This is a genomic window from uncultured Dokdonia sp., from assembly GCF_937910895.1.
In the GTDB taxonomy this organism is placed as follows: Bacteria; Bacteroidota; Bacteroidia; order Flavobacteriales; family Flavobacteriaceae; genus Dokdonia.
In genome coordinates this window covers 1-57,671 of the sequence record NZ_CALEMI010000018.1, presented here as the reverse complement: position 1 = coordinate 57,671, position 57,671 = coordinate 1, and the positions used below count along the sequence as shown (strand labels likewise).

The following is a 57,671-nucleotide window of genomic DNA, read 5'->3' as shown; positions in this document are numbered from 1 at the left end:
TATATGGGATTTCGGCGGTCAGCCTATTTATTACAAAACACATCAATTTTTTCTAACTAAAAGATCTTTTTATATTTTAGTTTGGGATGCCAGATCAGAGGAAGATTATAATACATTTAAGTATTGGTTAAATGTTATAAAATTATTGAGTAATAATAGCCCGGTAGCAATCGTTCAAAATAAAATTGATGAAAGAATAGATGAAATTGAACAAAAACTATTAAAAGATAAGTTCCATAATATAACAGGTTTCTTTAAGGTTAGTTGTGAGTCTAATAGAGGAATAGATATTTTAAAAGAACACTTAGAAGAACATATGTTAAATTTACCTCATGTAGGAGATTTACTACCATCTGTATGGATTGAAATTAGAAATAGTTTAAAAAATATAGAAGAAAATTATATTACTAATCAGCATTATATATCTATTTGTAATAGATATAAATTAAATGAAGTAAAGGCTGAATTTTTAAGTGATTATCTTCATGATTTAGGTTCTATCTTACATTTTTCAGAAGACCCTCTTTTGAAAGAGATGGTTATACTCAAGCCAGAATGGGCAACACAATCTGTATACTTATTATTGGACAATTCTTTAGCTAAGAATAGTTTTGGTAGGTTATCTTACAAAGAGATTGAGAAAATCTGGAAGGATAATGGTTATGTAACAAAACATGCTGAATTAATACGATTAATGGAAAAATTTGAAATGTGTTTTGAAGTTATTAATGATAATGCAAGGAACTATGTTATTCCTCAATTGCTAAGACCTGATAAACCAGATAACTTTATGTGGAAATCTAATGATGAACTACATTTAGAATATCAATATGTTTTTATGCCTGAAGGTATTTTTACCAGATTGATGGTGAAATTGAATACATATATTGAGGATGAGAAAATGATTTGGAGAAATGGAGTTATAGTAAAAACTGGATATAAGTCAAAAGCTTTTATAGAAAACAAACCGTTTGAAGATAAGATAATTATAAGAGTAATAGGTAATGAAAAAGATAAACTAATAACATTAATTCGTTTAATGATAAATGATATTCACTCATCATTAAATAATCCTGATTTTATAGAAAAGTGTGGTTGTATATGTAATGTTTGTATTAATAGTGAAACTCGGGGATTATATATTTTGAAAAAATTAGAAGAGGCAAATAGAAAAGGGATTGAAACTATTCAATGTCAAAATAGTTGGGAAAACATAAGTATTCACAAAATATTATTTGGAATAGAAAAACTCAAAAACACTTCAATTACAAAAAATTACGAAAACAAGGTTTTGCAAATTAATAAAGAAGACGAAAAAGATCAATATTATCAAATGATTGATATGCTCTTTAACTTCATAAAAGAGTATAGTAAGAATCGTGATGAAATTAAATATTTAAAAGCCCAATTAGATATTCTTAGTTATAAAACTACAGGTAGAGATGAAAAACAAACAGCTTTAAATATTTTAAATGCATTCTACACAAAAAATATACGTGATATATCAAATTCAGCTATTGGAGCCGTAATAATAGAATTAGGTAAAATTATAGCCATAAATATTTAACATTTTAGAAAAAATTATAATATTTCTTTTTTTAGCAATTTGGATGATAACACAATGTGTGGTAGGGCATCGATATATTATTTCAATCAAGAGGCATCAACAAAATGATATTGAAAACCTACAGAAGGTGATAAATAATTTGCACCCTACTAATTAACTGTTTTTAAGATCAAAAATTGAGTTTCTTTATTTTTTAACTAACGGAAGGTTAAGAATCAACCTCAATATCAAAAACGCACACCAGATACGAGCATCGGTTATTACGCATTGGTTAAAGCTTTATAATATACGTGAGGTGCAATATATGAGTGGTCATCGCTATATTTCTTCTACCGAACGATTCCTACAAGATGATATTGAAAACTTGCAAGAAATGATTGATAATTTGCACCCTATCAATTAATTAACATATCTTAGTAATCCCATAAATTAAATGTATTACTCTAAACAAACCTCAATATCCTTGGGGATTATTTGTTTATTCTCTTCTGATTACGGGAAACCGTAATGGTTAGATAAATAGTTTATCTAAATTCATCTATTTAGTATATAATTAGAACAGTATAACGTATGTCAATTTTAATAGATATAATTAATTGGGTTGAGGATAAGCCGCAATTTTGGCAAGAAGCTATTAATCGTATTATAAGCAATAAAAATCTAACCGAAAAAGATATTATCGATCTGACAGAAATATGTAAAGCCGAACAAGGGGATTTAGGTTTTGATTTTGAAAAAGTCAATATTCAACATCTAAAAGAGTTAGTTCAAAGTTCAATTACGCAAGGAGATATCAGACTTTCGAAAATATTTAATAATGAAAATATTAATGCATTACAAGATAATACGGAACTTGCTTTTGCCGAAAAAGGTTTAACAACTATATATGGAGACAACGGTTCTGGTAAATCAAGTTATGTAAGTATTCTAAAAAATACTTGTAATACGAGAGGAAAAAAACCTCAAATTAATTTTAATTTATTTAATGCAGATAGTGGCAGTAAGAGGCAAATAGCACAAGTCGAATATCTAAAAGAAGATGATTCAAAGAGCATTGTTACTTGGCAGGATAACTCTTTGGATAGTGGTATATTGAAGACAATTGATGTTTTTGATAGCTATAGCGCAAATCATTATATAGAAGGTGAGGATGAAATTGCTTTTATTCCTTCTGGGTTGGCTGTGTTAGAGAAATTAGCTAAATGTTGTAATCAAATTGAAGCTATAATTAATTATGAAATATCAACTTCAAGAGCATTAGCTTATAATTACTCGTTTTTATTGGATGAGTATGAGACAGAAGTATCTAAATTTTTAAGAGGGCTAAATGCTAAAACTGAATTAGCAGATCTTAATAAGATTTCAAATCACACTGATGTATCAGAAAAGAGGATAGAGGAACTTTCAAAAATTATTACTGAGTTAAAAGCAACAAACCCAGAAAAAGAAACTAAAGAAAATAGTAAGAAAATACAGCGATTCATAGCGTTAAAAAGCAAATATTCAATTTTAGAAGATGCATTTTCAGAAAAAATATTAAACGCCACAATTACCGCTATTAATAGCTATATTTCATTAGCAGAAGCTTCTAAAACTGTTTCCCAGAAAGCTTTCTCTAATCTTTCAATTGATGGTGTTGGAAACGATCATTGGAAACGACTTTGGGAAAGTGCAAGAAAGTTTTATGATTATGGATATGGAGAAGATTCGTTCCCTAATATTGAAGAGGAGACAAACTGTCCTTTATGTCTTCAAGTGCTTGGCGAAGAGGCAAAAATAAGATTTCAAAATTTTGAAGAATTTGTTAAAGCCGATATTCAGGGACAATTAGATCAGGCAACTGAAAAAATAAATAATGCTAAAAAGCATTTTAAAGATTTAAATTTTGATTTTACAGAGAATCAACCAACAATCGATGAATTAGAAGAATTATCTGCAAACTTTAATGGAATTCAAAAAGAATATTTATATGCCTTTCAAGAAAAACAAAATGAAATTCTCTCGTATTTCGAAAACCTAAAGAGTTTGGAAAGTATTAATGTTTTAATATTCGGAATAACTCCAATAACTATTATAGATGGTATTATTGACTCTCTTGAGAAGAGAAATAAAACTCTAGAAGAGACATCTATTGACAAAGAGCTAAAAAAATATGAAGAAGAGTATGTAAATCTCGTCGCAATTAAAAATTTACAAAAATATAAAGAACAAGTTTGGAGAGAAATTGAAAGAATGAAACTTATTGTTTCTTTAAATAAATGCACTAATCAATGTAATACGAGAGGTATAACTCTTTTCAGTAATTTAATAACTAAGAACTACATTACTGATGCATTAAAAGATAATTTCAAAGATGAATTAAAAAAACTTGGTTTCAAGAATATTAGTGTAAATACTGCTACGAAAGGTGTTAGAGGAAGACAATTTCATTATTTAGAATTAGATACCTCTTACGGCGTTAGTGTTAGTCTTAAAGAGATATTAAGCGAAGGAGAACATAGGTGTATATCATTAGCAACTTTTCTTTCAGAACTTTCAATTTCAGAGCATAAATCTGCAATTATATTTGATGACCCTGTATCTTCACTAGATCATAAATGGAGAAATAAAATAGCGAAAAGGGTCGCTGAAGAATCAAAAGAAAGGCAGGTTATAGTTTTTACTCATGATATTACTTTTCTGATAATGTTAGAAGAGCATACATCAAAACTAAGTTGTGATTTTAATATCAAAAGTCTTACTCGCAAAAAAAGTGAAACAGGAATTCCTGCCTTGAATCCACCTTGGGACGCTTTAAAGGTTTCATCACGCGTGGGAATTTTAAAAAATATCCATCAACAATTAAAGAAAATTGAATTGAATGAAACCGAGGATATTTACAAAGAAGAGGTGAAATCATTTTATGGGAAATTAAGAGAAACTTGGGAACGACTTATTGAAGAAGTGTTACTTAATCAAGCAGTTCAAAGATTCAGTAGAGCAATTCAAACTCAGAGATTAAAAAAAGTTGTTGATATGACTGATGATGACTATAAAATGATTGAAGAAAACATGTCTAAATGCTCTACCTATTTTCAAGGTCATGATAGCGCAGGAGCTCTTATAGAAGGCTATCCAGATGCAGACGAAGTAAATACAGACATTGAAATTTTAGATACCTACCTTAGAGCTTTGAGAAAAAGAAGGGGGTAATAACTTTTTAGATTAAAAAATATCATTAATGAGTTCAGTACACTATTTCCAAAGATATTCTCAATTAGAAAATTTTGTGACTAATAATACATTACTATTATTGTCAAGACTTTATAATGAGCCTCCCTTTAAATTTAAGATGTTATTAAATGAAATAGCATATGATTAGATGTAAACGTAGGAGTGGAAAATATGAATAAACGAGGAGCAAAACGAACACTAAATCATAACCTTTTAGAATATGAGAAACTCGAAGATTTGTTTTATGGCTTTCCAACATACTAGAAGTGCAATATATGAGTGGGCATAACTATATTTCTTCGACTGAACGATTTGCTCAAGATGATATTGAAAACTTGCAAGAAATGATTGATGATTTGCATCCTATCAATCAATTACGTAAATTATCATTCCTTAAATTAAATGTATTACTCTAAGCAAGCCTCAGTTTTTGCTGGAGGTTATGCTAATTGTTATTAATTATAAAATTATTACCTGCTGAAGCTATAGATTGCAGTTCGCTATATGTTTGCGATTTACTTATATCTCTGGTTATATTTGTAGTGATATAGTTAATTAATATTTAAAAAAGCAGATAATCTAAAAATAGAAAACTGTATTTTTTGACTAAGTTATTTGTGTAGGATGAGATTTAAAAATTTACGATAATTAATTGATAGTATATATTATCAATTAATTATCGTAAATTTAAATACTATATTAAATTAATTCGTAATTAATTAAAATAATTTAAACTATAATGAAAGAGTTTATTATCAAAGGGGGAAGAAAGTTACGTACAGTAAAGGGGCATGCTCTAAAGTTAACTGACACAGGATTACTTGTTATTGATGATGCAGGATATGTTTTAACTGTTTTCCCAAAAGACTATGTTGGTTAAAGAGAAGATATTATTATTATCAATGAAGAATCCCTTTAAGAAAAAATTTATTTTTGAAACTTATTAAAAATCTATAAATTTAATTAGCTATTAGAATTAATAATCAAACATGCCATATTAATTGTTAAATTGATCCAAAATTGTAACAAAACTTATAATTTATCGACTAACAGAGCGTTATACTCGTTTAAAAGAACTTTTTCTTAAACATATTTAAATAGAATTTGTGTATATTTGCATCCCGTTAGAATTAGTGCTTTAATGTTAAAAACAATACAAAAACTTAAATAACTCTAATTTAAAATCAAGTTATGAATACTAAAGAAAATCTAATAAATAAATCTGTTTTAGCTCATCAAAGCTTTGTTGATAGTATTTCGAATGAAGAATTAGATTTACTAATGAGTGAGTTCGATGCTTTAGAATCAGAATCAAATTTGAATGATACATTAATATTTGGATTAGGTATAGATAGTTCTTGGCTAGATATGTTTAATAGTAAGTCACACAGTAATAAACCACCTAATATCGTGATTCCAAATCGAGATATGTTACAAAAAGAACCTTCAACAGGTTCTTTTTTATTTTAATCAATATTATATATTATGAAAAAAGCGAATCTGACATTTGTAGACTTTATAGTCCCAAGTTTTGCCTTCGAAAAGACTTTCATCTTAGAGAAAGATGAACTTATTCTTGAACCTACTGCTTTTATTAGTAGAAATAATGAACAGTTTCATATAAATATTAAATTAGAAATCAAAGATTTGGAAAGTGAATTTATACTGAAAATTTTAGCTATAGGAACTTTTAAATATGACACAGATCGAGAGGAAGAATTACTGAGTTTTGTATCTATTAATGGTCCTGCCATAATATTTCCGTATATAAGAAGCTTTATTGCTTCAACTACAAGTCAAACAGGACTTAATACAATTACCCTACCTACATTGAATTTGTCAGGCTATAAAGAAGAACTTATTGCTAATATGGTAGATTTAGATACTGAGGGTGAATAGTTTTATTACGAGGACATATTATCATAGTTGTAAAAAAGGAACGCCTGCTTATGTATTAAGAAATGCACCCTTTAAATCTGTAATCAAGAAAAAAGGAGGAGACGTAAAGGTCATTCCTTTTCTTGGAGAGGGGTACTACTTTTATGAAGAAGATTTTGAAGCAGCAAAATATTGGGGAGCTACTCATTATAAAGATTATTCTACAATTAAAATTTTAGATGCAAACATAAGTGAGTTAGATCTTTTAGATATTAATGACACTAAAAGTATAAGGGATTTTGACCGTCTTCGTGATATTTATATAAAAAAAATACCAAAATATAAATCTTGGGAAATCAATAAGTGGATTGAGTTTTTTAAAAAATTAGCAATTAAGAATAAAGATGAGTCTTTATTTCCTTATAATTATATTCGAGCAATTCAGTACTACAAGTGGAAACATGCTAAAAATCAATTTGGTGTAAAAGAGAATTTTTCACAAACTACAAAAGCCTATTATACTATTACTAAGTCCTTAAGAATTCTTTGTGTGATAGATAAACATAAAATTAACTGTAAAGAAAAGAAGGTTGTTGTTTAGAACTTGTTCATTGAAATAACCTCTATTAGTTTGAGGCATTGTTTGAAAAAGGGTAAAAGCCCTCAAAAAACACCCTTAGTTACTATCCCTTTGGATTGCAACAAAAAGGATACAACGACGTGGTTACCTCCAATGCTAACCGCATGGCGGAGAAGTTTGCCTTTGGAGGAAAAGAATACGGACAAGAACTTGGACTTGATTGGTATGATATTTCTGCGCGTAATTATGACCCTGCATTAGGACGATGGATGAATATTGATCCATTAGCTAATGAGATGAAAAAAGTAAGCGCAGTACAACTGCCAAATAAGAATCACATCAGCTCAGAAAATTAGTTTAAAAAAATTAAATTCTATAGAAAATAAATCTGTTAAAATAAAATAATTTTATTTTAACAGAAAATTTTTCATAAAAAGTTTGGATACTACACTTTTCTGTTGCAATATTTGCACTTACAAAGTTCAACAACGTATTGAAATGTTATCAAGAAAGGCAGAGGGAATGACCCTATGAAGCCTTAGCAACCCTTTCACTTAGAAAGAAGGTGCTACATTCTACCCAAGAATCGCTCATTACCGAAACTTGAGGATAGATAACAACGAGTAAGCACACCAGTGCGAGCTTATGTTTTTTCTTATAATATTTTCTAATGAGACGTTCTTTTGAAAAGTTGCATCGCAACGCATTCAAATGAAGCAGTCAAATTAGTCCCGCTACATAGCAGGATCTCTACTCTTGATAATCAAATAGTATCGAGTTTATTTGGCTTTTGTTTTTAATCCATTCACACGAGGTGATTGGGACATTATTAAACTCAAAAAAAGAGAAAAATGAGTACACAAAAATTAGCAACCAAAGCGTTGCACGCAGGACATGATTACGCCGCAAACGGAGGCACTCGAGCAGTACCTATCTATCAAAGTACAGCATACGTTTTTAGAGATGCAGACCACGCCGCAAATCTCTTCAACCTATCTGAGCCAGGCTTTATTTACACCCGTCTTAACAATCCTACAAATGACATTTTAGAAAAACGTCTTACCGAGATTGAAGGAGGTCTTGCAGCTGTTGTGACCGCATCGGGAACCGCAGCCATCAACACCGCTTTATTAACGCTGTTGAAGCAAGGCGATCATATCGTGGCATCCAGCAGTTTGTACGGCGGCACCTATAATTTATTGAGCGTGACGCTTCCACGTTTTGGGATCACGACCACCTTTGTGGATCCTTCAGACCCCAAAAATTTTGAGAAAGCCACACAAGAAAATACCAGAGCTTTCTTTGTAGAGTCGTTAGGGAATCCCAAGTTAGACGTGTTGGATTTAAAAGGAATTTCCGCTTTCGCGAAAGCGTATAAAGTCCCCTTCATCGTAGATAATACAGTAGCAACTCCCGCACTATTAAACCCCATCGAGTACGGCGCAGACATCGTTATTCACTCATTAACCAAATACATAAACGGTAACGGAACTTCCTTAGGAGGCGTGATCATAGACGCAGGAAACTTTGATTGGAGTAACGGAAAATTCCCAGAATTCACAGAACCCTCTGCAGGATACCACGGCCTCGTGTACCACGATGCTTTAGGATCCGCCGCTTTTATTGCCAAAGCACGTATCGAAGGCTTACGAGATCACGGCGCGGCACTGAGTCCGTTTAACGCATTTCAGATTTTACAAGGATTAGAAACGTTGGACATTCGTGTCAAAAAACATTCTGAAAATGCCCTAGCACTTGCCAAGTGGTTACAAACTCGCAACGAAGTCGTATGGGTGAACTATCCAGGATTAGAAACAAGTACTTACCACCAACTTGCAAAACAATACCTCCCAAAAGGGCAAAGTGGGATCGTCACCTTTGGCGTAAAAGGAGGCTTTGAAAGCGCCAAAACCATTGCAAACGAGACACAATTGTTCTCTTTGCTTGCCAACATAGGTGATAGCAAATCGCTTATCATTCATCCTGCAAGCACCACACATCAACAGTTAAGTGAAGCCGAGCAAGAAAGTACGGGAGTAACCAATGATTTGATTCGTCTATCAGTAGGTTTGGAAGATCTAGAAGACTTAAAAGAAGATCTTATAACTGCTTTTTCTAAAGTAGATAAAAAAGTATTGGTTTAATGAATGTTAGTTAGGAAAGCGGGCGCTACTCTCAATGAGCAATTCCAGCTTTGTTTACAAGATAAACTATGATACAACGTCTTACGATACCATCTTTTCAAACACACACAGGCTATATCTGTGACCTATCGGTGACCTATCAATTATTTGGTAAAGCGCTAGGTACAGCTCCTGTCGTTTTGGTCAATCACGCGCTTACGGGAAATTCTTCGGTCACTGGAGAAAACGGTTGGTGGAATAATCTTATAGGAGAGGGAAAAACCATTGATACCAATAAGTATACAATCCTATCAATAGATATCCCTGGAAATGGGCATGGCGGTGAGGTCGATCATCTGATAACTGAATATAAGCAATTCAATAACCGAGATGTTGCTCGGGTTCAAATTAGAGTGCTCAATCACTTACAGATCGATACGCTTTTTGCCGTCATTGGTGGTTCGTTGGGAGGGCAAATTGCATGGGAGCTTGCAGCACAACAACCTACGCTTATAGAACACCTAATTCCTATAGCTTCAGATTGGAAAGCGACAGATTGGGTGATTGCTCAATGCCATATTCAGGACAGTTTATTGAATAATTCGCTCCAACCTATTCACGATGCACGAATGCACGCGATGACTTTTTATCGTACTCCAGCGTCATTTAAGCAGAAATTTAATCGTACCAAAAAGGATGAAAAAATCTATAATATCCAAAGTTGGTTAACCCATCATGGAAACCGACTTTCAGAGCGATTTTCGCTAGCGTCTTATAAATTGATGAATCAGCTATTACTCAGTTCAGATATTACAGAAGGCGTTAGATCCTTTCAAGAAATCACAAAGAATATAAAAGCAAAAATTCATCTGGTAGCTATTGATACCGACGGTCTTTTTTTAGCAAATGAAATATATGACACACACCTTGCTTTAAGGAAAATTGACGTCGATACAGCATATTATGAAATTCATTCTATTCATGGGCATGATGCTTTTTTGATCGAGTATGAACAGCTTAATAAGATATTAAAAAACATTTTTAAAAATAAAACTCAAAATGAAAATCCTAAAATTTGGAGGAAAATCACTGGCTAACGGAAAAGGTATACAAACGGTAGTAAATATTATTGAAAAGAGAGCTAAAAATGGCGAAGCCATCACTGTGGTCTTATCTGCAAGAGGAACTTCTACCAATGAGCTTGAAGAGATTTTGGAAAAAGCATCCAAAAATGAAAATTATAAAGCCCAGTTGGAAGCGTTCAAGCGCTATCAACTTTTAACAGATTCAACTTTAGATACGAAGGAAGAATTTCACTTACTAGATACTATTTTTGAAGGTGTTTCTTTATTAGGAGATTATAGTAAAAAAATTAAAGATAAAGTCTTATCACAAGGGGAGTTGTTATCTGCGCGATTGGTCACCCATCTTTTAAAAGAGAAAGGGGTTAATGCACACTTTACAGATAGTAGATCTTTAATCATTACAGATGATCAGTTTGGAAACGCACAACCTTTAGATGTCTTATCAAAAGAAAATGTATTGCAGCATTTTAAAAAGTATAATGGCACAACCGTACATATAGTCACAGGTTTTATAGCTTCAAACATTCACCAAGAGACCACCACATTAGGAAGAAATGGAAGTAACTACACAGCCTCTTTATTGGCGAATTTCTTGGATGCTGAAGAGCTTGAGAATTTTACACATGTAGATGGAATTTATACAGTAAATCCAGATTTAGTGCCAGATGCAAAAAAGATAAAAAAACTATCCTTTACAGAAGCAAACGAATTGGCATATTTTGGAGCGAATATATTACATGCTAAAACCATTATTCCACTTATTGAAAAGAAGATTCCGTTACGAATTCTCAATACATTTGATTCAGAAAATGAGGGTACGCTTATTACTTCAGAAGAAAATGAAAATGGGATCAAAAAATTATCGGTATTAGAAAATGTATCTCTCATTAGCCTAGAGGGAAGAGGTCTTTTGGGACGTGTAGGAATCGATGCTCGAATATTTCAGGCGTTAGCGCAAGCAGATATTAGTATTAGTATTATTTCGCAAGGATCTTCTGAAAGAGGTATTGGATTTATCGTAGATCGGGAGAAAGCTATAAATGCAAAGGAAGTATTAGAAGAAGAATTCAAAACAGATATTTATAAAAAAGATGTAAGTACAATCACTGTAAGAAACGAGGTGTCTGTTATTTCTATTATTGGACAAGATTTGAGCACCTTTCACAAACCTTATAACAGGCTTATTAAAAATCAGATTGTTCCATTATTACTCAATAATTCGGCAACAGGAAAGAATGTAAGTCTAGTCATTCTTAAAAACCAATTACATAAAGCACTTAACGTGATTCATGGGGAAATCTATGGAATCACAAAAAAAATCAACATAGCTATATTTGGTCACGGACTCGTGGGAGGTACCTTGATAGATCAAATCTTGACATCTACAAAAGAGATTGTAAAAAGGAAAAACATCCAATTACATATTTTCGCAATAGCGAACTCAAAAAAAATACTATTAAAAAAAGACGGTGTTGATGGTCAATGGGAAACGGCATTAAAAGAAGAAGGAATTCCCTATTCTGTAGATGATGTGATACACTATGCAAATACACATCATTTAGAAAATCTAATTGCCATTGATAATACAGCGAGTAAAGAGTTTATTAATAACTACACCCACTTGATAGCTCACGGGTTTGATTTGGTGTCTTCCAATAAAGTAGCAAATACGATGGACTATACTTTTTATAAAACCCTTAGGAATACGCTAGCCGATCATCAAAAGCAATACCTATATGAGACCAATGTAGGTGCTGGATTGCCATTAATAGAGACCATAAAATTATTGCATCTTTCAGGAGAAAATATCACCAGGATTAAAGGCGTGTTTTCAGGATCCTTAAGTTATTTATTTAATACATTTTCAAAGCAAGACACCCCATTTAGTGAGGTATTGCAAGAAGCGATGAACCGTGGTTTTACAGAGCCAGATCCCCGTGAAGATTTATGTGGCAATGATGTAGGAAGAAAATTATTGATCCTCGCAAGAGAATTGGATTTGAAAAATGAAATGGATGATGTAACGATTCATAATCTTACCCCAGAACACCTTCGAGAAGGAACTGTACAAGAATTTATAAAAAGGTTGGATGAATTTGATGCGGTATTTTCTCAAATAAAAGCAACTCAAAAACAAGGACACGTACTTCGATATATAGGAGATTTACACGGAGACCTATCTCAGGAAAAAGGAATTTTAGATGTACAACTCGTATCTGTACCAAAAGATAGTTCGTTAGGTCAAGTAAAAGGCTCTGATTCTATATTCGAAATATATACAGAATCTTACGGAGATCATCCTATGATCATTCAGGGTGCAGGTGCAGGTGCAAGTGTTACCGCTAGAGGTGTTTTGGGTGATATTTTAAAAATTGCGACTAGCTTGAACTAATGGAATATAAAAACCCCGAAACAATCGCCATACGTACACAGTCAGAACGTACGCAACATCAAGAGCACTCAGTGCCTGTGTATCTGACGTCAAGTTTTGTATTTGATGATGCCGAGGATATGAGAGCTTCTTTTGCAGAAGAAAAACAACGCAATATCTATAGCCGGTACACCAATCCCAACTGTGCAGAGTTGGTAGAAAAAATGTGCTTGCTGGAAGGTGCTGAGGCGGGAACAACATTTGCCACAGGGATGAGCGCTATTTTTAGCACATTTGCTGCCTTATTGAATAGTGGTGATCACGTACTTTCGGCACGCTCTATTTTTGGCAACACGCATACCTTATTTACAAAATATTTTCCAAAATGGAATATCTCACATACCTATTTTAATGTCAAATCACTAGAAGATTTAGAAGGTTTAATTCGACCAGAAACAAAGATTTTATATGTGGAGTCGCCTACAAATCCTGCGACTGATATTGTGGATTTAGAGATGTTGGCTACGCTTTCGCGAAAGCATAACCTGATTTTTATTGTAGATAATTGTTTTGCGACGCCGTATTTGCAACAACCCATCAAGTTTGGAGCTGCTATTGTAATTCATTCTGCAACCAAATTATTAGATGGACAAGGGCGTGTGATGGGAGGCATTGCCGTAGGAAAAGCAGACCTCATAGACACGGTATATCGTTTTGCAAGAATAACAGGACCAGCATTATCTCCTTTTAATGCATGGACGTTATCAAAGAGTCTAGAAACACTCGCTGTACGAGTCGAAAAGCATTGTGAAAATGCATTGCAACTTGCCATACGATTAGAAAAACACCCTAAAATACAACAAGTGCGATATCCTTTTTTACCATCGCATCCGCAGTATGAATTGGCTCAAAAGCAAATGAGACTAGGAGGGAATATTGTCACGATAGAAGTAATAGGAGGTTTAGAAAGCGGACGTGCATTTTTGGATGCTATTGAGATGTGTTCTTTAACAGCAAACCTTGGTGATACGCGAACAATTGTGAGTCATCCCGCAAGTACAACACACGGAAAATTAAGCACTGAAGAACGTCAACAGGTAGGGATTATGGATGGTCTTATTCGTGTGTCTGTAGGGCTTGAACACATAGAGGATATCGTACAAGACATTGAAAAAGCATTAGTTAGCATCTAGGTTTTTTAAACTTTAACATAAAAAAATTAAATTTTTAGGATGCTATGTGACTTTAAATTTTAACTTTGTTATTCTATTATCCTAGTAATCCTATAGGATATTAGGTATTTTAAATTTTAATTATGATTTTAGACCAATTCATTCTTACAAAAAATAAAGTAAAAGAGCCTTCTTATAAAGAAGTGAAATCCTCAGAAAAACCAATTCGCAGTGTTGTAAAAGCATTGAGTTGGCGATTTATTGGCACATTGGATACCCTTATCATTTCGTATATCCTGACGGGAGAATTAGGAATAGCCACATCTATCGCGTCGATTGATTTTGTCACAAAAATGATTTTATACTTTTTTCATGAACGGATTTGGAATCTTGTGAAATGGGGTAAATAATAGTGCATACCTAGAAACATAGAAAAATGATAACAACAGAAGAACTACTGAAAATAAATAAAGAATTAAGACAAAAGACGCCGTTGGAAATTTGCAAATGGGCAGTTGCCTATGGTAAAAATCCTATTGTGACCACCAATTTTAGACCTTATGAGGCCGCCATCTTATTTGCGTGTGTCAATGCGAGCCCTAAAATTCCTGTCGTATGGTGTGATTCTGGGTATAATACGCCCGCTACCTATGCGCATGCTGAAAATCTCATAGAAAAATTACAACTCAACGTACATCTTTACGTCCCCAAACAAACCGTAGCACATCGCGCTGTAACCATAGGGATTCCAGACATAGATGATCCTAAGCATACTCTTTTTACAGAACAAGTAAAGCTAGAACCTTTTAAAAGAGCGATGGGCAAATTACAACCTGATGTATGGTTTACCAATTTAAGAAAAGGACAAACAGCACTTAGAAATACATTAGACATTCTAAGTCAAGATAAAAATGGTATGCTTAAAGTAAGTCCGTTTTATTATTACAGCGATACAGAACTTGATGTATATCTAGAAGAAAACGCCTTACCTAATGAGTTTGATTATTTTGATCCAACAAAAGTGCTGGAACATCGCGAGTGTGGATTGCACAGTAATTAAGCGTAAGACAGACATGGAAATAGGAACAAAAGACATAAAGACAGTAGATACTTTGGAAGCTATAGAAACAGAGAACAATACGGCAACACTTGCAATCAATCCCTTGGAGAGTGAAGCTATTTATATATTTAGAGAAGTGGTTGCGCAGTTTGAAAAACCTGTACTGCTTTTTTCTGGAGGAAAGGATTCAATTACTTTAGTTCGACTTGCGCAAAAGGCATTTTATCCAGCAAAAATCCCATTTCCTTTATTACATATAGATACGGGACATAACTTTCCAGAAACGATTGCTTTTAGAGATAAACTCGTAAAAGAGTTGGGTGTAGAATTGATTATACGCTACGTACAAGATTCGATAGATCAAGGAAAAGTGATTGAAGAAAAAGGAAAATATGCTAGCCGTAATAGTTTACAAACGACAACGCTTTTAGATGCGTTAGACGAATTTAAGTTTGATGCTGCGATTGGAGGCGCTCGTAGAGATGAAGAAAAAGCAAGAGCCAAAGAACGTATTTTTTCTGTACGCGATGACTTTGGACAATGGGATGAGAAAAATCAACGTCCAGAACTTTTTGATCACCTTAATGGAAAAATAAGTCTCGGTCAGAATGTACGGGTATTTCCAATAAGCAACTGGACAGAATTGGATGTTTGGAGTTATATCGCCAAAGAAAAAATAGAGATTCCTTCCATCTATTTTGCGCATACACGCAAGACATTTGTAAGAGACGGTATGATCTGGTCGGCAGATAAAGCCGTATATAGAGAAGAGGATGAGGTTGTTGAAGAGCGCTTGGTGCGTTTCAGAACCGTAGGAGACATGTCCTGTACGGCAGCGGTACTTTCTGATGCAGCAACTTTAGAGAAAGTGGTACAAGAAATAAGAGTATCCACCATTTCAGAAAGAGGCGCAAGAATCGACGATAAACGATCTGAAGCCGCCATGGAAAAACGAAAGCAACAAGGATATTTTTAAAGAGTACGCTTTCGCGAAAGCGTAAAAAGGATTTTTGAAAACAGGACAAACAGATTAAAAAGAAGAAGGTCATTATATATAGATATCATGGAAGTATTAAAAATAGCAACAGCAGGAAGCGTAGATGATGGGAAAAGTACCTTGATAGGGCGTATTCTATACGACACACAATCATTAACAACTGATAAATTAGCAGCGATCGAAGCAAAGAGTAAAGCAAATGGATTTGACTATTTAGATTTTTCACTTGCCACCGATGGGCTTATTGCAGAGCGGGAGCAAGGCATTACGATTGATGTTGCACATATCTATTTTTCGTCAAAAACAAAGAGTTATATCGTAGCAGATACACCAGGGCATATTGAGTATACACGTAATATGGTGACAGGCGCTTCTACATCGCAGGCGTCTATCATTTTGGTAGATGCACGTAAAGGAGTGATAGAGCAAACTCATCGTCACTTTTTTATTAATAATCTGTTGCGTGTAAAGGATATTATTGTTGCGATTAACAAAATGGATTTAGTCGATTTTTCAGAATCTGTATATGAAGAGATCAAAGCAGATTTTCAGAAGATGATTGATAAAAGTGGATACAAAGAACAAAATATCACCTTCATTCCTGTGAGTGCATTATTAGGTGATAACGTAGTCATTTCTTCTGAAAACACTACTTGGTATAAAGGAAACACACTTCTTGATCATCTAGAAGGACTCGAAGCGCAAGATGTATACGAGCAATCTCAAATGCGTTTTCCTGTACAGATGGTCATCCGACCTAAACAAGCCGACTTTCATGATTTTAGAGGATATGCGGGAAAGGTATATGGAGATGACCTTGCCGTAGGAGATGAAGTGACCATTTTACCTTCATTAACAACGTCTCGTATCAAGGAAATTTACTTTTTTGATCAAAAATTTGAAAAAGCTGGAAGGGGAAGTTCGTGTACCATTACCCTTAAAGATGATTTGAATATCAATAGAGGGGATATGATTGTGAAGAATACAGAAAAACCCAATATAGGGAAACAATTACAGGCAAAAATATGCTGGATGGATACCAAAGAATTACAGACAGGCACTCAATATTTTTTACAAAGTGGGAGCAATCGAATTTTAGTTAAAATAAAAGAAATATCAGGGGTGATTCACACCGATTTTTCTGGAGAAGATACCACTGTAAATTCCTTAAAATTAAACGAAGTAGGGAATGTACATATTCTCACGAGTCGACCTCTAGCCTACGATTCTTATATGCAGAATAAGATTTCGGGATCTTTTATACTGATTGATGCGCATACAAATACCACCGCAGGGGTGGGGTTTGTAGCATAAAATGATATGTAAGTGCTTTGAAATGCTATGAAAAGTATTACAGTTTTTGGGAAAGAAAACGCTTTAAAAAAGAAAAAGAATGCAAAGTTTTAGAACAGAAATAGAAAACCCAATAGTAGAAAAAGACATTATCGAACTTGCCGATAAGATTGAACTTTTTCATAAAGGGAAGTTGGACGAAGAGCGTTTTAGAAGTCTTCGTCTGGCGAGAGGTGTGTATGGACAGCGTCAACCAGGTGTGCAAATGATCCGTATTAAACTTCCGTATGGTAAAGTCTCAAGTGCACAATTACACAGAATAAGTGAGGTGTCTGATGAATATTCTAGAGGGCGCTTGCATATCACTACACGTCAAGATATTCAGATTCATTATGTAGATCTGGATCGTACGCCAGAATTATGGACACAATTAGAAAAGGATGATATTACCTTACGAGAAGCCTGTGGCAACACAGTACGTAATGTCACCGCTTCTGAACTCGCGGGCATTGATCCAGAAGAGCCTTTTGATGTATCTCCGTATGCAGATGCAGTGTTTAAATTCTTCCTAAGAAATCCTATTGGTCAAGAATTAGGACGTAAGTTTAAAGTCTCATTTTCTTCGTCAGATCGTGATACGGGACTGTCCTATATGCACGATCTAGGATTTATCGCCAAAATAGAAAATAACATTCGAGGTTTTAAAGTGATGCTCGCAGGAGGATTAGGATCACAGCCTAGACATGCCGATGTACTTTATGATTTCTTACCATCAGATAAGATCATTCCGATGATGGAAGGTGTGATTCGTGTCTTTGATCGCTACGGCGAACGTAGAAGTAGAGCAAAAGCACGTTTAAAATTCTTACTCAAAGACGTCGGACTCGATGCTTTTAAAGAACTCATAGATGCAGAGCAGAAAGCGCTCTCACAACATACCGTGCCTATTGATTTTGAAACATATTCTGCTACGATTCCAGCAGAAGTAACCGCGATTCCTGAAGTACACATAGAAGATCAAAAGTCATTCAATCTTTGGAAATCTACTAATGTCATTCCTCAAAAGCAAGAAGGATATGTAGCCATAGGAATCAAAGTGTTACTAGGTGATTTTTATACGGATAAAGCACGACTCCTCGCAGACCTTGTACAACAATATGCTGCGAGTGAACTTCGATTGACGCTACGTCAAAACATAGTGATTCCGTATGTAAAGGAAGATTTGATTCCATTTTTCTATCAAGAATTGAAGAAACTTGGATTTGCAGAAACGGGGTACAATAAAGCAGTGGATATTACAGCATGTCCCGGTACAGATACGTGCAACTTAGGGATTGCAAGTAGTACCGGGATTGCTGAAGAGTTAGAGCGTGTCCTCAAAACAGAATACCCACACTACCTAGAAAATAAAGATCTGGTGATTAAAATAAGTGGCTGTATGAATGCGTGTGGACAACACAATATGGCAAATATTGGTTTTCAAGGAATGTCTGTTCGCACCAAGGATAAGCTAACTGCTCCAGCTTTACAAGTACTTTTAGGTGGTGGAAACAATGGGAATGGACAAGGCGTTTTTGCTGATAAAGTCGTAAAAATTCCAAGTAGAAGAGGTCCCGAAGCCTTACGAAGAATCCTTAATGATTTTGAAGCAAATGCCGACGAAAAAACATTTCAGGAATATTATGCCGCTCAAGGCGAAAAGTATTTCTACCAGCTTTTAACCGATCTTTCTAATATTGATAATCTCACACAAGAAGACTTTATAGATTGGGGAGAAGAAGAGAAATATGTAAAAGCAATAGGCGTAGGAGAATGTGCAGGTGTGGTAATTGATTTGATAGAAACCCTCTTTTTAGAATGTGAAGAGAAAATTGAAAACGCAAGACAATCCCTAAAAGATGCTGTGTATTCCAATGCGATTTACTATGCATATAGCTCGTTGATAAATGCCTCAAAAGCAATTCTCATTTCAGATGGAGAGCGTACCAACACACAAGCAGGTATTGTAAAACAATTTGATGAACTGTATGTGATTACTGATAAAATCCCCCTAGGAACTTCGTTTCACGATTTAATATATCAGATACAAGAATATGCTCCAAGTAAGGAGTTTGCCACTAGTTATATTAAAAACGCAACACAATTTCTGCAAAAAGTAAGAGCCTATCGAGTTGCAGAATTGGTGTCCTAAAAGGATGAAACGAACAGATGAAAACAGCAAAATTAACCGTAGTAGGCGCAGGTCCAGGAGACCCTGATTTGATCACCATCAAAGCCATTAAAGCATTAGCTTCAGCAGATGTCGTGTTATACGATGCCTTGGTAAATCCAGTCTTATTAGATTATGCTCCTAATGCCGAAAAGATCTTTGTAGGTAAGCGTAAAGGCTGTTATAGCTATCAGCAAGAGCAAATTAACGACTTAATTGTAGGTCGAGCTTTGAGTCATGGTCATGTGGTACGTTTAAAAGGCGGTGATCCGTTTATTTTTGGAAGGGGTTCTGAAGAGTTGGATTATGTGCGTGCATATCATATAGAAACAGCCATGGTACCTGGCATTTCATCGGCGTTGGCAGTGCCGGCGTATCAAGGAATTCCGTTGACTAAGCGCGGAAGTGCGGAGAGTTTTTGGGTCATTACAGGAACCACAAAAGCACACCGACTATCTACAGATATTGCCTTGGCAGCGCAATCTAATGCGACCGTTGCGATCCTGATGGGAATGAGTAAATTGAGTGAGATTGTTTCCGCTTTCGCGAAAGCGGGTAAAGAAAAATCACCCGTAGCCATCATCCAAAACGGAACACGAAATGATGAGAAAACAGGCTTTGGAACTATTGAAACCATTGAAAAAGTAGTGCAGGAAAAACAACTCTCCTCCCCAGCGATTATCGTCATTGGGAACGTAGTAGAAGATAGAAGTATCCTCTCTGAAACCGTAGCTTCTATTGAAGAAAAAGGATATCATCAAACCCCATTAAGATATGCATAGGGATCAACACCATACGCTCGTTGGCGATCAACGCAATACTTTATATCCTGTCTTTTTAAAAGTACGTAATCTTTATGTGCTGATCGTTGGTGGAGGCAATGTTGCCGAAGAAAAACTACGATTTTTGCTCAAATCCAGCCCAGATGCAAAAGTGACGATGATCTCACCCATGTATCGTGAGGAGACCATAAAACTGGCAAGAAAGTATCGGGTAACGATGCTAGACGGCGTTTATAAAAAGAAACTTCTGAAAGGGAAACATATAGTCATTGCAACGACAGATGTGCCAGAAGTGAATATCAAAGTGTATACGCATTGCCGAAAGAAAGATAAATTGGTGAATGTAGCAGACAACCCTCCGTATTGTGATTTTTATATGGGAGGTATTGTGACGAAAGGACATGTGAAAATAGCGATTTCTACCAATGGGCAATCGCCTACAACAGCCAAACGACTACGTCAGTTTTTTGAAGAGGTGATCCCAGATAAAGTAGATGATTTGGTTCAGAATTTAAACGAATACAGGAAAACCATCAAAGGTGATTTTGAAGAAAAAGTCGAAACCTTAAATGAGTTTACCAAAGGATTAATAGAAAAAAAAGCTTAAAAGAAATGATTACAACAGATATATTAATAATTGGCGCAGGGCCTACAGGATTATTTACTGTTTTTGAAGCAGGATTATTAAAACTAAAATGCCATCTTATCGATGCATTGCCTATCCCAGGAGGTCAGTGCGCAGAGATTTACCCTAAGAAACCCATTTACGATATTCCTGGTTTTCCAGACGTGTTAGCGGGTGATTTGGTCGATAATCTCATGAAACAGATTGAACCTTTCAAACCTCAATTTACCTTAGGAGAGCGCGCAGAAACGTTAGAAAAACTAGAAGATGGGACGTTTGTCGTAACCACCAATAAAGGAACAAAACATCATGCACCTATAGTCGCTATTGCTGGCGGCCTCGGGAGTTTCGAGCCTCGTAAACCACTACTAGAAGAGCTCTCTAAATTTGAAAATAAAGGGGTGGAATATATTATTAAAGATCCAGAACTATACCGTGATAAAAAAGTCGTGATTGCAGGAGGTGGAGATTCAGCGTTAGATTGGAGTATTTTCTTGTCCAATGTTGCAAGTGAAGTAACCTTAGTACATAGACGTACTGAGTTTAGAGGTGCCTTAGATTCTGTAGAAAAAGTACAGGAATTAAAAAATTTAGGAAAAATTAATTTGGTAACGCCTGCAGAAATTAAAGGCATCTTAGGCGATACTCATGTAACAGGAGTCGTTGTGGAGAAGATAGGAGAAGATCCGTTCATTTTAGATACAGATCATTTCATACCTTTGTTTGGGCTTTCGCCAAAATTAGGACCTATAGGAGACTGGGGATTAGAGATAGAAAAAAATGCTATCAAAGTTGATAATACGTTAGACTATCAAACGAATATTCCGGGAGTGTATGCTATAGGCGATGTAAATACCTACCCAGGCAAATTAAAATTGATTCTTTGTGGTTTTCACGAAGCTACCTTAATGTGTCAAAGCGCTTATAAACGTATTTTTCCGGATAAAAAATACGTAATGAAGTATACCACGGTAGGAGGCGTTGAAGGATTTGATGGAACAAAAAAAGAAGCGCCGAAAGCTATTGTAAGAGCAATCGTCTAAGCGCTGGAGATATAGAAGATGTAACTGTATATAACAGATAGAGAAGGAGTGCAACACAAAGTGTTAGCGCCTACAGATATAGCTATGAATCTAACGGAAGTTGTTCGTTCGTATGAACTCGCTCCAGAAAGTACCATCGGTGTTTGTGGAGGTATGGCAATGTGTGCTCCCTGACAATGTTACATCATATCAAAACATCCATTGAATGAGATGGAAGATGATGAAGAAGCAATGCTTGCAGAAGCATTTCATGTACAGGAAAATAGTAGATTAAGTTGTCAGATCCCTATCATAGAACATCTCAACGGATTAAAACTAATAGTAGCTCAAGAAGTTTAAAACAAGAATTTGAATATGGACTCGATACACAACTGGCCACTACGACTTAAATGCGAAGTAGAAAAATTCACAAAAGAATTGTTCTATAGTCTCTACGAAATCACAAATGTAGGTAGTAAACAATCGCAAAAGATCAAAAAACAATTTATCGAGATTCTAGAGACCTTAGATCACACCAATGCACAACAGATTTGGGATGGATTTATAAAACAATTTCCTGAAATTCAAGAAAAACTAGCCCTAGATGCACAAGCTGCTTTTGAGAAAGATCCAGCGGCAACAAGTATTAAAGAAGTATATCTAGCATATCCTGGATTTTATGCGATTGCTATATACAGGATGAGTCATGTGTTACTAAACATGAATGTAGCAATTTTACCTCGAATGATGAGTGAGTATGCACACGGCGTAACAGGAACAGACATTCATCCAGGAGCACAAATAGGAGCGTCTTTTTTTATAGACCATGCAACAGGTATTGTCATTGGTCAAACATCAGTAATTAAAAATAATGTGTCCATATACCAGGGAGTTACTCTTGGTGGTGTTCAGGTGAGTAAAGAGCTTGCTAATATAAAAAGGCATCCTACTATTGAAGATCATGTTACCATTTATGCCAACGCCACGATCTTAGGTGGCGATATTACGATAGGCGAAAATAGTATTATAGGCGCCAATGTTTGGATCACAGAATCTATCCCACCTAATACGATTGTAAGTCATCAAAGTGCCATTAAAACCAAATTAAGAAACAACTATGCAAGTTAATCCCATTACAGGACAGATCGGAAACACACCCTTAGTGGCACCACAGCGGTTATTACAAAAAGAAGGGGTTCAACTTCTCCTAAAACTAGAAGGCAATAATCCTGGAGGAAGTGTAAAAGATAGAGCCGCTTTTAATATGATTTCAAAAGCATTAGAAAGAGGCGATATCAAAAAGGGAGATCATTTGGTAGAAGCCACAAGCGGAAATACAGGAATCGCGCTGGCAATGGTAGCAACAGTATTAGGTTTGAAAATTACGTTAGTAATGCCAGAGACAGCTACGGGAGAACGTGTACAAACCATGGCAGCCTATGGAGCAGAGATTGTTCTGACAGGTGGAGATAGAGGTATTGAAGGCTCACGTGATATCGCCAATCAATATAGAGACGAAAAAGGCTATTTTATGCTGGATCAATTCGGAAATGATGATAATTGGAAAGCACATTATGCCACAACAGGTCCTGAAATTTGGAATGACACAGATGGTAAAGTAACACATTTTGTATCAGCCATGGGAACCACAGGAACCATTATGGGAACTTCTACCTATCTCAAAGAGAAAAATTCGGCAATTACCATCGTTGGAGGACAACCCACAGATGGGTCTAAAATTCCAGGGATTCGAAAATGGTCACCAGAATATGTGCCAAGTATTTTTAATCGGAGTAAAGTAGATCAAGTAATTGAAGTAAGTCAGCAAGAAGCCACAGCCATGACACAACGATTAGCAAGAGAAGAAGGTATTTTTGCAGGAATGAGTAGTGGTGGTTCTGTAACCGTGGCTTTAAAAGTAGCCGCACAAATTGACAGCGGACTTATCGTAGCCATTATCTGCGATCGAGGAGATCGATATCTCTCATCAGGAATCTATGAATTGTGATAATTGAAGAAAAAATTTCTATAAAATCACACTTATTCGATTTCAATAGATTTTTTTTCTAATAAAGGTTGGATAATTCATTTTTATATCGCAATATTTGCACTCACAAAAGTTCAGTACATATTGAAAAGTTATCAAGAAAGGTGGAGGGATTAGACCCTGTGAAACCTTAGCAACCCTTTCCCTTGAAAGAAGGTGCTACATTCTATCCGTTTTAGGTATAGATAACACAACTATAGGTCGATTACCTATACATCATCTTGATATATATTTTTAGCTGTAAGCTCCAAAGGGGTTGCATCTCTATTTCTTTTCAATATCTGTTGCGCTTAATGATTGACTAGAAACTAAAAATGAATACACTACATAAAGCTCTTAAAGAACGCATTCTTATCTTGGATGGCGCTATGGGAACGATGTTACAAGCCTATAAATTCTCAGAAGAGGATTTTAGAGGAGAGCGTTTTAAAGACTTCCATCTTTCTGTAAAAGGAAACAATGATATGCTCTCGCTCACCCAGCCTGAAGCAATTGCCGAGGTACACCGTAAATACTTTGCTGCAGGTGCAGATATTGTGGAGACTAATACGTTTTCAAGTACCACGATTGCCATGGCAGATTATGAGATGGAAGCCTATGTGTATGATTTGAATTACGCTTCCGCGAAAATTGCCAAAGAAGTCGCACAATCCTTTACCGAAAAAGAACCACACAAACCACGTTTTGTCGCAGGAAGTATTGGTCCTACCAATAAAACAGCCAGTATGTCGCCAGATGTCAATGACCCAGGATATCGTGCTATCTCGTTTGACGAACTCCGTATCGCATACAAACAACAAGTGGAGGCTTTACTAGACGGAGGGGTAGATGTCCTCCTAGTTGAAACCGTATTTGACACCCTCAACGCAAAAGCCTGTCTCTTCGCCATCGAAGAAGTAAAAGAAGAGCGTAATAGTGATGTTCCCGTCATGATCAGTGGCACCATTACCGATGCTTCAGGAAGAACCCTTTCTGGACAAACCGCCGAAGCCTTTTTAATTTCTATTTCTCATATTCCGTTGTTGTCTGTAGGGTTTAATTGTGCCCTAGGAGCCAAACAATTACAACCCCATTTAGAAGCCATCGCTTCCAGAACAGAAGTTGGAATTTCAGCCCATCCTAACGCAGGATTACCCAATGCCTTTGGAGAATATGATGAAACCCCAGAAGAAATGGCATCTCAAATTAAAAAGTACGTAGATAAAAATCTAGTAAATATTGTAGGCGGTTGCTGCGGCACCACCCCAGCACATATCAAAGCGATTGCTAGTATTGTAGAAGGAGTCACCCCAAGACCGATAGCATTATGAGCAAAGAAACTCCAAGATATTTAAAGCTTTCTGGTTTAGAACCTTTAATAATTACGCCAGAAAGTAACTTCATTAACGTAGGTGAGCGTACCAATGTAGCGGGATCAAAAAAGTTCTTACGACTCATTAAAGAAGAAAAATTTGATGAAGCACTATCCGTTGCACGTGATCAAGTCGAAAATGGCGCTCAGATCATCGATATCAATATGGATGACGGATTGATTGATGGCAAAGAAGCGATGGTCAAGTTCTTAAACCTTGTCATTGCCGAGCCAGATATTTCGCGTGTTCCTATTATGATCGACAGCTCCAAATGGGAAATCATAGAAGCGGGTCTTCAAGTAGTGCAAGGAAAATGTGTCGTAAATTCCATAAGTCTTAAAGAAGGAGAAACACAATTTAAACAGCAAGCAAAGCTTATCAAAAGATATGGCGCTGCGGTGATTGTTATGGCATTTGATGAAGTAGGACAGGCAGACAACTACGACCGACGTATAGAAATTGCAAAACGCAGTTATGATATACTTGTAGATGAGGTCAACTTCCCGCCAGAAGATATCATTTTTGACCTCAATATATTTCCTGTCGCAACAGGAATGGATGAACATAAATTAAATGCGATTGATTTTATAGAAGGCACCCGATGGGTGCGTACTAACTTACCACATTGTAGTGTGAGTGGAGGAGTGAGTAACGTTTCTTTTAGCTTTCGCGGAAATAATGCTGTGCGTGAAGCCATGCACTCTGTCTTTTTATATCATGCCATTAAAGCAGGAATGAACATAGGAATTGTCAACCCTGCGATGCTTGAGATATATGATGATATTCCAAAAGATTTATTAGAACGTGTGGAAGATGTTATTCTCAACCGAAGAGAAGACGCCACCGAACGTTTATTAGATTTTGCTGAAACCGTAGGTCAAAAAGTAGTCACCGAAAAAGAAGCCGAAGCTTGGCGAGAAGAAGACGTTCAAAGCCGAATCACAAGAGCACTAGTCAAAGGAATTGATAAATATATAGTAGAAGATGTAGAAGAAGCACGTGTATCCGTATCGGCGCCTATTCAAGTAATCGAAGGACATTTAATGACAGGTATGAATGTGGTAGGCGACCTTTTTGGAAGCGGAAAGATGTTCTTGCCACAAGTCGTAAAAAGTGCCAGAGTCATGAAAAAAGCAGTGGCGTACCTTTTACCATACATCGAAGAAGCAAAAAGAGCCCCCCGATCCCCAAAGGGGGAGTTGCAAGCGTGGCAAACGGCACATCCAGTTTTGTATGGGCTACTTAAAAGCCACGCAAAAAAAATGCGTAATGAACCTACAGAGGCAGAAGCTATACTTTGGAATGCTTTAGCTGGTAAAAATTTAGAAGAATTTAAATTCAGAAGGCAACATATTATAGGTCAGTTTATTGCTGATTTTGTATGTCTTAAAAAGAATTTGATTGTTGAAGTAGATGGATCAATCCATCAATTACCCGAAAATAAAACGAGTGATCAAGAACGAACGGATTGGTTAGAAGCTAAGGGTTTTAAAGTTATTCGTTTTACAAATCATCAAGTGCTACATCAGATTGACACCGTTCTGGAAGAGATTTTGGAAGCGCTTGAGTCTGAAACTCCCCCTTCGGGGGTTGGGGGGCACGGTAAAGTATTAATGGCAACCGTAAAAGGCGACGTTCATGACATTGGAAAAAACATCGTTTCGGTGGTCTTAGCCTGTAATAATTATGAAATTATAGATCTAGGTGTAATGGTGCCACCAGAAAAAATCATTGCCGCCGCTATTGAACATCAAGTAGATATTATAGGATTAAGCGGATTGATCACTCCGTCGCTAGATGAGATGGTGTATCTCGCCAAAGAACTCCAACGTCAAGATATTAAAATTCCCATCTTGATTGGTGGCGCCACCACCAGCAAAGCACATACCGCTGTAAAAATTGATCCAGAATATAAAAATGCGGTCGTACACGTACATGATGCTTCACGTGCGGTAACTGTGGTAGGAGATTTATTGAAAAAGGATTCCAAAGGCACCTTTAAAAATGATTTAAAAGAAGAATATACACGCTTTCGCGAAAGCTTTAACAACAGACAACGCGTTAAGAAATATGTTTCGATAGAAAGGGCGCGGAGCAATAAATTTTCAATCACGTGGAAGGCAGAAGATATTGTTAAGCCAAAACAATTGGGAATACAAACCATTTCAGCACTCGATCTCCGTGTACTCGAAGATTATATAGATTGGAGTCCATTTTTCAGAAGTTGGGATCTACACGGACGATATCCAGACATTTTAACCGACGAAGTTGTAGGCAACCAAGCCACCGAATTATTTGCCGATGCTCAAGAAATGCTTCAACAAATTTTTGATGACAAATGGCTCACCGCCAAAGCAACATTCGGACTCTTTGAAGCAAACACCGTCAATGATGATGATATTCTTGTCCGTTCGAGCGCAGTCGAGAACTCACATCAAAAAAGGAGTACAAATTGTCACCCTGAGCTTGTCGAAGGACAAGCTAAGAGGACAGAGGGAGTATTCAGAACCCTACGCCAACAATCTCAAAAAGCAGATGGAAAACCAAACATCGCCCTAGCCGATTTTATTGCTCCAAAAGAAAGCGGATTACAAGATTATATAGGTGTTTTTTGTGTAACCACAGGTTTTGGAACCGCAGAAAAAGCAAAAGAATTTGAAGAAGCATTAGATGATTATAACGCCATTATGATCAAAGCACTCGCAGACCGTCTCGCCGAAGCCTTTGCAGAATACCTCCATAAAGAAGTCCGCACAAAACATTGGGGATATGCTACCGATGAAACGCTCGCAAACGACGAACTTATCAAAGAGAAATACCAAGGTATTCGACCAGCACCGGGATACCCAGCCTGTCCAGATCATTTAGAAAAAGAAACGATTTGGGAATTATTACATGTAGAAAAAAGTATAGGTGTGACGCTTACCGATAGCTTGGCGATGTGGCCAGCAGCAAGTGTTAGCGGGTATTATTTTGCGCATCCAGAAGCACGTTATTTTGGGTTAGGAAAAATAAAAGAAGACCAAGTGAGAGATTTTGCTAAGCGGAAAGGGATTGCTTTCGCGAAAGCGGAAAAATGGTTAGCCCCCAACATTGCAGATTGATAAATAACAGAAAACTTCCCTCCTAATAAGGAGGGATTGAGGGAGGTGTTTTTATAGAGAAAGCTTCCAATAAAAAAATAACCTACTAAGAATGTCACACTGAGCTTGTCGAAGTGTGTGGGTGAATATAATAATAAAAAATACCTGGCTTTTGCGAGTGCAATAAGCAATAAGATTTCCGCCTTCGCGGAAATGAAAATGAAATTATTTTATGAAAGTAAGAGACCATATAGCAAAAGCCATCGAGGCAAACAAAACTGAATTTTCTTTTGAAATTCTACCCCCACTCAAGGGACAGAATATCAACACCATTTTTGATAATATAGATCCGCTCATGGAATTTAAACCTCCATTTATCGATGTGACCTATCATCGGGAAGAATATATTTATAAAGAACGTGAAGATGGACTTTTAGAAAAGAAAGTAGTTCGTAAACGTCCTGGAACTGTAGGGATTTGTGCTGCTATACAAAACAAGTATAGTGTTGATGCCGTACCTCACGTACTCTGTGGTGGGTTTTCAAAAGAAGACACAGAGAATTTCTTAATTGACATGGACTTTTTAGGGATTGAGAATGTGGTTGCCTTACGGGGTGATGCGGTAAAAAGTGAGACCTATTATAAGCCCAATAAAAACGGAAACATCTATGCCCAGGATTTAGTGGAGCAAATCGTTGCTTTGAATCATGGGACATACTTAGATGAAGATTTACAAAACAGCGCCAAAACAGATTTTTGTATAGGTGTCGCAGGATATCCAGAGAAGCATCTAGAAGCTCCAAGTATGGAAAGTGATATTCATTTTTTAAAGAAAAAACTGGAGGCAGGTGCTTGCTATGTCGTCACACAAATGTTTTTTGACAATCAGAAATACTTTGACTTTGTTGAAAAATGTCGAGCCGCAGGTATTACAAAACCTATTATCCCAGGATTAAAACCGCTCGCGACAAGAAAACAACTGAACATGATCCCGCAACGTTTTAGCGTAGATGTGCCAGATGCGCTTGTTATGGAAGTGGTCAATGCAAAAGATGCGGCAGCGATCCGTCAAGTAGGGATCGAATGGTGTATCCAGCAAAGTAAAGAATTAAAAGCGGCTGGCGTTCCTGTATTGCATTATTATTCGATGGGAAAGAGTGATAATATTCGTCAGATTGCAGCCGCGGTGTTTTAAGAGTGTAACAGATTATAGTACGCTTTCGCGAAAGCGTATACCTCAACATTACCTTTTAATTGCTTTTTGAGTAGGTAATGGTTTTCCGTCTGCCACACTATTTATTAAATAAATACCTGTACGCAATGACGATACATCTAATGTAATCCTGTTGTTGGTGTTTTGATATACTCTTGACGCTACTTGTTGCCCTAACAAATTAGTTACATATACATTGACTTCTCTATAGCTGCTTGCCATCTTGAGGTTGAATATACCATCAGACGATGGATTTGGAAACAAAGATAGATTTGTATTTTTTGATGCTTCATCATTGGGTGTTGCTTCAATTTTAATGCCTGTAGAGGTGCAAGTGCAGTAGTTACAATAATTTCTAAAACAACCGAAAGGTCTTCTCTCCATTTTAATTTCTTGAAACACAATAATAACCTCATCTAACGACTCTCCTTCTAATTTGATAGCAATTTCTTTTTGATTGTTTATGACAATGTCTTGGGTTTGATATCCCGTGTACGAGATAGCAAGTGTGTCCCCTTTTTTTGCGTCTATGGTGAAATTTCCACCCTCGTCAGCTACGGTTCCTACAATGCTATTTTTAATGTAAATATTCGCCCAAGGCAAAGGGTCGATGCGATCTGAAACGGAGCCATGAATAGAGGTTTGTGCATTAGTAAGACCAAAGAAATGGAATGCGATAAAGAGAATTGTAATCTGTTTCATAAGATAATTATTTAATTAGTTAGGTCAAACATACTTGAAGTTCATGTGCTATAAAATGATCAATGAGGGAACGGTACTTTTGAGTGAGCAAACTTCCTTTTAAAAAAGATGAAACATTCTTATAAGGGATATAAAGCTGGTATGTAGCATTTTTCATTATATTTAGTGACATGACTACAAAAAACAATTATACCCTATACCGTTCAGATTTATTTAGACACTTGGATGGGATTGTTACAGCTCCTGTTGCGTATGAGTTATATACTAAAGGAATAACAACTCAATTACTTCAAGAAAAAACGTGTAGGTTGTCTGAGTTGACAAGCGCGTATCATGCCAATGAAGGCTATCTCAATGTGGCTTTAAGAATACTATGTTCTCAGGGATGGCTTACCCAATCTATAGATGGGGATGGAAGTGATGTAACATATAATATAACCTCCTCTAGTGAGATTGCTTTTCGTCTCTTTCCTTTGTATGAAGATGTAGTCAATCTTCAAAAATTTTCAGCAAAATTTCATGATCGGAAGTTTGAAAAAGAACCTTTTCAAATGTTGAAAAATATTTTCAACGCCTTTCAAAATAATTATGGACTTACCATTGCAGATGATGAACACATAGCAACAATTCAGCATCAGGTTTTAAAACATATTGAAGGGATTATTTTAGGACCTACCTTAGTACATCTAGCGATGGGAGGGATGTTTCATAAATACTTTATGCAGGCTAGTTTTAAGCCTGAAGAATTCCATAAAGATGGAAGTAATTTTAAAGATTTATTAGATATCTTATGTTATTTTGAGTTGTTTACGTCTCATCACGGAACGTATCAATTTACAGAAAAAGGACTTTTTTATGCCAAACGTGCCAGTGCGTATGGTGTGACCGTATCCTATATTCCAACCTTACGTACCTTGGATGAACTACTTTTTGGAAATCCTAAAGCTGCCAAAGAAGCTGGAGATGGACATAAAGAAGGGCATGTCGATCGGGCGATGAATGTATGGGGAAGTGGAGGTGCACACGCAAGTTATTTTAAAGTAGTAGATGAAATTATTATTCATTTATTTAATAAACCTATAGAAGAGCAACCGAAGGGAATCCTCGATATGGGATGTGGCAACGGTGCGTTTTTGATTCATCTCTTTAATGTCATTGAAAAACAAACCTTGCGCGGACGCATGTTAGACGAACATCCGCTTATTTTGGTAGGTGCCGATTATAATGAAGCTGCATTAAATATTACCAAAGGCAATCTAGTACAAGCCGAAATCTGGGCCAAAGTGGTTTGGGGAGATATTGGCGATCCAGATCGATTAGCAAAAGACCTTCAAGATGAGTATGGGGTTTCTTTAAGCGAACTCTTAAATGTGCGTTCTTTCCTAGATCATAATCGTATTTGGAAAACGCCTACGTCAAGAACTTCATTACGGGTCAGTGATTCTACAGGTGCGTATGCGTATGAAGGGGAGCGGATCCCAAATCATCTGGTGGAAGATTCGTTGTTAGAACATTTTGAACGATGGGCACCTTATGTAGCTACGTTTGGATTACTAGTCATCGAGTTGCACACCGTTCCGCCAGAAATTGCATCACAGCATATTGGCAAAACAGCCGTCACAGCGTATGATGCGACCCATGGTTTTTCAGATCAATATATTTTGGAAGTACCTGTTTTTCATAAAATTTTAGGAGAAGCAGGATTATTTCCAGATCAGCGTTTGGGGCAGAAATTTCCAAATTCAGAGTTGGCTTCGGTGACGGTGAATTTGTTTAGGAAGGAGTAATTTATGATGTACGGATCATCAAAAAATAGATATATTATTTTAAAATAAGTGGCAATCAGATGAATTTAAAAATTCATCTGATTGCCACTTAAACAATTTATTATATACTATTTGAAAAATTAGTTTTGCACATTTTGAGCTACTAATTTCACATTAATAGTATACTTCACAGTGTCAAAAGTTGTAGAATAGTCTTTAGTACTATTAAACGTTTTAGTTCCTCCTAGAGTTAAATCAGAAATATTTATTGTGAAATTTCCAATAGGATCATCACCACTAGTATCATCTTCATCATACGCATTAACCTGGACAGTCTCATTAAACCATACAGAGCGACCACAATTCCAAGTATCACCACTTTCCATAGATAAATAATCGTAAGTAGGGTAATGATATAGTGTGTCTCCATCTGCTTGAAATGTAAAATACACTTCATTAGCACTTCCAGCACCATCACTTTGCGTACTGTCACATTTCATACTTGTGATAATAAGGAAATTATTTTTTCGAGGTTGATAAACGGGTTTTAAATATCCATCTCCTTCTTGATTACCTAAAATAAATGTGTAGCTTTCTTCTTCATCTGCACCATCTTCTTCTCCGCCACCTATGGTAAGTGTAGCTCCTAGTATTCCTCCTGACGCAGTATAAGAACCAGCCACTTCTACTTCAGCGCCTAACCCTAAATCTATTTCGGTACTCCAAGAGTAACCTCCAATATCAGCTGGAGCGTTTTTCCAAAGTCCAAATTGAACACCAACTAATCCGCCTTCATCTATACCTTCTGTTAATCCTAATGTCAAGAACTCTGATGATGCTAGATTTTTGGAATCTCCTATGCCGATTGCTACTCCAAGAACAGCTTCAAATCCTAAAATAAGTTCTAACTCCATAGTAACGCCAAAAGAGAAACTACTTGCAGGAAGGTCTAATGTATTTAACATTTGTAAAAGTTTTGCAAATGCTGGATTGTCTAAGATGTCTCCTACAGAAGATCTAGCCGCAGGAACATCCATAGCGGCAATTGTTTTTAGTTCTGCTTTTCCAGCAGCAGATTTGCTATACGTTTCCCAAGCATATTTCGCTTCTGTAAAAACTTTTTTTTCAGCGTCAGTTGGTGTATAGGGTTGTTTTGATTTTGCAACAGCTGGCGAAGACATGGATTGATATATTCCAGCATAATTTGCAATTTGTGTATTTATTGTAGTATTCATGATGTTTAATTATTTATTACTAGTTAAAATAAATTAGTTGCAATTAGTCTATATATGTATAATAGATAGTATAATTTGCTCCATTGCGATTAGTTAATTGTATCGAACCTGTACCGCTTCCAGGCTGAAAATCATTGCTCTGTAGGTAGGTGGCTAGGTTGGGGTCGTAGCTTACATCACGATCCCACAAGGTAACTAGTACCTCATACTCAAAGTTGAGTATAATTTTATCGAAGGTCCACGTATCTCCTTTTGCCATACTGTTTGCAGTGTTTATACCTGATGGAATATGGATAGGAAGTCCTGCATCTGCTTGACACACGAGATATACTTCGTCATGTCCAGTCTCTGAGGTGCCGCCACAATAAATTGAATTGATTTGAATAGAATGCTTACTCATTAGTAGTGATTTTATATTAGTACTTATTTTTTCTGAGTTGTTTATGTACTTAGGATCCATACACTAGCAAGTACATCAATAACTCCATTACAAATTTTATAAAACCTTAAGCTTTTGAAAAGAGTAAAAGTTGCTGAATTTTCGTACGGGAAAATACGGGGGTAAATTCAAGGGAATTACCTTATTGTTATCAATGAAATAATTATCTAATATTGTATGTTTTAAATGAATATATAATTACATATAATACGTGCACTATGAATATGAATCAATGGAATATAATCACTTCGGAAAAAGCAACTTTATTAACAGCAAAGTGGCAAGAGCAAAATACCTTAAAGGCTTTTTTGTTTCACCGCAATGAGATAGCCTGCATTCGTGCAGAAAAGGATGCAGAAAAAATACATTTTTATTTTGGTTTGAATAAAGGTGTTGTTGAGATGATTGCTGTCGGTGTAGCAGGTGATGGTGAAGATATTATTGGGAATGATACCAATAGTAAAATATATAATTTTGCAATGCCGTGCCCATCTACTTGTGATATGCGTAGTCCGTTATATCATGGTGCAGTCATAGAAAATAATCCAGTAACATTTAGAGTGCCTCCTGAAAATTTAAGTTGTATTGAAAGACTACAAGAAATTTCCTTGAACACAGCAATTACTTGGACGCTTGCTTGGCAAAAACAACATCCACTAAAATCATTTTTATATGATTTGAATCAATTAGCAATAGCAATGGATCGTACAGAATCTGCTAGTATTAGAGTTTATTTTGGTTTGGACGAATCAAATAACAAACTTCCTTTTTCGATTATGGTGGGTGTAAATAGTAAAGGGGAAGATGATGTTACTAAGATTCTTCAAATAAATAAAACAACACTTTGTAGTAAAGAGAATGAATTCTCTTCTAGTTGTAATGAAAAAAGCCCTTTATACCACGGTGTTTAGTTGTAAACTAGTATCTTGAACCTATAGACAATGTTAAAAGATTATTTCGATATTATTTTCAAAACAGCTCAAATGTCTATTTTGGTGCCTTTGCTAGTCGGTATTTTTTTTCGTTTTAAGTCTTTTAATACTATAAAATATATCCTTTTTATTCTCTTAACTATTTCTGTAATCGTAGCATTGTTTTCTAGGTATTTATGGGGTTTGAAAGAAAATAACTTATATCTTTTACATTTTTATACAGTGCTTGAATTTTGTGGATGGATTGTAATATATTATCTGCTTTTTGAAAGTGTGATTATGAAAAAAATACTATTTGTTTTAGGAATAAGTTTTATTGTTTTTTCAGTAGTTAATAGTGTTTTTTTACAACCCTTATCCACTTTTAATTCTAATAGTCGTTCATTAGAGAGCATTATCCTTGTAGGACTTTCAATCACTTATTTTTTTAAAATTTTTAAAGAAAAAAAAGTTGTTTACTTAGAAAGGAATGATCTTTTTTGGTTAAACTCAGCAGCCCTTATTTATTTTTCAGGTTCTTTTTTATTATTTGGATTTAGCAATCTTTTGTTACAGTCTAATAGTTATGAGATTAAAGAAGTTTGGGTTATTCACGCACTTTTTCTCTGTATGCATTACCTATTAATAACTATTGGTTTATGGATCAAACCGGAACAGATAATCTCTCATTAGTACTTGGTATTGGCATGATAGGTATGTTTATTCTTGCCCTCTCCATTATCGTATTTGTGCTTGTTTATAAAAGAAAAATTATAGAAGCACAATTAATTCATCAACAGCGATTGGTAGAAACCGGTGTAGCTATTCAAGAAGAAGAGCGTAAACGTTTTGCAGCAGATTTACACGATGAAATCGGAGGAGGTATCTCTACCATATTATTATCAATGTCTAGCCTAGAACAAGAGTATGAAAACAACCAAACAGAGTCTATAAAAATTAAGAATATTCAAAAACAATTAGATAACTTATTAAATAGTGTACGCGAAATTTCCTATAATATCACACCCTACACCCTAGAAACCTACGGACTCGTTGCTACTTTGAGTGATATATGCTATCAAGTTCAAGAAAGCGGACAATTACAAATAGATTTTGTTTGTAATGGAAACGAAGATCGGCTTCCATTTTCAACAGAATTAGCTATCTATAGGATTGTAAAAGAACTTATTACGAATACTATTAAACATGCCGAAGCAAATCTTATTACATTGTCAGTCAGCTATAAACAATATTCTCTTAACGTAGATTATACGGATGATGGAAAAGGATATAGTGAAGATACGATAGCAAGAGGCAGCGGCATTAAAAATATGATCAATAGAGCAAAGATAGTAGGAGCCAGTCTCGATATTAGAGGTGAGATAGAAAAAGGAACAAAAGCTACTTTAATTTTAAAGAGATAACATGAATTTGGACACAACCATAAAAATAGCCATTGCAGATGATCATGAATTATTCCGTATTGGGATTGTGAAAATTTTACAAGAATACAAAGATTTTGATGTTATTATTGAAGCTCCCCATGGAGAAGCATTGCTACAAGAAATAGAAAAATATCGACAACTTCCAGATGTGATTTTACTAGATATTAGAATGCCTGTGATGGACGGATTTGAGACCATTAAGATGCTTACAAAAAATTTCTCATCCATTAAAATAATTATATTGAGTGTTCACGATAAAGCCCGGCATATTATTAAAATGATAGAACTTGGTGCTAATGGATATTTACTAAAAAATACACGACCAAAAGAAGTCGTAGAAAGCATCAAAATGGTCATGCAGCAAGACTATTATTTTAATGATAAAATAAATACATTATTGCAGAAAGTGATCCGCTATAAAGGGAATAATTCTGAAGATAAAGACATCCCTGTTTCTATCACTTCTCGAGAGCAAGAAGTACTAGAACTTATTTGTAAAGAGCATACAACAAGTGAGATCGCAGACATTCTCTGTCTTAGCGCTAGAACCATAGAGGGACATCGCAAAAATTTAGTTATCAAGCTAGGAGTGCGTAATGTAGCAGGACTTGTGGTTTATGCGCTTAAGCAAGAGTTGGTGATTATTTGAAAATAATTATAGTTAGTATTATATAATAATCTAGTTTCCTACGATTTTTAATTCATTGGATATAGAATAAAAAAAGGCCACCTCTCGGCAGCCTTTAATATTCTAGTATACGCTTTCGCGAAAGCATAAAAACTATTCTCCTAAATACGGATATCTATAATCTACAGGCGTTACAAATGTTTCTTTAATCATACGCGGACTTACCCAACGTAATAAGTTTAAAACAGAACCTGCTTTGTCATTGGTTCCAGAAGCTCTTGCGCCTCCAAAAGGTTGTTGTCCTACAACAGCACCTGTTGGTTTGTCATTGATGTAGAAGTTACCCGCAGCATTTTGAAGTGCTTTAGTCGCTTCTTGAATCGCATAGCGATCCGTAGAAAGGATAGCACCTGTTAAGGCGTACTCACTGGTTTCATCTACGAGCTTTAGGGTAGCGCTCCAATCTGCATCTTCATATACGTATATGGTCATCACAGGGCCAAAAAGCTCTGTACACATCGTTGAATATTTTGGGTCTTTTGCTACAATAACCGTAGGTTCTATAAAATATCCTTTTGATTTATCATGACCACCTCCTACGATAATTTCTGCATCCGCATCTTCTTTTGCTTGATCGATAAAAGAGGCAAGTTTATCAAAAGAACCTTCGTGAATGACCGCTGTAATATAGTTGCCCATATCCTCTGGCGATCCCATTTTAAAAGATTTGACGTCTTTTATTACTTGTTTTTTAACCGTTGGCCATAAACTAGCTGGAATGTAGGCACGGCTTGCGGCACTACATTTTTGTCCTTGAAACTCAAAAGCACCACGTACAATAGCCGTAGCCACTTGATCTGCTTTTGCAGATGGATGTGCAACGATAAAATCTTTTCCTCCTGTTTCTCCAACAATACGAGGATACGTTTTATAGTTGTGAATATTGCTTCCTATTTTTGCCCAAAGGTCTTTAAATACGTGTGTAGATCCTGTAAAGTGTAATCCAGAAAAATCTGGACTTGCGAGTACCGTATCGGTAATCATCACAGGGTCTCCGTGTACAACTTGGATCACGCCATCAGGAACACCCGCTTCACGGAAAATATCTAAGATAATTTTAGCAGAAAGCATTTGACTATCCGATGGCTTCCATACCACGACATTCCCCATCATTGCACAACTTGCAGGCAAGTTAGCCGCAATCGCTGTAAAGTTAAAAGGCGTAATCGCGTAGATAAATCCTTCTAATGGGCGATATTCTAAACGGTTCCAAGCATCTGAAGTAGATTCTGGTTGCTCGTTATAAATGTCAGTCATAAACTGTACATTAAAACGCAAGAAATCTATAAGTTCACAAGCAGCATCTATCTCGGCTTGTTGTACGGTCTTAGACTGTGCAATCATCGTTGCTGCATTAATGCGAGCACGGTAAGGCCCCGCAATAAGCTCAGCTGCTTTTAAGAAAATACCTGCACGTTGCTCCCAAGGAAGCTCTGCCCACGCTGTTCTTGCTTCTAAAGCACCAGCAATCGCTTCTTCTATGTGTGACTTTTCGGCAAGGTGATATTCTCCTACAATGTGTTTGTGATCGTGAGGAGGAGACATGGTTCTTGTATTTCCTGTGCGTACTTCTTTTCCGTTGATGTACATCGGTACTTCTGTATGCGCATTAAAAAGTGTTTTATACGCTGCGACTACGTCTTCTCTTTCAGGAGAGCCAGGAGCATATCCTTTTACAGGTTCGTTGACAGCAATTGGTACTTGAAAAAATCCTTTTCCCATAGGTGTTTTATTTTTAAATTTTAAGAGATGCAAAGGTACGAAATTGTTTACGCTTTCGCGAAAGCGAAGTTTATACAGAACCCGTTGAAGTGCGAAAGCGTACATATCTTCCATCTATGTGATTTGTTGTTCTCACTATTCGTAGAATTTTTTGTAAGTTGCGACTTAATTTTTGGACTATTTGCCCATGTGTACAGTAACCTATATTCCTAAAGGAAATTCTAATTTTATTCTTACTTCCAATCGTGATGAAGCCATTGGTCGTACTACGTTAGTGCCAGATTTTTATACAGTAGATGGGATTAAAATGTTATTCCCAAAAGATGCGGTTGCAGGTGGGTCTTGGATTGGAATTTCTGAAAAAAACAGTATGATCTGTTTGCTTAATGGAGGTTTTGAAAATCACATTCGAGTAGAAAATTATAAAATGAGTCGTGGTGTTGTTGTCAAAGAGCTTTTAAAAGCAGATGATTTAAGTGCTGCAATTAATGCTTTTAATTATAATGGAATCGAACCATTTACGATTATAGCGATAGATTGGAGTTCAGGACTAAAAGCGACAGAGTTGGTATGGGATGGATATAAAGCACATATTACAGTCTTACCAGATACTCCAAAAATATGGTCGTCTTCTACCTTATATGATGCTACTATGAAGCAAAAACGTCGAGATTGGTTTGGCACTTTTTTAAATAAAGACGCGTTTGAAGAAAAAGATTTATACCGCTTTCATACTACTGCAGGTGAAGGAGATAAAAATGTAGATGTTTGTATGGATCGTGGACTTCTTAAAACAGTAAGTATTACTCAGGTAGAAAAAACAGCCGATGACTGTGTGATGACCTATTACGATTTGCAAAAGGATGAGGTACATCGTACCGAATTTGATACAGTGACAGTGTGAGATATAATGGTAAAATAATTGTTTTAGCTTTTCCAGACACTTTTGTAAAAATGTCTGATGAGTTGATGTGTAAAATATTACCTCTTGTAGGTTTAGGGACACGTACTCATATTAAAGCGGGACATGCCGCACTTGTACTTATAGAGAATGCTACAGGCAATGCTCTTTATTATGATTTTGGACGTTATGTAACTCCTGAAGGTTCTGGAAGAGTGAGAGGGGCTAATACAGATGCAGAATTAGAAATTCCTTTTAAAGCTATTATTAAAAATAATATCCTTGAAAATCTAGATGAATTTTTACTTTGGCTAAATGCACATCCTGAAAAAACACATGGATCTGGTAGACTCGTTGCTTCTTTAAATGAGCATGTGTATTTTGAAAAAGCATACGAGTATATAGAAAAATTGCAAGAGCAGGGGAGTATTCCTTATAGAGCTTTTGGAAATCTGGGGAGTAATTGTGCGCGTTTTGTGACAGAAACGATTCTTGCTTGTACAGAAGAAAGGCACATTATCAAAGCGCTTAAACATAATAAAAAATTCACACCAAGTACGGTAGGTAACGTAGAAAAAAGTGCTTCTGATAAAGTATATCAAGTACATAACGGTGCTATTTATGATTATAATTCGACCGCTTTACGAGAAAATTTAACCAATTATTTTGATAAGAAGGTGCCAGAAACCTACCTCCAAGATGGTAAAGATGATATCATACTCCCAGAAGGAGCTCAATTATTAACAGGGATAGGATGTGGTGCTTGGTTTTATTTAGAAAAAACAACTAAAAATCAGGTTCTTATTACAAGATATACAGAAGCAGGTATTCCAGACTGTAAAGGAATTGCTGAGATTCCATTAGGGTTTGATATTACTCAAAAGTATAGGTTTGTATATGATAGCAATTGTTCGTATTGCACGATACAACAAGCTGAAAAAACGTATCGATTTGATTTAATTAGAAAACCGATGGTTTCTAATTTAGCGCAAAGGGAGCACTTAGCTTAAATGTAGGTATTTTTACTCTAAATTTCCGAGTAGTTGTGAAATTTACCATGTGGTAGTATCCTTTCATAGCTCCAAAAGGAGAGGTGAGTAAACAACCAGAACTGTATGTATGCTTTTCTCCTGGCTTTATAACAGGTTTTTTTCCAATAACACCTTCACCATCTACAATTTCAGGAGCGTTCAAAGAATCATAAATCTTCCAGTGACGTGCCATTAATTGCACAGAATCTTTACTTTGATTTTCAATAGTCACACGATATCCAAAGGCAAAGTGCATTTTATAGTTTTTATAAAACGTGCCTTCAAAGGTAGTTTCTACCGAAATTTTAATGCCTCTTGTGACCTGTTGTACCATCTGTTTTAGTAAAAAGCTGCTGTTACTGCAAAAAACACCAATGCTGTTATAGAAGCAAGGAATAAATAAACAGTATTTAAAAATACAAATTTTATTAATGTAATAACACGATTTTGTTTGTAAAAATTGCGTAGCGCCTTATAAAAGTAAAATGGTCCTATAATTCCCATCAATATTCCAGCAAAAATATCTTGTCCAATAAGGGCGTCAGGAATGTATGCCAAGAGTAGACATATAAACACAAAACTGAAAATATGGAAGATAAAAACGAGATGTTCCATATAGCTATATTTCTTATTAGAGTAGATCAGCCAGAAAAACAAGCCTAAGAAGGGTGCTAGAAAGAATAAGAAAAAAGGAGTTTTGGAAGATAGGTATTTAAAAAAGCGAACAGGGTCGTCTTCAATTCTCTTGTAAGTGTCATTTCTTTGATACAGCCAAATATTAGTTTTTGTTTTACCATATTCCATGCTATCCAATGCTTTGTCAGGATCTTTAATCTCTGTTTTCTTATAAAAACTATAAAAAACGACTCCCTTTCGTATCATTTTTTCTATCCAAATTTTTCTTTTCAAAATAGAATCCTCTGGTTCGTAATTACTACCTAAAGGTTTTAAATTATCTATAGAATCTTGTTTTTTTGAAGCTAGGATTGCCTTATTGATGCCTTCTTCAACATTTGAGAAGTCAATTTTTTTATCACTATTTTTTTGAACTTGGTTTTGAATAGAATCTGCAATAGCAAGCCCTTTTTCTACTCCATCAGGGTCAGCATTAATTTGAAAATTATTATTGGTGTCGTCAGAAACAAAATCTGCAAATCCTAATATTATAAAATAAACGATACTAGCACTTAGAAAAAAACGAAATGGATTTGCATAATGAAAGCGTTTACCCTCTACATAGTATCTAGTAATAGTTCCTGGTTTAAATAATAAATCCTTCAAGGTGTGTCTAAAACGAGAGTCGTACGTAAATATACTCAAGGCAAACTCACTAAAAAAGTCTTTAAGAGTGAGTCGTTTTGTGGTGTTGAGTTGTCCACAATAGGAACAAAAACGATCGGTAAGGTCAAGAGGATGACTACAATTAAGACATTCAACCCCACGATATTTTATGGCTTTTCGGCTATTTGATTTTATCAAAGTTTCCTCCATACTATAAATATAGGGGTTTTGTATTAATTAGTAATCACAGAAGAATTACTACTTCCTACACCTACTAACTCATCAAAACGACCTCCTGGACGACGATAGTACACCAACACCTGATAATCGTTTTCAGTTTGCCAGTAATTACCACTTATGGCATTTTCTCTATCAATAGTGCCATCCTTATTAACGAGAACATACTTATAATTATAAAACCCTTGCTTTAAAAGGATGGGACGTTCATATATGTATTTCCTTGGATTATAAATAAGTTCTGTAGATTCATCGATGACATAATTATTAAAGTTACCATACACATGAATTTTTTGACCTTCTTCAAGTTTTGAATACTCCAAACTAAAATGAATCCAAGCATATTCAGCTTCTGACCTTGGTGTTCTTCCCTGTAAGGTGGTAATCACAAAGTTTCCATTGATGTCAGGATTAAATGTGTAAGGAGTGTCGTAACGTGCAATATTTGTGTATAGGTAATTATGATATAAGCTCTTAAGTTCAATACGGCGTATGGCAGCCGTAGCCCCTCGGATATCTCTATTTTCAAAATTAAAAAACTCATTTCCTCCCCAGAAAGCAGTTTCTTGATCATACCGGTACTCTAACTTATTTCCTATAGTAAATTGAGGTTCAACTCCGGTAATGATATTTTTTAGATTATTGTTTTGTATAAGAACAACCTTTACATTTCGTTTTGGATTAATAATCAGTTGCTCGCCGCCATCTACAAAAAAGCGAAGCACTTGCTTTTCATTCACATACGTAAGATCTCTCGATCTTTTAATTTGCACACCAACGGCAAATAACGGATTGTAGATCATAAATTTTCTAGAAAAAACAAGTTTTCCTTGTTCATTATGAATACTAATTAAATAATTTCCAGTCTGTGTAAGTCCTTGCGTAAACTGATTAGGAATCTGTAATTGATAATTAGAATAGAGCTGTAAAGTTGCGACAGAGTTTTCAATATCTAATATTCGGACATTATCCATACCTCTCATAAACTCGGAGCGAGCTAATTTGCTAGGAGTCCAATCGGCGTCGTGATGGGTAATCTTATAATAATAATCGTGTTCATCTCCAATAATATCGTCAAAACTTAGCTGTAGTGGAGTTCCTAGTTTTATGGTGGGTAACTCACTTAAAAAGGTATCTCCTCTAAACTGTACCGATTTAATATAAGCGGGCTCAGGGGTTTCTACGGCAACTTGTGCAAATGAAAAATTAGAGAAAAAAATAGTGCAAAAGAAAAATGGTAGTAAGGAAGCTTTCATAAAATGATAGTTGTTGGTCAAATATAATCAAATTCTATACCGAGAAAAGATTCATTTTTTACACGCTTTCGCGAAAGCGTACCCTTAAACAAATATATCGTAAATAGTTAATTTGTTATTAATAAAGGGCTTTAAACATAGGATATCTTTGTAATTTGTTTAGACATCTTGGTATTTACTTATTTAGAATTATTATAAATAATATGATCCCCTTTTTACGAGTCTAAAATACGCATAGAAATTTGTAAATTTGCACACCTTAAAAGAGTAAGGTTTTAGATAACAAAAATCTACTGATATATGTCAAAAGACATTAGAATAAAAAAGGGTCTTGATATACGATTGGTGGGCGAGGCAGAAAAAAGTATTTCTGAGGGGCCACAATCCAGAACTATCACTATCAAACCTTCAGATTTTCATCTGGTTACTCCTAAAATGGTTGTCAAAGAAGGAGCAAAACTTCAAGCTGGCGACGAACTATTTTTCTCAAAATCACAAGAACAAATACGTTTTGTATCTCCTGTTGCAGGTACACTCGTTGAGATTAAGCGTGGTGCACGTCGTGTCATCACAGGTCTTGTTATTGAGGCGGATCATTCAGGAGGTTCCAAAGACTTCGCAAAACTTAGTGCTTCTGCATCTCCAGAAGCTATTAAAGAAAAACTATTATCCAGTGGATTATGGCCCTTTATAAAACAACGTCCGTATGATGTGATTGCAAATCCAGATAAGGAGCCTAAGGCTATATTTATTTCTGGGCATAATACAGCACCACTCGCACCAGATTTGGATTTTGTTCTTTCTGGAAAAGAAGCAGCGTTGCAGGCAGCATTATCCGCATTGAATGCACTTACCTCTGGTGGGGTACACGTTTCTGTAGGGTCTAGTAGTTCTATATTTTCAGGAATGAGTGATATTGTTACTCATACTGTAAAAGGACCTCATCCAGCTGGAAATGTAGGAACACTTATTAATAAAATAAATCCTGTCAATAAAGGAGAGACTGTTTGGACAGTCGCTGCTCAAGATTTAGTGATTATAGGAACCTTGTTTCTTACAGGTCATTTTGATGCGACTCGTATGGTATCAGTATCAGGATCTGGTGTAAAAAAGCCATCTTATTATAAAACGGTTATCGGAGCAGAGGTGTCTACGTTTGCGTATGATGCAGGTGTCGATGGTGATTCCAACCGTTTTATCTCAGGAAATGTTCTTACAGGAACTCAAGTACAACCTGACGGTGCTTTAGGATACTATGCACATGAATTTGTAGCGATTCCAGAAGGAGATGATTATGAATTCTTTGGTTGGAACAAGCCTGTATTTGATAAAATATCGCCTTCTAGAGCATTAACCTTCTCTTGGATGCAACCTAATAAAAAATATGATCTTGATACCAATACCAATGGGGAACATCGTGCTTTTGTAGTCACAGGAAATTATGAAGAAGTATTTCCTTTAGATATTTTTCCATTACAGATCTTAAAAGCCTGTATGGTCAATGACCTTGATGAAATGGAAGCTTTAGGAATGTATGAAGTAGCGCCAGAAGATTTTGCACTTACAGAATTTATTTGCGTATCAAAACAACCACACCAAGATATTATTAGAAAAGGTCTTGACTTGATGTATAATGAAATAGGATAAGTGATGGGATTAAAACAAAACTTACATAAAATTAAATTGAAGTATGAGGGCAAGAAAATGGCCCCTGCATTTAATGCATTACATACTTTTTTATATAGTCCAAATGAGACAACCCACAATGGAAGTCACATTAGAGCTGTAGATGATTTAAAGCGTACCATGAATACGGTAATCATAGCATTAGTGCCGTGTTTGATTTTTGGTATTTTTAACGCAGGATATCAACATTATGCAGCGGTAGATGCTGCAAATGGTATCACAAGAGAACTTTCTATTTGGGGTAATTTTATTACTTGGGAAAACTTCTCTCTAGGTGCTTGGAAAGTATTGCCTCTCGTTATTGTTTCTTATGGCGTTGGTCTTTTGGTAGAATTTATTTTTGCAGTCATCAAGGGTCACGAAGTAGAAGAAGGATATCTAGTCACAGGAATGCTTGTGCCGCTTATCGTACCTATTGATATTCCTTTATGGATGCTCGCTGTAGCAGTTATTTTTGGCGTTGTTATCGGTAAAGAAGTTTTTGGAGGAACGGGAATGAATATCCTGAATCCAGCACTTACCATACGTGCCTTCTTATTCTTTGCATATCCTACGTGGATGTCTGGAGATAAAGTATGGGTGGCAGAAGCTGTAGATTTAGCAGGAACACCAGATGCTATTTCTGGAGAAACTCTTTTAGGAGCCTATGCTCAAAATAGCGGAAGCTTAGGATATGACTATGCAGATATGTTCTGGGGATACATTCCTGGTTCTGTTGGAGAAACATCCAAATTCTTGATTATTATAGGCGCATTATTTTTGATTTTCACAAAAATAGGAAGCTGGAGAATTATGCTTAGTACGATCATTGGAGCTGTAGTCATGGGTCTTATGTTTAATGGAGTTGTAGATGCAGGTTGGATTAGTGAGAGTAGTAAATTTTATGGATTAATGAGTGTTCCTTTTTGGCAACACCTTATTATAGGAAGTATTTTGTTTGGAGCGGTATACATGGCAACAGATCCTGTGACAGCCTCACAAACAAATAAAGGAAAATGGATTTATGGTTTCTTTATTGGTTTTATTGCCATTATGATTCGTGTATTTAATCCAGCATACCCAGAAGGGGTATTCCTCGCTATCTTATTAATGAACGTATTTGCTCCTACTATTGATCATTATGTGATTCAGGGTAATGTGAAACGAAGAATGAAACGTCTAAAAGTAAAAACAGCGTAATCATGGCAAAAACAGACGGAAATATATATACTTTAATTTTTGCAACAGTGATGGTCATTGTTGTAGGAGGTATTTTAGCTGGGTTAGCTCAAGGTTTAAAACCAGCGATTAAAGAGAATGAACGCTATGAGAAGCAACAAAATATTCTCTACGCGATGGGAGTTCACGAAAATGGTGATGATACAGGTTCTGTAAATTTTATTCCAACCGAGCGAGTAGAAGGAGAATATAAAAAGTATATCAAGCAGAGCTACATTCTTCAAAATGGGAAATTAACTGAAAGCGAAGAAGCCTTTACTGTAGATATGAAAAAGCAGAGTAAGCTTCCTAAAAGTGAACGTAAAATGCCTCTTTTTGTAGGAGAACGTGAAGGAAAGAAATTTTATGTGATCCCAATGTACGGAAAAGGATTATGGGATGCTATCTGGGGATATATTGCACTTGATCAAGAGTTGGTTGTTCAAGGCGCTTATTTTGATCATAAAGGGGAAACGCCAGGATTGGGAGCCAATATTAAAGAGCGTTACTTTATGGATGATTTTATTGGAGAATATGTTATGGAAGCTGGTAAATATGAAGGAATTACTGTTGCCAAAGGAAATAACGATCCAGTAAATAATACGAAAGATGATAATGAAGTAGATGCTTTAGCAGGAGCAACCATCACAGGAGATGGTGTAAGTGCTATGATAAAAAGCACCTTAAAATCATATATTCCTCATATTCAAAACTTGAAATAATATTATGGGATTACTATCAAAAAAAGACCAAAAATTAATTTTTGATCCGTTAGCAGACGATAACCCAATCACAATACAAGTATTGGGGATTTGTTCTGCATTAGCAATTACAGCACAGTTAAAGGCATCTATCGTGATGGCAATATCTGTACTCTTTGTATTAGGTATAGGAAATGTAGTGATCTCGCTTATGCGAAATATCATTCCTTCTAAAATCCGAATCATTGTGCAGCTGGTGGTTGTAGCAACACTTGTAATTATAGTAGACCAAGTATTAAAAGCGTATGCGTACACGTTAAGTAAAGAACTTTCTGTTTTTGTAGGTCTTATCATTACAAACTGTATTATTATGGGTCGTTTTGAGGCTTTTGCTTTAGGAAACGGACCATGGAGATCATTCCTTGACGGAATAGGAAATGCACTTGGATACGGTGTAATTTTAATTATCGTTGGTTTCTTCAGAGAGTTACTAGGTTCTGGAACATTGCTTGGTTTTAAAGTTTTAGGAGATCCTATTGAAAAAACAGGATTATATAGTATAGGCTATGAAAACAACGGATTTATGTTGTTATCACCCATGGCACTTATTGTTGTTGGACTCATTATATGGGTACAACGTTCACGTAATAAGGCATTAATAGAAGAAAATTAAAATGATGTTATAGCGCTAGAGTTTATCCTGAGCATGCCGAAGGACGAAAGCGTAAACTTCAAAAATAAAAGATATGTTAGAACACGTAGAATTATTTTTTAAATCCATTTTTATAGATAATATGGTATTTGCAACCTTCCTTGGGATGTGTTCTTACCTCGCCGTATCTAAAAAAGTAAGTACAGCAGTAGGATTAGGAGCTGCGGTCATATTTGTACTTGCCGTAACAGTTCCCTTAAACTGGTATCTGGATCAATATATATTGAGAGATGGTGCTTTAGGAACTTGGTTAGGACCTGAATATGCTGATTATGATTTGAGTTTCTTATCATTTATTCTTTTTATTGCAACCATTGCGACAATGGTTCAATTGGTGGAAATTGTGGTAGAGAAATTTTCACCTTCATTGTATAACTCATTAGGTATTTTCTTACCTCTTATCGCTGTAAACTGTGCAATTCTTGGAGGTTCTTTATTTATGCAATCTAGAGATATCCAATCTGCAGGCTTAGCCTTAAATTATGGAATATCGTCTGGTATAGGATGGTTTTTAGCAATCCTAGCTATTGCTGCTATACGAGAAAAAATACGTTATTCAAATGTCCCAGCTCCGCTTAGAGGCTTAGGAATTACATTTATCATTACTGGATTGATGGCTATTGGATTTATGAGTTTTGGAGGAATGTTAACTGGTGGAGATGAAGAAGAAGAAACAACACCTGTATCAGAAGTGACACCAATAGAAGAAATAACAAAAGAAGCTAGTGAAGAATTAGTTTTAACTACAAACGAAAAAGAATAATCATATGTTATTAGTTGCTAGTATGTCTGGCGTTGTAATCGCCACGATTGTTGCCTTTTTAGTACTTACCCTATTGTTAGTGGGATTACTATTATTTACAAAACAAAAACTATCTCCTTCTGGACCTGTAAAAATCACCATTAATGGGGAGAGAGAAGTAGAGGTTGCTTCAGGAAGCACCTTATTATCTACATTAGGAAACAATAAAATTTTCTTACCGTCTGCCTGTGGTGGAGGTGGAACTTGTATTCAATGTGAATGCCACGTTCTTGAAGGAGGTGGAGAAGCGTTGCCTACGGAGACTCCGCACTTTAGTCGTAAAGAATTAGCAGAAGGAGCACGTCTTGCTTGTCAAGTAAAAGTAAAGCAGGATATGAACATTACGATTCCAGAAGAAGTTTTTGGAATTAAAAAATGGGATGCTACGGTTGTACGTAATTATAATGTTGCCTCTTTTATCAAGGAATTTGTTGTTGAGATTCCAGAAGATATGGGATACAAAGCTGGAGGATATATTCAAATTGAAATCCCTCAATGTGAGATTAAGTATTCAGATATTGATATTACAGCTCATCCTGAAGAGCATGACAAACCAGATAAGTTTCAAGCAGAATGGGATAAATTCGGTTTATGGCCATTAACGATGAAGAATAATGAAACTGTTGAGAGAGCCTATTCTATGGCTTCTTTTCCAGCAGAAGGGCGTGAGATTATGTTAAATGTTCGTATCGCGACTCCGCCATGGGACAGAGCTAAAAATCAATGGATGGATGTAAATCCAGGCGTTGCTTCTTCATATATATTTGCTCAAAAACCAGGAGATAAAGTAGTTATTTCTGGACCTTATGGAGAGTTTTTCATTAACGAATCTGATTCAGAAATGTTATATGTTGGTGGTGGAGCAGGAATGGCACCTATGCGTTCTCATTTATATCACTTATTTAAAACATTAAAAACAGGACGTATTGTTACCTATTGGTATGGAGGTCGATCTAAGCGTGAACTATTCTATTTAGAGCATTTCCGTGAGTTAGAAAGAGAATTTCCTAATTTCAAATTCTATTTAGCACTTTCAGAACCTTTAGAAGAAGATAATTGGAAAGTAAAAGAGACTACAGATGCAGAAGGAGATGGGTTTGTAGGATTTATTCACCAAGTAGTGATAGATCAGTATTTAAGCAAACATGAAACTCCAGAAGATATTGAATTATATTTCTGTGGTCCTCCATTAATGAACAATGCTGTTCAGAAAATGGGAGAAGATTTTGGTATTCCTGATGAGAATATCAGATTTGATGACTTTGGAGGATAAACTCATTCCCACGAAAGTGGAAATCTTATACAAAAAGCCCGATACTCTCTTGTATCGGGCTTTTTGTTGAGTACGCTTTCACGCAAGTGAAGTTGATGTTGAGTTTGCCGTAGTACGAAAGTGTATATGACATATACGTTTTAATCATATTCACTGATTCCATATAATATTTCTTTCATCTTACTTCCGTTGATTTCAACAGGCTTATAGGCTGTGTTGAATTTTTCTATGGCGACCGTGATATTTTCTTTTAATTTTCTATACTCAATAGGGATTTGAGTAGCACATTGTTTTTCATTTTCATAGCTGTTAAGCATAATACCAAACTTTTCATAGAACTTACCTCCTTGGTCAATAAAGCTATTGTATTGGGTAATAAATTGTAAAAGACGATCAATAGGAAACTCTAGATTAACCTGCATTTTATGAGCTTTATACCGTTCGCTATCATTCAAAATGGCTTTATTTAGAGCGTCTATATAGGTGTTTAAATTGTCGTGAATACTAGACCAATCATCTGTATTTCTGCACTCTTTTAGCGCGACGCTGTATTTAATAGGTTTTGTGAAATCTACAAATAGTTGCTCTAGTTGCTCTATCGTATTATCATTGCTTTTTTGTAAAAAGGCGGTTTCAAAATAGATGGTTTTTAGATCTGTATGCATACGTAAGGTAAAATCTAAAATACATTCGATCTCTTTTATGCTTGTTTCTTTTTCTCCTTTTGAGGTGTTGCTTGTAAATAACGAAACCAAAGAATGCATGATAGAGGTGTATATATTATCACCTAATATATTTGTTAAATTAAAACCTTGTTTTTTACTAGCATTATTTTTAATAGTCTGCTTATGCTTTACAAATCTTGGATAATGATTAGGGTTGCTTAAGTTATTTATCTCATTAAAAGTTGCCACAGAGGCAAAGTGATGATCTAATGATAACATCTTTTCATAAAGCAATTTGATGATTTGTAATCCTTTGAGATATCTTATTTTACTTAGATCAGATACTTCTGATAGCTTGGTGAATTCTAACCGTTCTTGAAGTTGATTTTTTAAGATCAATAAAGCTACTTGTTCATCTATAGAAGAGCTATTGTTTAACGATGAAGAAACTTGATATAGTTGACTCTGAATACCATTTCTAATACCTTCATAATGTATTGAAATCTCCATAACTTCGTGAGACCATTCTGTAAGGATGCTATTGATCTTCTCTTGTGTGTCATTGTTAGTTGTACTAGAACAATATATATTGCCACTTATACATATAAACAACATTAAGATGATATGTTTTAAATATAGTATCATATTATTCTAAATTAAATGTGATGGTAATGGTATTTTCGGTCATGATTAGTGGATACATCCCACTGTTTATCTTGACATCTTGCCTAAATATGTGAAGTTGCTGAGAGATACTATTTGGAATCATAAAATCATCTTCCATTAGATAGTATATTTGAGTGTTCTCTATATAGTTTTGAGGATCTTCCCGTAGTATTTGAAAGTGCTCATTCGAGTTTATTCTAGAACGATTAACCTCAATGATAATCGTATTACCTACTTCATTATAAGTTATCGTACTATTGGTGTCTATAGTTCTTGCAGTATCATCAAAACTACATAATCCATGAGTTCCTCTACAATGTCTGCCATTAAAGCTAGTTTTTGCCGTTATGCTATTGTTGTTTGTTTCAATTTGTCCAAAAATAAGACTAGGTATAAAAGATAGAAAGAAGAATAGTAGATATTTCATAATGAGTTTTTTATAAAAGGTGTCTTAGTATTGTTTATTCTAAGACACCTTTTGATTTATAGTTTCTCAAGTATTTAAGTTAAAAAATAGATTTTTTTAATGTCTGCAGTCATAAATACACTTGTCATATTCTTTGTTACATTTTCTATTTCCAAATCCTTGTGCAATAAGGACACCGCTATGACAAGCAATTCCTGCGAGAACAGTTATATCTGCAATACCACAGCCTATATGGGCAGCTACAGCTGCAGCCCCAACTTCTAGGATACACGCTTTTCGTACTTCTTCACAAAGATCCTCACATTCATTCGTTTCTCCTGTAGGCTCTGGATCTATAGGAGTCTCAATTTTATTTGTAGATTTAGATCTAAATTGCGATCTAGAATTATTCAAAACATCTAAACTTAATTGAGTTAACTGCGCTTGCGTATATTGACTTAGATTGTAATCTTCGTCTAGCGCTTCAATGATTGCATTTTTATTGCTTATATAAGTATCATAAGCAGCCCTGTTAGGATATCCTAAGAGGCTTGCAATCTGATTAATATCTGAATTGGTCAGGTTATCTTTTTTGATAAAAGATTCAAATGCGTCAAAATTTGTTACATTGTCCATAGCCTTCATCTGATCTTCTGCCAGGCTAATAAAACGCGCATCTGAACTTAAGTCTTGAATAGATGTAGCTGATTTTTCTTTTCCGTTGTTTGTTGTAAAAGAAAAGCAAAGAATGCTTAAAATAATTACAAATAATGTTTTTAAAATATTTTTCATGATTTTTGATTTTTAAAGAGATGGTTATCTCTAATGGTTATTTAATTACTACAATTTTATATACTACATTGCTATTGGAGGGTCAGTCCCTTATGACCGTATGCTTTTAGAAATATTTTGATGAGTCAAATGTTCCTATTTTTGATCACGTTTCAAAGCATTGTTTGTCAGGCATTTATGAATGAAGAGTCTGCGTTTATAAATGAAGACCTTTCTTTTTAAGTTATAAAATACTGATATGCAGTATGTTGATTTTATGATTCGCTTTCGCGAAAGCGTACTCACCTGCATAACAAAATCAACTTTGTTAGCGTTATACTTTGTATGAAAAAGACAATACTCTTTGTAGTTTTTTTGGTTTTAGGCGCATTCGTATTCTTTAATTTTTCTAAAAAGGGAATCGCTATAAAAGAAGTAGCGGTCACGTATGTAGTACCCACTACCCTAATTCATAAAGAAGGCATCACCATAAAAACACGGATTAAAGTTCCTGAAGGATTTGCAAGAGTAGTTTCCGAAGAACAAACGTTTTCTCATTATATTCAAAATTACCAACTTAAAGAAGCCAGTGCCCAAGTCATTAATTATGATGGAAATCCTTACATCTATCAAGCGGGTCACGTAGGTGTGTTGGAAGTCCCCGTTCCTTCCAACGGATTGCAACAATGTGCCGATGCACTCATTAGAATCCGATCAGAATATCTGTGGTCTACCAATAGAAAAGATGAAATAGGTTTTAAGTTTACAAGCGGTCACTACTGCTCATGGAAAAAATATGCAGAAGGCTATCGTCCTAAAATCAGCGGGAACACAGTGACATTTTCTAAGACAGCGACACCTAATGATTCCAAAGAAAATTTCTACAAATATCTTACGCTTATCTATACCTATGCAGGCACCTACTCTCTATCTCAAGAATTAAAAAAGGTAGCAAACCATTCAGAAATAAGAATAGGTGATCTTTTGATATATCCCGGTTTTCCAGGTCATGTCATAATGGTGGGAGATATTATTGAAAACGAACAAGGAGAACGGCGTTTTGCCTTTTTTCAAGGAAATACCCCTGCACAAAGCGTACACATCATTAAAAATGGATCCAATACCAAGATGAGTCCTTGGTATGATATTAAAGATAAAACAACTTTGGAGACACCTATTTATACTTTTTCAAGCTTTGAAATGGTACGATTTAAATAGTAGTATATGTAAGACACATACCTATGTATTTAGAACACAAAATCAACTTCTTTTATTGTAAAAGTAAAAGTATAATTCGGTCATAGGTATTACCTTTGTACTATGGCAGTTTTTCTTACAGAACAAGAGTTACATAACCTTGCAATGAATATTGTTGGCAAGGATTTAGAAGATCAGGGATATGAGTTTATGGGCGTCAATTCAAAACTCAAAAAAGATCCTCAATTTGTAGCACTCAAGAATAAAAAATTACACTTTGTCATTGTACGCGCGATTACCTTTCCAGACAATGCCAATACCTATGACGAAGCTTTTATGCAAAAAATGAAAGCACATGCACTCAAATTTGAAGCGCGTACTTTTTATGCAGGAGTAGGCTTAGGACATGGTGATAACTATCAACATCCTGCCGAAAAGGATGTGCCATACACAATGATTTATAACGGACTTCAAGAAATTTGATGATGAAAATCCATCATGAGGAATTAGAGAAGAAAAGAAGGCATCAGCCAAAATTTGAATAGATGAAACAGATCTTACTAGCACTACTTATATGTATTGTATCCTGCTCACAAGAAATTCCTGATGAGATCACGATTCAGGGAGAAGCCTTTGGCACAACATACGCAGTAACGTATTTTGGTGAAGCAGCAGTAGCCCCTCGTATCAAAAAAGGAATTGATTCGGTGATACAGGTTGTCAATAAATCAATGAGTACCTACATTCCGCAGAGTGATATTTCAAAAATTAATAGAGGCGATAGTACCATTGTTGTAGACGCTATGTTTAAAGACGTTTTTGCGCTTTCGCGAAAGCTCCATATCCTAACAAACGGTTATTTTGATCCCACCGTCGGCGGATTACGAAACGCCTATGGATTTGGCGACACCAAACCTCTCGCCGTAATTGATAGCGTCACCTTGGATTCGATGATGCGTTATGTGGGTTTTGATAAGGTCAGACTTTCGCCGAAAGGCACCATACAAAAAGAATATCCAGAAATCTATTTTGATTTTAACGCGATCGCCAAAGGCTATGGTATTGATCGTATTGCTGCTTTTTTGCAAGAAGAAAATACAACCGATTTTCTCATTGAATTAGGTGGTGAGATCCGTGCACAAGGGAAACATATAGTAAAAGATAAACCTTGGACGGTAGGTGTAGAACGTATTGATTCTTCTATAGATAATAGGCAAGCGACAGTAGCCGTACGACTGAATAATCAGTCGATGGCAGGTTCTGGAAATTATCGTAAAAATAGAATAGATTCCCTTACGGGGAAACAATATGTACATACCATCAATCCGCTGACGGGAAGTGCAGAAAAGAGTGATGTTTTGAGTGCCAATGTCATTGCGCCTACCTGTGCCGAAGCAGATGCTTGGGCAACTGCTTTTATGGCGATGGGACTAGAGCGATCTAAAGAGATTCTCATTACTCAAAAAGAAATCGAAGCATATTTGGTGTTTTCTGACGGAGAGAATTCAATAGAAACGTATGTGACTGATGGGTTTGAGAAGTTGATAGTTGAGTAGTAACTTTAAAAACGTATCGCTTCTTTCTTATCAAACTCCTTAGCGGTAATAGGGCTGCCAGCAATGGTGGCGGTATCCCAATCTTGGGTAATTTTCCATTCACCGTTTATCTTTTCCAGAACGATGTGAAATTGTCCATAACTGTATTGAGTTTCCCCTTCTTTTGAGGTAAATCCTATGCGGTAAAACCCAACTTCATAGGAAGTCGTTTCATTTGCGTTTCGACGATCAAACCAAAAATCTAAAGTGATTTTATCTCCATTTTTACGATTGGAAGCAAAGCGCTCTTTGTTTGCTTTCTTAAAGGCACTTTCTGTATCCATGCCTTGTGGAGTGACTCGCAACACCTGATCTGCATACGTGGCGTTTAAAGCATTACCATCTAATGTTTCAAAGGCTTTTTGAAAAGGTTTCCAAACCGTTTGATCTATTTCTTTTTGGATGATTACTGTATCTGTTTGTGCCGTCATCGGTGTGGTGGCTAGTATTAGGAAAAGGAATATGTATTTTATCATCGTTTGAATATTAAATAGAACATTCTTACTTTCTACACACAGGTAAAATTTCGCCTTGAGCGAGCCTATACAAATCGACTTCTTCAGGAGAAAGCACAGCGGTGTAATCTACTTCATCTACAGTAAAGCCTATGCTTCTGAGTTTATTAAAATAGTCACGACCATAAATGCGTACGTGATCATATTGTCCAAAGATCTTAGCACGCTCCACAGGATCTGTAATGGTATCATCTTCAAAAGTTGTCGCGCGATGTAACTCTTGAGGTATCTGTAGTATCGCCATTCCTCCAGGTTTCAGTACACGATATAATTCTTGCATGGCTTTGGTGTCGTCGGGAATATGTTCTAAGACGTGATTGCAGAAAATGATGTCGTATTCATTTTCGCCGAAAGGCAAATTACAAATATCTGCTTTTACATCAGCAAGTGGAGAGTTGAGATCTGTAGTAGTATAGTCCAGATGTTTTAGTTTTCGAAAACGCTTATAAAAAGCTTGCTCTGGTGCAAAGTGGAGTACTTTTGCTGGTTTTGAAAAAAAATCAGTTTCCTGTTTTAGCCATAACCATAATAAGCGATGTCTCTCTAATGAAAGCGTAGAAGGGGAGAGGATATTCTCCCGTTGATTCACATATCCATAAGGTAAAAATTTCTGAAAACCTTTACCATCAATAGGATCTTTGTATCGAGATCCTTTTAAAAATAAAGCAAATACAGGCCGAATCACATAACTCAATCTGATGAGTAATGGCCTTGGGATAGCATTTAGAAAAAATTTAAAAAGCTTTTTCACGTATTAGAGTACCAATGCTTGTTGACGAAAAGGAGTTTCCTCATCGCTTTCTATCCCTAGTGCTTGATAGATATAAGCAAAGGTAGAGAGTAGTTCTGGTTTCCCGTCTAGAATGGCAACATCATGTTCAAAATGAGCACTTGGTTGATTATCGCGTGTGGTGATAGTCCACCCATCGCTATGTTGCTTAATGTTTTTTGTTCCTAGATTGGTCATTGGTTCTATAGCAACGACCATCCCTTCTATAAATTTTTTGCCTCGTCCGCGTTTACCATAGTTAGGCATTTCTGGTGCTTCGTGCATTACTTTACCAAGCCCGTGACCTACGAGTTCGCGTACCACACCATATCCATGATCTTCTGTGTATTTTTGAATGGCATAACCTACATCTCCTACACGATTGCCAATTTTAAATTCCTTGATCCCTTCATAGAGGGATTGCTTGGTAATCTCTAGTAATTTTTTTACTTCAGGTGTTACTTCGCCAACTTCAAAGGTATAGGCATGATCTCCATAAAAGCCATTTTTTACGGCACCACAATCTATAGAAATAATATCTCCTTCTACTAGCGGTTTGTCGTTAGGAATCCCATGTACGACTTGCTCGTTAGGACTCATACATAAGGTGTTTGGAAAATCATATAATCCTAAAAACCCTGGAATCGCATCTTGACTTCGTATATACTCTTCGGCAAGTTTATCTAAGTATAAGGTGGTCACACCTGGTTTTACTTCACCAGCGAGCATCCCCAATGTACGAGAAACAACAAGCGCACTTTCTCTCATCAATTCTATTTCTTCTCTAGTCTTCTGAATAATCATGCGTCTGTATTGTTTTGGTCTTTAAACATATCTTCCATACGAGATAAGAATCCTTTTTTTCTTTTTTTCTTTTTAAGGGTTGCTTTTATGGATGGATCATTTTTTATAGTAAGTGTGTGATATATCTCTCCCCAACCCATCATACCGCCTATGTTTCTATCATCTATAAACACATCAGCGTTTATCTTTCTACTTATATTAGGACTCATTTCTTCTTCTGGGTAACTTTTGTTGACTGCATAAAAAGTAATGCCGTTTTTTTTACAAAAAGCGACTGCTTCTTCCAATTTAAGTCCAGAGCGATACGTCCATAAAATAAGTGTATGCCCTTCATTTTGCAATTTTTTTAAGGTCTCAAAAGCAAACAATAAAGGCTTCCCAATATCGGGATATGCATTTGTTACAATAGTCCCGTCAAAATCTACAGCTATGGTCTTTTTATCCAATGAAAATTAATTTGGTGCAAAGTTACAAAATTGAAAAGGTAGTGTGTATAAAATAAATAAGAAGAAGATTGTTGTTAGAAAAATCAGTAATTTAAGTCAAAAAAAAGAGGCCGTCTAAAAACAATTTAGGCGGTCTTTTATATTTTGAAGATTTTGGTTCTTTCAGTTTTTAACTCAGTT

54 protein-coding genes, 2 pseudogenes and 2 riboswitches (1 of these 58 running past the window's edge) are annotated in these 57,671 nt (G+C 35.7%); of the genes and pseudogenes, 42 read left to right on the top strand and 14 right to left on the bottom strand.

What is annotated here, in order from left to right:
- The 26 genes and pseudogenes from Q0505_RS01850 to metF all read left to right on the top strand — a co-directional run.
- Positions 1–1,567, top strand: partial view of a COR domain-containing protein gene (locus Q0505_RS01850; RefSeq protein WP_299208153.1) — the 3' portion only. Its footprint begins 701 nt before the window's first position; the window shows 1,567 of its 2,268 coding nt (coding positions 702–2,268); its start codon lies beyond the left edge, outside the window; the stop codon is at positions 1,565–1,567.
- A 570-nt stretch (positions 1,568–2,137) separates the two neighbouring features.
- Positions 2,138–4,759 carry an AAA family ATPase gene (locus Q0505_RS01845; protein ID WP_299208151.1) on the top strand — a complete coding sequence of 874 codons (2,622 nt, stop codon included), beginning with the start codon at positions 2,138–2,140 and terminating at the stop codon, positions 4,757–4,759.
- A 296-nt stretch (positions 4,760–5,055) separates the two neighbouring features.
- Complete coding sequence (locus Q0505_RS01840; protein ID WP_299208149.1) at positions 5,056–5,196, top strand: hypothetical protein; 141 nt, start codon at positions 5,056–5,058, stop codon at positions 5,194–5,196.
- A gap of 323 nt (positions 5,197–5,519) precedes the next feature.
- Positions 5,520–5,660 carry a hypothetical protein gene (locus Q0505_RS01835; protein WP_299208147.1) on the top strand — a complete coding sequence of 47 codons (141 nt, stop codon included), beginning with the start codon at positions 5,520–5,522 and terminating at the stop codon, positions 5,658–5,660.
- 311 nt (positions 5,661–5,971) lie between these two features.
- Positions 5,972–6,250, top strand: a complete 279-nt coding sequence (locus Q0505_RS01830; RefSeq protein WP_299208145.1) for a hypothetical protein — start codon at positions 5,972–5,974, stop codon at positions 6,248–6,250.
- Positions 6,251–6,265: 15 nt separating this feature from the next.
- On the top strand, positions 6,266–6,679 hold the full coding sequence (locus Q0505_RS01825; protein ID WP_299208143.1) for a protein-export chaperone SecB: 414 nt from the start codon (positions 6,266–6,268) through the stop codon (positions 6,677–6,679).
- Positions 6,672–7,259, top strand: coding sequence for a hypothetical protein (locus tag Q0505_RS01820; protein WP_299208141.1), 588 nt, complete (start codon positions 6,672–6,674; stop codon positions 7,257–7,259). Before Q0505_RS01825 ends, Q0505_RS01820 begins: the two co-directional genes overlap by 8 nt.
- A 92-nt stretch (positions 7,260–7,351) precedes the next feature.
- A pseudogene (locus Q0505_RS01815) lies at positions 7,352–7,594 on the top strand (RHS repeat-associated core domain-containing protein); the annotation flags it as partial.
- Positions 7,595–7,736: 142 nt separating this feature from the next.
- Positions 7,737–7,858, top strand: a riboswitch (SAM riboswitch).
- Between the two features lie 231 nt (positions 7,859–8,089).
- Positions 8,090–9,382, top strand: coding sequence for an O-acetylhomoserine aminocarboxypropyltransferase/cysteine synthase family protein (locus tag Q0505_RS01810; protein ID WP_299208139.1), 1,293 nt, complete (start codon positions 8,090–8,092; stop codon positions 9,380–9,382).
- Positions 9,383–9,450: 68 nt separating this feature from the next.
- Positions 9,451–10,458, top strand: coding sequence for an alpha/beta fold hydrolase (locus Q0505_RS01805; protein ID WP_299208137.1), 1,008 nt, complete (start codon positions 9,451–9,453; stop codon positions 10,456–10,458).
- Positions 10,421–12,838: a bifunctional aspartate kinase/homoserine dehydrogenase I gene (gene thrA, locus Q0505_RS01800; RefSeq protein WP_299208135.1), complete on the top strand. Its 2,418-nt coding sequence runs from the start codon at positions 10,421–10,423 to the stop codon at positions 12,836–12,838. Before Q0505_RS01805 ends, thrA begins: the two co-directional genes overlap by 38 nt.
- Positions 12,838–14,010 carry an aminotransferase class I/II-fold pyridoxal phosphate-dependent enzyme gene (locus Q0505_RS01795; protein ID WP_299208133.1) on the top strand — a complete coding sequence of 391 codons (1,173 nt, stop codon included), beginning with the start codon at positions 12,838–12,840 and terminating at the stop codon, positions 14,008–14,010. Before thrA ends, Q0505_RS01795 begins: the two co-directional genes overlap by 1 nt.
- 122 nt (positions 14,011–14,132) lie before the next feature.
- Entirely contained in the window at positions 14,133–14,399 is a 267-nt protein-coding gene (locus Q0505_RS01790) for a DUF2061 domain-containing protein (protein ID WP_299208131.1), read from the top strand.
- Between the two features lie 26 nt (positions 14,400–14,425).
- Positions 14,426–15,049, top strand: coding sequence for a phosphoadenosine phosphosulfate reductase family protein (locus Q0505_RS01785; RefSeq protein WP_299208129.1), 624 nt, complete (start codon positions 14,426–14,428; stop codon positions 15,047–15,049).
- Entirely contained in the window at positions 15,030–16,025 is a 996-nt protein-coding gene (gene cysD, locus Q0505_RS01780) for a sulfate adenylyltransferase subunit CysD (RefSeq protein ID WP_299208128.1), read from the top strand. The genes Q0505_RS01785 and cysD overlap by 20 nt, the downstream gene beginning before the upstream one ends.
- 87 nt (positions 16,026–16,112) lie before the next feature.
- Entirely contained in the window at positions 16,113–17,360 is a 1,248-nt protein-coding gene (locus Q0505_RS01775) for a GTP-binding protein (protein ID WP_299208126.1), read from the top strand.
- Positions 17,361–17,439: 79 nt separating this feature from the next.
- A complete protein-coding gene (locus tag Q0505_RS01770) occupies positions 17,440–19,530 on the top strand; it encodes a nitrite reductase (protein ID WP_299208123.1) in 2,091 nt (696 codons plus the stop codon).
- A 17-nt stretch (positions 19,531–19,547) separates the two neighbouring features.
- A complete protein-coding gene (gene cobA / locus Q0505_RS01765) occupies positions 19,548–20,330 on the top strand; it encodes a uroporphyrinogen-III C-methyltransferase (RefSeq protein WP_299208121.1) in 783 nt (260 codons plus the stop codon).
- The gene (locus tag Q0505_RS01760) at positions 20,323–20,937 is read left to right on the top strand and encodes a bifunctional precorrin-2 dehydrogenase/sirohydrochlorin ferrochelatase (protein ID WP_299208119.1); all 615 of its coding nucleotides are present in this window, start codon (positions 20,323–20,325) and stop codon (positions 20,935–20,937) included. Before cobA ends, Q0505_RS01760 begins: the two co-directional genes overlap by 8 nt.
- Before the next feature lie 5 nt (positions 20,938–20,942).
- Entirely contained in the window at positions 20,943–21,998 is a 1,056-nt protein-coding gene (locus Q0505_RS01755) for an NAD(P)/FAD-dependent oxidoreductase (RefSeq protein ID WP_299208117.1), read from the top strand.
- A gap of 18 nt (positions 21,999–22,016) precedes the next feature.
- Positions 22,017–22,337: pseudogene (locus Q0505_RS01750) on the top strand (ferredoxin).
- 15 nt (positions 22,338–22,352) lie between these two features.
- Positions 22,353–23,105, top strand: coding sequence for a serine O-acetyltransferase EpsC (gene epsC, locus Q0505_RS01745; RefSeq protein WP_299208115.1), 753 nt, complete (start codon positions 22,353–22,355; stop codon positions 23,103–23,105).
- Positions 23,095–23,985: a cysteine synthase CysM gene (gene cysM, locus Q0505_RS01740; RefSeq protein ID WP_299208113.1), complete on the top strand. Its 891-nt coding sequence runs from the start codon at positions 23,095–23,097 to the stop codon at positions 23,983–23,985. Before epsC ends, cysM begins: the two co-directional genes overlap by 11 nt.
- A 128-nt stretch (positions 23,986–24,113) precedes the next feature.
- A riboswitch (SAM riboswitch) is annotated at positions 24,114–24,216 on the top strand.
- A 122-nt stretch (positions 24,217–24,338) separates the two neighbouring features.
- A complete protein-coding gene (locus tag Q0505_RS01735; RefSeq protein ID WP_299208111.1) occupies positions 24,339–25,334 on the top strand; it encodes a homocysteine S-methyltransferase family protein in 996 nt (331 codons plus the stop codon).
- Positions 25,331–28,480, top strand: coding sequence for a vitamin B12 dependent-methionine synthase activation domain-containing protein (locus Q0505_RS01730; protein WP_299208109.1), 3,150 nt, complete (start codon positions 25,331–25,333; stop codon positions 28,478–28,480). The genes Q0505_RS01735 and Q0505_RS01730 overlap by 4 nt, the downstream gene beginning before the upstream one ends.
- Positions 28,481–28,691: 211 nt before the next feature.
- Positions 28,692–29,654 (top strand): methylenetetrahydrofolate reductase [NAD(P)H], encoded by a 963-nt coding sequence (gene metF / locus Q0505_RS01725; RefSeq protein ID WP_299208107.1) that lies wholly within the window; start codon positions 28,692–28,694, stop codon positions 29,652–29,654.
- A 48-nt stretch (positions 29,655–29,702) separates the two neighbouring features.
- Here metF and Q0505_RS01720 read toward each other — a convergent pair whose 3' ends face one another.
- Complete coding sequence (locus Q0505_RS01720; RefSeq protein WP_299208105.1) at positions 29,703–30,374, bottom strand: carboxypeptidase-like regulatory domain-containing protein; 672 nt, start codon at positions 30,372–30,374, stop codon at positions 29,703–29,705.
- Between the two features lie 170 nt (positions 30,375–30,544).
- On the opposite strand from Q0505_RS01720, the gene Q0505_RS01715 reads away from it, so the two are divergent.
- The gene (locus tag Q0505_RS01715; RefSeq protein ID WP_299208103.1) at positions 30,545–32,161 is read left to right on the top strand and encodes a class I SAM-dependent methyltransferase; all 1,617 of its coding nucleotides are present in this window, start codon (positions 30,545–30,547) and stop codon (positions 32,159–32,161) included.
- Between the two features lie 119 nt (positions 32,162–32,280).
- Here the strand turns inward: Q0505_RS01715 and Q0505_RS01710 are convergent, their stop codons facing one another.
- Together Q0505_RS01710 and Q0505_RS01705 are read right to left on the bottom strand one after the other, a co-directional pair.
- The gene (locus tag Q0505_RS01710; RefSeq protein WP_299208101.1) at positions 32,281–33,375 is read right to left on the bottom strand and encodes a hypothetical protein; all 1,095 of its coding nucleotides are present in this window, start codon (positions 33,373–33,375) and stop codon (positions 32,281–32,283) included.
- Between the two features lie 43 nt (positions 33,376–33,418).
- The gene (locus Q0505_RS01705; protein ID WP_299208099.1) at positions 33,419–33,775 is read right to left on the bottom strand and encodes a hypothetical protein; all 357 of its coding nucleotides are present in this window, start codon (positions 33,773–33,775) and stop codon (positions 33,419–33,421) included.
- A 257-nt stretch (positions 33,776–34,032) separates the two neighbouring features.
- Between Q0505_RS01705 and Q0505_RS01700 the strand changes: the two genes are divergently transcribed.
- From Q0505_RS01700 to Q0505_RS01685, 4 genes are read left to right on the top strand one after another with little or no spacing between them, the layout of a single operon-like run.
- Positions 34,033–34,725: a hypothetical protein gene (locus Q0505_RS01700; RefSeq protein ID WP_299208097.1), complete on the top strand. Its 693-nt coding sequence runs from the start codon at positions 34,033–34,035 to the stop codon at positions 34,723–34,725.
- Positions 34,726–34,755: 30 nt separating this feature from the next.
- Positions 34,756–35,418: a hypothetical protein gene (locus tag Q0505_RS01695; RefSeq protein ID WP_299208096.1), complete on the top strand. Its 663-nt coding sequence runs from the start codon at positions 34,756–34,758 to the stop codon at positions 35,416–35,418.
- Positions 35,385–36,149 (top strand): histidine kinase, encoded by a 765-nt coding sequence (locus tag Q0505_RS01690; RefSeq protein WP_299208095.1) that lies wholly within the window; start codon positions 35,385–35,387, stop codon positions 36,147–36,149. Before Q0505_RS01695 ends, Q0505_RS01690 begins: the two co-directional genes overlap by 34 nt.
- A 1-nt stretch (position 36,150) precedes the next feature.
- On the top strand, positions 36,151–36,819 hold the full coding sequence (locus tag Q0505_RS01685) for a response regulator transcription factor (protein ID WP_299208094.1): 669 nt from the start codon (positions 36,151–36,153) through the stop codon (positions 36,817–36,819).
- A gap of 132 nt (positions 36,820–36,951) precedes the next feature.
- Here Q0505_RS01685 and pruA read toward each other — a convergent pair whose 3' ends face one another.
- On the bottom strand, positions 36,952–38,580 hold the full coding sequence (gene pruA, locus Q0505_RS01680) for an L-glutamate gamma-semialdehyde dehydrogenase (RefSeq protein WP_299208092.1): 1,629 nt from the start codon (positions 38,578–38,580) through the stop codon (positions 36,952–36,954).
- Positions 38,581–38,767: 187 nt separating this feature from the next.
- Here pruA and Q0505_RS01675 point away from each other — a divergent pair, with 187 nt between their 5' ends.
- Positions 38,768–39,484, top strand: coding sequence for an NRDE family protein (locus tag Q0505_RS01675; protein WP_299208090.1), 717 nt, complete (start codon positions 38,768–38,770; stop codon positions 39,482–39,484).
- A complete protein-coding gene (locus Q0505_RS01670; protein WP_299208088.1) occupies positions 39,481–40,491 on the top strand; it encodes a DUF6695 family protein in 1,011 nt (336 codons plus the stop codon). The genes Q0505_RS01675 and Q0505_RS01670 overlap by 4 nt, the downstream gene beginning before the upstream one ends.
- Here the strand turns inward: Q0505_RS01670 and apaG are convergent.
- The 3 genes from apaG to Q0505_RS01655 are packed head-to-tail and all read right to left on the bottom strand — an operon-like array spanning position 40,460 to position 43,286.
- Entirely contained in the window at positions 40,460–40,846 is a 387-nt protein-coding gene (gene apaG, locus Q0505_RS01665; protein ID WP_299208086.1) for a Co2+/Mg2+ efflux protein ApaG, read from the bottom strand. The genes Q0505_RS01670 and apaG overlap by 32 nt on opposite strands.
- Positions 40,847–40,851: 5 nt before the next feature.
- A complete protein-coding gene (locus tag Q0505_RS01660) occupies positions 40,852–42,003 on the bottom strand; it encodes a DUF3667 domain-containing protein (protein WP_299208084.1) in 1,152 nt (383 codons plus the stop codon).
- 23 nt (positions 42,004–42,026) lie between these two features.
- Entirely contained in the window at positions 42,027–43,286 is a 1,260-nt protein-coding gene (locus tag Q0505_RS01655) for a DUF5103 domain-containing protein (RefSeq protein ID WP_299208082.1), read from the bottom strand.
- 300 nt (positions 43,287–43,586) lie between these two features.
- On the opposite strand from Q0505_RS01655, the gene Q0505_RS01650 reads away from it, so the two are divergent.
- The 6 genes from Q0505_RS01650 to nqrF all read left to right on the top strand — a co-directional run bounded on the left by Q0505_RS01650 (position 43,587) and on the right by nqrF (position 49,657).
- Entirely contained in the window at positions 43,587–44,933 is a 1,347-nt protein-coding gene (locus tag Q0505_RS01650) for a Na(+)-translocating NADH-quinone reductase subunit A (protein WP_299208080.1), read from the top strand.
- A gap of 3 nt (positions 44,934–44,936) precedes the next feature.
- On the top strand, positions 44,937–46,151 hold the full coding sequence (locus tag Q0505_RS01645) for an NADH:ubiquinone reductase (Na(+)-transporting) subunit B (RefSeq protein ID WP_299208078.1): 1,215 nt from the start codon (positions 44,937–44,939) through the stop codon (positions 46,149–46,151).
- A gap of 2 nt (positions 46,152–46,153) precedes the next feature.
- On the top strand, positions 46,154–46,891 hold the full coding sequence (locus tag Q0505_RS01640; protein WP_299208076.1) for a Na(+)-translocating NADH-quinone reductase subunit C: 738 nt from the start codon (positions 46,154–46,156) through the stop codon (positions 46,889–46,891).
- Positions 46,892–46,895: 4 nt separating this feature from the next.
- Complete coding sequence (locus Q0505_RS01635) at positions 46,896–47,543, top strand: NADH:ubiquinone reductase (Na(+)-transporting) subunit D (protein WP_299208074.1); 648 nt, start codon at positions 46,896–46,898, stop codon at positions 47,541–47,543.
- A gap of 73 nt (positions 47,544–47,616) precedes the next feature.
- The gene (gene nqrE, locus Q0505_RS01630) at positions 47,617–48,345 is read left to right on the top strand and encodes an NADH:ubiquinone reductase (Na(+)-transporting) subunit E (RefSeq protein WP_299208072.1); all 729 of its coding nucleotides are present in this window, start codon (positions 47,617–47,619) and stop codon (positions 48,343–48,345) included.
- A 4-nt stretch (positions 48,346–48,349) separates the two neighbouring features.
- Positions 48,350–49,657 (top strand): NADH:ubiquinone reductase (Na(+)-transporting) subunit F, encoded by a 1,308-nt coding sequence (gene nqrF / locus Q0505_RS01625; protein ID WP_299208070.1) that lies wholly within the window; start codon positions 48,350–48,352, stop codon positions 49,655–49,657.
- Positions 49,658–49,797: 140 nt separating this feature from the next.
- Here the strand turns inward: nqrF and Q0505_RS01620 are convergent, their stop codons facing one another.
- From Q0505_RS01620 to Q0505_RS01610, 3 genes are all read right to left on the bottom strand, one after another.
- Positions 49,798–50,967 carry a hypothetical protein gene (locus Q0505_RS01620; protein WP_299208068.1) on the bottom strand — a complete coding sequence of 390 codons (1,170 nt, stop codon included), beginning with the start codon at positions 50,965–50,967 and terminating at the stop codon, positions 49,798–49,800.
- 1 nt (position 50,968) lies between these two features.
- Positions 50,969–51,415 (bottom strand): hypothetical protein, encoded by a 447-nt coding sequence (locus tag Q0505_RS01615; RefSeq protein WP_299208066.1) that lies wholly within the window; start codon positions 51,413–51,415, stop codon positions 50,969–50,971.
- A 96-nt stretch (positions 51,416–51,511) separates the two neighbouring features.
- A complete protein-coding gene (locus tag Q0505_RS01610) occupies positions 51,512–52,186 on the bottom strand; it encodes a hypothetical protein (RefSeq protein WP_299208064.1) in 675 nt (224 codons plus the stop codon).
- A 324-nt stretch (positions 52,187–52,510) separates the two neighbouring features.
- On the opposite strand from Q0505_RS01610, the gene Q0505_RS01605 reads away from it, so the two are divergent.
- The 3 genes from Q0505_RS01605 to Q0505_RS01595 all read left to right on the top strand — a co-directional run bounded on the left by Q0505_RS01605 (position 52,511) and on the right by Q0505_RS01595 (position 54,918).
- Complete coding sequence (locus tag Q0505_RS01605) at positions 52,511–53,383, top strand: DUF4846 domain-containing protein (RefSeq protein WP_299208062.1); 873 nt, start codon at positions 52,511–52,513, stop codon at positions 53,381–53,383.
- A 102-nt stretch (positions 53,384–53,485) separates the two neighbouring features.
- Complete coding sequence (locus Q0505_RS01600; RefSeq protein WP_299208060.1) at positions 53,486–53,845, top strand: Na(+)-translocating NADH-quinone reductase subunit F; 360 nt, start codon at positions 53,486–53,488, stop codon at positions 53,843–53,845.
- Positions 53,846–53,907: 62 nt separating this feature from the next.
- Positions 53,908–54,918: an FAD:protein FMN transferase gene (locus Q0505_RS01595; RefSeq protein ID WP_299208058.1), complete on the top strand. Its 1,011-nt coding sequence runs from the start codon at positions 53,908–53,910 to the stop codon at positions 54,916–54,918.
- Positions 54,919–54,923: 5 nt separating this feature from the next.
- Here the strand turns inward: Q0505_RS01595 and Q0505_RS01590 are convergent, their stop codons facing one another.
- From Q0505_RS01590 to Q0505_RS01575, 4 genes are read right to left on the bottom strand one after another with little or no spacing between them, the layout of a single operon-like run.
- Positions 54,924–55,433: a hypothetical protein gene (locus Q0505_RS01590; RefSeq protein ID WP_299208056.1), complete on the bottom strand. Its 510-nt coding sequence runs from the start codon at positions 55,431–55,433 to the stop codon at positions 54,924–54,926.
- A gap of 25 nt (positions 55,434–55,458) precedes the next feature.
- The gene (locus tag Q0505_RS01585) at positions 55,459–56,223 is read right to left on the bottom strand and encodes a class I SAM-dependent methyltransferase (protein ID WP_299208054.1); all 765 of its coding nucleotides are present in this window, start codon (positions 56,221–56,223) and stop codon (positions 55,459–55,461) included.
- Between the two features lie 3 nt (positions 56,224–56,226).
- Positions 56,227–57,045, bottom strand: coding sequence for a type I methionyl aminopeptidase (gene map / locus Q0505_RS01580; RefSeq protein WP_299208052.1), 819 nt, complete (start codon positions 57,043–57,045; stop codon positions 56,227–56,229).
- Positions 57,042–57,491, bottom strand: coding sequence for a BT0820 family HAD-type phosphatase (locus Q0505_RS01575; RefSeq protein ID WP_299208051.1), 450 nt, complete (start codon positions 57,489–57,491; stop codon positions 57,042–57,044). The genes map and Q0505_RS01575 overlap by 4 nt, the downstream gene beginning before the upstream one ends.
- Positions 57,492–57,671: the final 180 nt, after the last annotated feature.

Coding starts and splice junctions, on each gene's coding strand:
- Q0505_RS01705 (WP_299208099.1), bottom strand. CDS start 33,775: ATGAGTAAGCATTCTATTCAAATCAATTCAATTTATTGTGGCGGCACC.
- metF (WP_299208107.1), top strand. CDS start 28,692: ATGAAAGTAAGAGACCATATAGCAAAAGCCATCGAGGCAAACAAAACT.
- Q0505_RS01595 (WP_299208058.1), top strand. CDS start 53,908: ATGAAACAGATCTTACTAGCACTACTTATATGTATTGTATCCTGCTCA.
- Q0505_RS01735 (WP_299208111.1), top strand. CDS start 24,339: ATGAATACACTACATAAAGCTCTTAAAGAACGCATTCTTATCTTGGAT.
- Q0505_RS01690 (WP_299208095.1), top strand. CDS start 35,385: ATGGATCAAACCGGAACAGATAATCTCTCATTAGTACTTGGTATTGGC.
- nqrF (WP_299208070.1), top strand. CDS start 48,350: ATGTTATTAGTTGCTAGTATGTCTGGCGTTGTAATCGCCACGATTGTT.
- Q0505_RS01600 (WP_299208060.1), top strand. CDS start 53,486: ATGGCAGTTTTTCTTACAGAACAAGAGTTACATAACCTTGCAATGAAT.
- Q0505_RS01840 (WP_299208149.1), top strand. CDS start 5,056: ATGAGTGGGCATAACTATATTTCTTCGACTGAACGATTTGCTCAAGAT.
- Q0505_RS01790 (WP_299208131.1), top strand. CDS start 14,133: ATGATTTTAGACCAATTCATTCTTACAAAAAATAAAGTAAAAGAGCCT.
- Q0505_RS01715 (WP_299208103.1), top strand. CDS start 30,545: ATGACTACAAAAAACAATTATACCCTATACCGTTCAGATTTATTTAGA.
- Q0505_RS01635 (WP_299208074.1), top strand. CDS start 46,896: ATGGGATTACTATCAAAAAAAGACCAAAAATTAATTTTTGATCCGTTA.
- cobA (WP_299208121.1), top strand. CDS start 19,548: ATGAAAACAGCAAAATTAACCGTAGTAGGCGCAGGTCCAGGAGACCCT.
- Q0505_RS01605 (WP_299208062.1), top strand. CDS start 52,511: ATGAAAAAGACAATACTCTTTGTAGTTTTTTTGGTTTTAGGCGCATTC.
- epsC (WP_299208115.1), top strand. CDS start 22,353: ATGGACTCGATACACAACTGGCCACTACGACTTAAATGCGAAGTAGAA.
- Q0505_RS01825 (WP_299208143.1), top strand. CDS start 6,266: ATGAAAAAAGCGAATCTGACATTTGTAGACTTTATAGTCCCAAGTTTT.
- Q0505_RS01775 (WP_299208126.1), top strand. CDS start 16,113: ATGGAAGTATTAAAAATAGCAACAGCAGGAAGCGTAGATGATGGGAAA.
- Q0505_RS01620 (WP_299208068.1), bottom strand. CDS start 50,967: ATGATACTATATTTAAAACATATCATCTTAATGTTGTTTATATGTATA.
- cysM (WP_299208113.1), top strand. CDS start 23,095: ATGCAAGTTAATCCCATTACAGGACAGATCGGAAACACACCCTTAGTG.
- Q0505_RS01730 (WP_299208109.1), top strand. CDS start 25,331: ATGAGCAAAGAAACTCCAAGATATTTAAAGCTTTCTGGTTTAGAACCT.
- map (WP_299208052.1), bottom strand. CDS start 57,045: ATGATTATTCAGAAGACTAGAGAAGAAATAGAATTGATGAGAGAAAGT.
- apaG (WP_299208086.1), bottom strand. CDS start 40,846: ATGGTACAACAGGTCACAAGAGGCATTAAAATTTCGGTAGAAACTACC.
- Q0505_RS01835 (WP_299208147.1), top strand. CDS start 5,520: ATGAAAGAGTTTATTATCAAAGGGGGAAGAAAGTTACGTACAGTAAAG.
- Q0505_RS01615 (WP_299208066.1), bottom strand. CDS start 51,415: ATGAAATATCTACTATTCTTCTTTCTATCTTTTATACCTAGTCTTATT.
- Q0505_RS01675 (WP_299208090.1), top strand. CDS start 38,768: ATGTGTACAGTAACCTATATTCCTAAAGGAAATTCTAATTTTATTCTT.
- Q0505_RS01695 (WP_299208096.1), top strand. CDS start 34,756: ATGTTAAAAGATTATTTCGATATTATTTTCAAAACAGCTCAAATGTCT.
- Q0505_RS01795 (WP_299208133.1), top strand. CDS start 12,838: ATGGAATATAAAAACCCCGAAACAATCGCCATACGTACACAGTCAGAA.
- Q0505_RS01650 (WP_299208080.1), top strand. CDS start 43,587: ATGTCAAAAGACATTAGAATAAAAAAGGGTCTTGATATACGATTGGTG.
- Q0505_RS01805 (WP_299208137.1), top strand. CDS start 9,451: ATGATACAACGTCTTACGATACCATCTTTTCAAACACACACAGGCTAT.
- Q0505_RS01660 (WP_299208084.1), bottom strand. CDS start 42,003: ATGGAGGAAACTTTGATAAAATCAAATAGCCGAAAAGCCATAAAATAT.
- Q0505_RS01720 (WP_299208105.1), bottom strand. CDS start 30,374: ATGAAACAGATTACAATTCTCTTTATCGCATTCCATTTCTTTGGTCTT.
- Q0505_RS01685 (WP_299208094.1), top strand. CDS start 36,151: ATGAATTTGGACACAACCATAAAAATAGCCATTGCAGATGATCATGAA.
- Q0505_RS01590 (WP_299208056.1), bottom strand. CDS start 55,433: ATGATAAAATACATATTCCTTTTCCTAATACTAGCCACCACACCGATG.
- Q0505_RS01785 (WP_299208129.1), top strand. CDS start 14,426: ATGATAACAACAGAAGAACTACTGAAAATAAATAAAGAATTAAGACAA.
- pruA (WP_299208092.1), bottom strand. CDS start 38,580: ATGGGAAAAGGATTTTTTCAAGTACCAATTGCTGTCAACGAACCTGTA.
- nqrE (WP_299208072.1), top strand. CDS start 47,617: ATGTTAGAACACGTAGAATTATTTTTTAAATCCATTTTTATAGATAAT.
- Q0505_RS01610 (WP_299208064.1), bottom strand. CDS start 52,186: ATGAAAAATATTTTAAAAACATTATTTGTAATTATTTTAAGCATTCTT.
- thrA (WP_299208135.1), top strand. CDS start 10,421: ATGAAAATCCTAAAATTTGGAGGAAAATCACTGGCTAACGGAAAAGGT.
- Q0505_RS01710 (WP_299208101.1), bottom strand. CDS start 33,375: ATGAATACTACAATAAATACACAAATTGCAAATTATGCTGGAATATAT.
- Q0505_RS01645 (WP_299208078.1), top strand. CDS start 44,937: ATGGGATTAAAACAAAACTTACATAAAATTAAATTGAAGTATGAGGGC.
- Q0505_RS01760 (WP_299208119.1), top strand. CDS start 20,323: ATGCATAGGGATCAACACCATACGCTCGTTGGCGATCAACGCAATACT.
- Q0505_RS01845 (WP_299208151.1), top strand. CDS start 2,138: ATGTCAATTTTAATAGATATAATTAATTGGGTTGAGGATAAGCCGCAA.
- Q0505_RS01770 (WP_299208123.1), top strand. CDS start 17,440: ATGCAAAGTTTTAGAACAGAAATAGAAAACCCAATAGTAGAAAAAGAC.
- Q0505_RS01640 (WP_299208076.1), top strand. CDS start 46,154: ATGGCAAAAACAGACGGAAATATATATACTTTAATTTTTGCAACAGTG.
- Q0505_RS01700 (WP_299208097.1), top strand. CDS start 34,033: ATGAATATGAATCAATGGAATATAATCACTTCGGAAAAAGCAACTTTA.
- Q0505_RS01655 (WP_299208082.1), bottom strand. CDS start 43,286: ATGAAAGCTTCCTTACTACCATTTTTCTTTTGCACTATTTTTTTCTCT.
- Q0505_RS01810 (WP_299208139.1), top strand. CDS start 8,090: ATGAGTACACAAAAATTAGCAACCAAAGCGTTGCACGCAGGACATGAT.
- Q0505_RS01755 (WP_299208117.1), top strand. CDS start 20,943: ATGATTACAACAGATATATTAATAATTGGCGCAGGGCCTACAGGATTA.
- Q0505_RS01830 (WP_299208145.1), top strand. CDS start 5,972: ATGAATACTAAAGAAAATCTAATAAATAAATCTGTTTTAGCTCATCAA.